The sequence below is a fragment of the Gilliamella sp. W8123 genome (genome assembly GCF_016101085.1).
GTDB lineage: Bacteria > Pseudomonadota > Gammaproteobacteria > Enterobacterales > Orbaceae > Gilliamella > Gilliamella apis.
Map to the genome: position 1 here is coordinate 115,343 of NZ_JACFRE010000003.1, position 57,671 is coordinate 173,013.

At 34.0% G+C, this 57,671-nt stretch carries 42 protein-coding genes, 1 tRNA gene, 1 other RNA gene and 2 pseudogenes (1 of these 46 cut by a window edge); 26 read left to right on the forward strand and 20 right to left on the reverse strand.

Annotation, left to right across the window (positions count from 1 at the left end):
* From glnA to fruA, 11 genes are all read left to right on the forward strand, one after another.
* Positions 1 to 1,177, forward strand: the 3' portion of a protein-coding gene (glnA, locus tag H3T56_RS04945) for a glutamate--ammonia ligase (RefSeq protein ID WP_198192168.1). Its footprint begins 233 nt before the window's first position; the window shows 1,177 of its 1,410 coding nt (coding positions 234-1,410); its start codon lies off the left edge, out of view; it ends in the stop codon at positions 1,175 to 1,177.
* Positions 1,178 to 1,251: 74 nt separating this feature from the next.
* Positions 1,252 to 2,301: a nitrogen regulation protein NR(II) gene (glnL, locus tag H3T56_RS04950; protein WP_198192169.1), complete on the forward strand. Its 1,050-nt coding sequence runs from the start codon at positions 1,252 to 1,254 to the stop codon at positions 2,299 to 2,301.
* Between the two features lie 5 nt (positions 2,302 to 2,306).
* The gene (glnG, locus tag H3T56_RS04955; protein WP_198192170.1) at positions 2,307 to 3,752 is read left to right on the forward strand and encodes a nitrogen regulation protein NR(I); all 1,446 of its coding nucleotides are present in this window, start codon (positions 2,307 to 2,309) and stop codon (positions 3,750 to 3,752) included.
* A gap of 207 nt (positions 3,753 to 3,959) precedes the next feature.
* Complete coding sequence (locus tag H3T56_RS04960) at positions 3,960 to 4,916, forward strand: siderophore ABC transporter substrate-binding protein (protein WP_198192171.1); 957 nt, start codon at positions 3,960 to 3,962, stop codon at positions 4,914 to 4,916.
* 9 nt (positions 4,917 to 4,925) lie between these two features.
* Positions 4,926 to 5,885 (forward strand): ABC transporter permease, encoded by a 960-nt coding sequence (locus H3T56_RS04965; RefSeq protein ID WP_034900753.1) that lies wholly within the window; start codon positions 4,926 to 4,928, stop codon positions 5,883 to 5,885.
* Positions 5,875 to 6,846: an iron chelate uptake ABC transporter family permease subunit gene (locus H3T56_RS04970; protein WP_034900751.1), complete on the forward strand. Its 972-nt coding sequence runs from the start codon at positions 5,875 to 5,877 to the stop codon at positions 6,844 to 6,846. The genes H3T56_RS04965 and H3T56_RS04970 overlap by 11 nt, the downstream gene beginning before the upstream one ends.
* Positions 6,843 to 7,598, forward strand: a complete 756-nt coding sequence (locus tag H3T56_RS04975; RefSeq protein ID WP_086353797.1) for an ABC transporter ATP-binding protein — start codon at positions 6,843 to 6,845, stop codon at positions 7,596 to 7,598. The genes H3T56_RS04970 and H3T56_RS04975 overlap by 4 nt, the downstream gene beginning before the upstream one ends.
* 158 nt (positions 7,599 to 7,756) lie before the next feature.
* A complete protein-coding gene (gene cra, locus H3T56_RS04980) occupies positions 7,757 to 8,785 on the forward strand; it encodes a catabolite repressor/activator (RefSeq protein ID WP_034900747.1) in 1,029 nt (342 codons plus the stop codon).
* A 200-nt stretch (positions 8,786 to 8,985) separates the two neighbouring features.
* A complete protein-coding gene (fruB, locus tag H3T56_RS04985; protein WP_198192172.1) occupies positions 8,986 to 10,188 on the forward strand; it encodes a fused PTS fructose transporter subunit IIA/HPr protein in 1,203 nt (400 codons plus the stop codon).
* A gap of 2 nt (positions 10,189 to 10,190) precedes the next feature.
* Positions 10,191 to 11,126 (forward strand): 1-phosphofructokinase, encoded by a 936-nt coding sequence (gene fruK, locus H3T56_RS04990; RefSeq protein ID WP_065613857.1) that lies wholly within the window; start codon positions 10,191 to 10,193, stop codon positions 11,124 to 11,126.
* 8 nt (positions 11,127 to 11,134) lie between these two features.
* A complete protein-coding gene (gene fruA / locus H3T56_RS04995; protein ID WP_198192173.1) occupies positions 11,135 to 12,850 on the forward strand; it encodes a PTS fructose transporter subunit IIBC in 1,716 nt (571 codons plus the stop codon).
* Positions 12,851 to 12,909: 59 nt separating this feature from the next.
* On the opposite strand, the gene H3T56_RS05000 is transcribed toward fruA, so the two are convergent.
* Positions 12,910 to 13,482: a TIGR00730 family Rossman fold protein gene (locus H3T56_RS05000; protein WP_198192174.1), complete on the reverse strand. Its 573-nt coding sequence runs from the start codon at positions 13,480 to 13,482 to the stop codon at positions 12,910 to 12,912.
* A gap of 148 nt (positions 13,483 to 13,630) precedes the next feature.
* Here H3T56_RS05000 and H3T56_RS05005 point away from each other — a divergent pair.
* A tRNA-Asn gene (locus H3T56_RS05005) sits at positions 13,631 to 13,706 on the forward strand.
* A 228-nt stretch (positions 13,707 to 13,934) separates the two neighbouring features.
* Positions 13,935 to 14,672: a carbonic anhydrase gene (locus H3T56_RS05010; protein WP_086360536.1), complete on the forward strand. Its 738-nt coding sequence runs from the start codon at positions 13,935 to 13,937 to the stop codon at positions 14,670 to 14,672.
* Between the two features lie 141 nt (positions 14,673 to 14,813).
* Here H3T56_RS05010 and H3T56_RS11745 read toward each other — a convergent pair.
* Positions 14,814 to 15,745, reverse strand: a pseudogene (locus tag H3T56_RS11745) (COG2958 family protein).
* Between the two features lie 267 nt (positions 15,746 to 16,012).
* On the opposite strand from H3T56_RS11745, the gene H3T56_RS05020 reads away from it, so the two are divergent.
* Positions 16,013 to 16,969 carry a hypothetical protein gene (locus H3T56_RS05020; protein WP_198192176.1) on the forward strand — a complete coding sequence of 319 codons (957 nt, stop codon included), beginning with the start codon at positions 16,013 to 16,015 and terminating at the stop codon, positions 16,967 to 16,969.
* 315 nt (positions 16,970 to 17,284) lie between these two features.
* Here H3T56_RS05020 and H3T56_RS05025 read toward each other — a convergent pair whose 3' ends face one another.
* Positions 17,285 to 17,755 (reverse strand): pyridoxamine 5'-phosphate oxidase family protein, encoded by a 471-nt coding sequence (locus H3T56_RS05025; RefSeq protein WP_198192177.1) that lies wholly within the window; start codon positions 17,753 to 17,755, stop codon positions 17,285 to 17,287.
* A 418-nt stretch (positions 17,756 to 18,173) separates the two neighbouring features.
* Between H3T56_RS05025 and H3T56_RS05030 the strand changes: the two genes are divergently transcribed.
* Together H3T56_RS05030 and H3T56_RS05035 are read left to right on the forward strand one after the other, a co-directional pair.
* The gene (locus tag H3T56_RS05030) at positions 18,174 to 18,623 is read left to right on the forward strand and encodes an outer membrane protein (RefSeq protein ID WP_108720916.1); all 450 of its coding nucleotides are present in this window, start codon (positions 18,174 to 18,176) and stop codon (positions 18,621 to 18,623) included.
* Positions 18,624 to 18,661: 38 nt separating this feature from the next.
* Positions 18,662 to 18,781, forward strand: coding sequence for a hypothetical protein (locus tag H3T56_RS05035; protein WP_110424221.1), 120 nt, complete (start codon positions 18,662 to 18,664; stop codon positions 18,779 to 18,781).
* Positions 18,782 to 18,843: 62 nt separating this feature from the next.
* Here the strand turns inward: H3T56_RS05035 and H3T56_RS05040 are convergent, their stop codons facing one another.
* The 3 genes and pseudogenes from H3T56_RS05040 to H3T56_RS05050 form a co-directional block, all read right to left on the reverse strand.
* A complete protein-coding gene (locus tag H3T56_RS05040) occupies positions 18,844 to 19,704 on the reverse strand; it encodes a DUF6216 family protein (RefSeq protein ID WP_198192178.1) in 861 nt (286 codons plus the stop codon).
* A gap of 60 nt (positions 19,705 to 19,764) precedes the next feature.
* Positions 19,765 to 21,001: pseudogene (locus tag H3T56_RS05045) on the reverse strand (integrase domain-containing protein).
* A 1,036-nt stretch (positions 21,002 to 22,037) separates the two neighbouring features.
* Positions 22,038 to 23,519 carry an ATP-dependent endonuclease gene (locus H3T56_RS05050; protein ID WP_198192179.1) on the reverse strand — a complete coding sequence of 494 codons (1,482 nt, stop codon included), beginning with the start codon at positions 23,517 to 23,519 and terminating at the stop codon, positions 22,038 to 22,040.
* Positions 23,520 to 23,753: 234 nt separating this feature from the next.
* Here H3T56_RS05050 and H3T56_RS05055 point away from each other — a divergent pair, with 234 nt between their 5' ends.
* Complete coding sequence (locus H3T56_RS05055; RefSeq protein WP_086361254.1) at positions 23,754 to 23,981, forward strand: EexN family lipoprotein; 228 nt, start codon at positions 23,754 to 23,756, stop codon at positions 23,979 to 23,981.
* 41 nt (positions 23,982 to 24,022) lie between these two features.
* On the opposite strand, the gene H3T56_RS05060 is transcribed toward H3T56_RS05055, so the two are convergent.
* From H3T56_RS05060 to H3T56_RS05075, 4 genes are all read right to left on the reverse strand, one after another.
* The gene (locus H3T56_RS05060; RefSeq protein ID WP_198192180.1) at positions 24,023 to 25,261 is read right to left on the reverse strand and encodes a hypothetical protein; all 1,239 of its coding nucleotides are present in this window, start codon (positions 25,259 to 25,261) and stop codon (positions 24,023 to 24,025) included.
* Between the two features lie 79 nt (positions 25,262 to 25,340).
* Positions 25,341 to 25,658, reverse strand: a complete 318-nt coding sequence (locus H3T56_RS11750) for a hypothetical protein (protein WP_198192181.1) — start codon at positions 25,656 to 25,658, stop codon at positions 25,341 to 25,343.
* 212 nt (positions 25,659 to 25,870) lie between these two features.
* Positions 25,871 to 26,235, reverse strand: a transfer-messenger RNA (tmRNA) gene (gene ssrA / locus H3T56_RS05070).
* Positions 26,236 to 26,299: 64 nt separating this feature from the next.
* Positions 26,300 to 27,280: a D-glycerate dehydrogenase gene (locus H3T56_RS05075; protein ID WP_198192182.1), complete on the reverse strand. Its 981-nt coding sequence runs from the start codon at positions 27,278 to 27,280 to the stop codon at positions 26,300 to 26,302.
* Positions 27,281 to 27,849: 569 nt separating this feature from the next.
* Here H3T56_RS05075 and H3T56_RS05080 point away from each other — a divergent pair.
* Positions 27,850 to 28,746 (forward strand): DMT family transporter, encoded by an 897-nt coding sequence (locus H3T56_RS05080; protein WP_198192183.1) that lies wholly within the window; start codon positions 27,850 to 27,852, stop codon positions 28,744 to 28,746.
* Positions 28,747 to 28,802: 56 nt separating this feature from the next.
* Here H3T56_RS05080 and H3T56_RS05085 read toward each other — a convergent pair whose 3' ends face one another.
* Positions 28,803 to 30,083, reverse strand: coding sequence for a virulence factor family protein (locus tag H3T56_RS05085; protein ID WP_198192184.1), 1,281 nt, complete (start codon positions 30,081 to 30,083; stop codon positions 28,803 to 28,805).
* 4 nt (positions 30,084 to 30,087) lie between these two features.
* The gene (mprF, locus tag H3T56_RS05090) at positions 30,088 to 32,691 is read right to left on the reverse strand and encodes a bifunctional lysylphosphatidylglycerol flippase/synthetase MprF (RefSeq protein WP_198192185.1); all 2,604 of its coding nucleotides are present in this window, start codon (positions 32,689 to 32,691) and stop codon (positions 30,088 to 30,090) included.
* Positions 32,692 to 33,034: 343 nt separating this feature from the next.
* Here mprF and H3T56_RS05095 point away from each other — a divergent pair, with 343 nt between their 5' ends.
* Complete coding sequence (locus H3T56_RS05095) at positions 33,035 to 33,703, forward strand: HD domain-containing protein (RefSeq protein ID WP_198192186.1); 669 nt, start codon at positions 33,035 to 33,037, stop codon at positions 33,701 to 33,703.
* A gap of 79 nt (positions 33,704 to 33,782) precedes the next feature.
* Here H3T56_RS05095 and H3T56_RS05100 read toward each other — a convergent pair whose 3' ends face one another.
* The 7 genes from H3T56_RS05100 to H3T56_RS05130 form a co-directional block, all read right to left on the reverse strand.
* On the reverse strand, positions 33,783 to 34,706 hold the full coding sequence (locus H3T56_RS05100; RefSeq protein ID WP_065577615.1) for an AEC family transporter: 924 nt from the start codon (positions 34,704 to 34,706) through the stop codon (positions 33,783 to 33,785).
* A 26-nt stretch (positions 34,707 to 34,732) separates the two neighbouring features.
* The gene (glnD, locus tag H3T56_RS05105) at positions 34,733 to 37,396 is read right to left on the reverse strand and encodes a bifunctional uridylyltransferase/uridylyl-removing protein GlnD (protein WP_198192187.1); all 2,664 of its coding nucleotides are present in this window, start codon (positions 37,394 to 37,396) and stop codon (positions 34,733 to 34,735) included.
* Positions 37,397 to 37,985: 589 nt separating this feature from the next.
* The gene (gene nrdB, locus H3T56_RS05110; RefSeq protein ID WP_065577674.1) at positions 37,986 to 39,116 is read right to left on the reverse strand and encodes a class Ia ribonucleoside-diphosphate reductase subunit beta; all 1,131 of its coding nucleotides are present in this window, start codon (positions 39,114 to 39,116) and stop codon (positions 37,986 to 37,988) included.
* Between the two features lie 126 nt (positions 39,117 to 39,242).
* A complete protein-coding gene (gene nrdA / locus H3T56_RS05115; RefSeq protein WP_198192188.1) occupies positions 39,243 to 41,528 on the reverse strand; it encodes a class 1a ribonucleoside-diphosphate reductase subunit alpha in 2,286 nt (761 codons plus the stop codon).
* Between the two features lie 288 nt (positions 41,529 to 41,816).
* Positions 41,817 to 43,196: a hypothetical protein gene (locus H3T56_RS05120; protein ID WP_086356745.1), complete on the reverse strand. Its 1,380-nt coding sequence runs from the start codon at positions 43,194 to 43,196 to the stop codon at positions 41,817 to 41,819.
* Between the two features lie 445 nt (positions 43,197 to 43,641).
* Entirely contained in the window at positions 43,642 to 44,991 is a 1,350-nt protein-coding gene (locus H3T56_RS05125; RefSeq protein WP_198192189.1) for a hypothetical protein, read from the reverse strand.
* A gap of 332 nt (positions 44,992 to 45,323) precedes the next feature.
* Positions 45,324 to 46,658, reverse strand: a complete 1,335-nt coding sequence (locus H3T56_RS05130; RefSeq protein WP_065577599.1) for a replication-associated recombination protein A — start codon at positions 46,656 to 46,658, stop codon at positions 45,324 to 45,326.
* A 185-nt stretch (positions 46,659 to 46,843) separates the two neighbouring features.
* On the opposite strand from H3T56_RS05130, the gene lolA reads away from it, so the two are divergent.
* Positions 46,844 to 47,437, forward strand: a complete 594-nt coding sequence (gene lolA / locus H3T56_RS05135; RefSeq protein ID WP_065577598.1) for an outer membrane lipoprotein chaperone LolA — start codon at positions 46,844 to 46,846, stop codon at positions 47,435 to 47,437.
* Positions 47,438 to 47,567: 130 nt separating this feature from the next.
* On the opposite strand, the gene exuR is transcribed toward lolA, so the two are convergent.
* A complete protein-coding gene (exuR, locus tag H3T56_RS05140; RefSeq protein ID WP_065577597.1) occupies positions 47,568 to 48,344 on the reverse strand; it encodes a transcriptional regulator ExuR in 777 nt (258 codons plus the stop codon).
* Positions 48,345 to 48,607: 263 nt separating this feature from the next.
* Between exuR and uxaC the strand changes: the two genes are divergently transcribed.
* The 6 genes from uxaC (at position 48,608) to H3T56_RS05170 (ending at position 57,651) form a co-directional block, all read left to right on the forward strand.
* The gene (gene uxaC, locus H3T56_RS05145) at positions 48,608 to 50,020 is read left to right on the forward strand and encodes a glucuronate isomerase (protein WP_198192190.1); all 1,413 of its coding nucleotides are present in this window, start codon (positions 48,608 to 48,610) and stop codon (positions 50,018 to 50,020) included.
* Between the two features lie 47 nt (positions 50,021 to 50,067).
* A complete protein-coding gene (locus tag H3T56_RS05150) occupies positions 50,068 to 51,531 on the forward strand; it encodes a tagaturonate reductase (RefSeq protein WP_198192191.1) in 1,464 nt (487 codons plus the stop codon).
* A 13-nt stretch (positions 51,532 to 51,544) separates the two neighbouring features.
* Positions 51,545 to 53,044, forward strand: a complete 1,500-nt coding sequence (locus H3T56_RS05155) for a UxaA family hydrolase (RefSeq protein ID WP_065577673.1) — start codon at positions 51,545 to 51,547, stop codon at positions 53,042 to 53,044.
* Positions 53,045 to 53,131: 87 nt separating this feature from the next.
* A complete protein-coding gene (locus tag H3T56_RS05160; RefSeq protein WP_086360246.1) occupies positions 53,132 to 54,646 on the forward strand; it encodes an MFS transporter in 1,515 nt (504 codons plus the stop codon).
* 111 nt (positions 54,647 to 54,757) lie between these two features.
* On the forward strand, positions 54,758 to 56,080 hold the full coding sequence (locus H3T56_RS05165) for a glycoside hydrolase family 28 protein (RefSeq protein WP_198192192.1): 1,323 nt from the start codon (positions 54,758 to 54,760) through the stop codon (positions 56,078 to 56,080).
* 317 nt (positions 56,081 to 56,397) lie between these two features.
* The gene (locus tag H3T56_RS05170) at positions 56,398 to 57,651 is read left to right on the forward strand and encodes an oligosaccharide MFS transporter (RefSeq protein ID WP_065577592.1); all 1,254 of its coding nucleotides are present in this window, start codon (positions 56,398 to 56,400) and stop codon (positions 57,649 to 57,651) included.
* The last annotated feature ends 20 nt before the right edge of the window (positions 57,652 to 57,671 follow it).

Consider the following 57,671-nt stretch of genomic DNA (forward strand, 5'->3'; position numbering starts at 1 on the left):
TCCATTTTTTGAAGATGTAACATTAAATATTCGTTGTGACGTTTTAGAGCCAGCGACATTACAAGGTTATGACCGTGATCCTCGCTCAATTGCTAAACGCGCTGAAGAGTTTTTAAAATCATCAGGTATTGCTGATACGGTTATTTTTGGACCAGAACCGGAATTCTTCTTATTTGATGATGTGCGTTTTGGCGCACCAATGTCTGGTAGTTTTGTACATATTGATGATATCGAAGCTGCTTGGAACTCAGGTACTAAATACGAAGAAGGTAATAAAGGTCACCGTCCTGGTGTTAAAGGTGGTTATTTCCCACTTCCTCCGGTTGACTCGTCACAAGATATTCGTTCTGAAATGTGTTTAATCATGGAACAACTTGGTTTAGTGGTTGAAGCTCATCACCATGAAGTTGCAACTGCAGGCCAAAATGAGATTGCTTGTCGTTTCAATACATTAACTAAAAAAGCTGACGAAGTTCAAATCTATAAATATGTTGTCCAAAATGTTGCTCATGCTTATGGTAAAACTGCGACATTTATGCCTAAACCAATGTTTGGTGATAACGGCTCTGGTATGCACTGTCACCAATCGCTTGCTAAAGATGGCGTAAACCTTTTTGCTGGTGATAAATATGCTGGCCTTTCTGAAATGGCGTTACTCTATATCGGTGGTATTATCAAACATGCTAAAGCGATTAATGCTTTTGCGAACCCAGCGACTAACTCTTATAAACGTTTAGTACCAGGTTATGAAGCACCAGTTATGCTTGCCTATTCTGCGCGTAACCGTTCTGCATCAATTCGTATTCCAGTGGTTACTAGCCCTAAAGCGCGTCGTATTGAAGTTCGCTTCCCAGATCCAGCCGGTAACCCATACTTATCATTTGCAGCACAATTAATGGCAGGTTTAGATGGTATTATCAATAAGATTCATCCGGGTGATGCGATGGATAAAAACTTATATGACTTACCACCAGAAGAGTCTAAATTAATCCCACAAGTTGCAGGTTCACTTGAAGAAGCGCTAAATGCTTTAGATGCGGATCGTGAATTCTTAACTCGTGGTAATGTATTTACTAATGACACCATTGATGCTTATATTGACTTAAAACGTCAAGATGTTGATCGTGTTCGTATGACACCACATCCGGTTGAATTTGAACTCTACTACAGTCTATAAGTCATTATTGTATTACTTAAAGCTTTAACCACCGCTGAAGGGCGGTGGTATCTAATGAGAACGGAGAGCCAACGATGACATTTGATAATGAATCTGATGCAAATCTTGTTCTCGACTCAATGATTACCAATATTTTATTACTTGATAAAAAACTCAATATTCTTTATGCCAATACCGCTGCACAACAGTTACTTGCTCAAAGTTCGAAAAAAATATTAGATAGTTATTTTCCCGACCTATTAGGTTATTTTTCCCTCGATATTGAATTGATGCAAAATGCATTAGAGCAGAATCAAGGTTTTACCGATAGCGAAGTTAATTTAGTCATAAACAATGAATTACATATTTTATCGTTAACTGCACAATTGCTGGCTAACGGCCATGTGCTAATCGAAATGGCACCATTAAATAGTCATAAAAAGTTGAGTCAAGAACAATTACAGCAAGCTCAACAAAATGCTGCCCGTGAATTAGTGCGTGGACTTGCTCATGAAATTAAAAATCCACTTGGTGGGCTAAGAGGAGCGGCGCAATTATTGTCACGAGAACTACCTAACAATGAGTTGCAAGATTATACAAAAATTATCATTGAACAGGCAGATAGGTTAAGAAATTTAGTTGATAGGTTATTAGGCCCTCAACAGCGGTTACAACAGAAACAACAGAATATACATCAAGCGATCGAACGGATCTATGCGCTTTTATGTTTAGAAAAACCGCTAAATGTTGAAATTATCCGCGATTATGATCCTAGTTTGCCTGAATTCACTCATGATTCGGAACAGATTGAACAAGTAGTTTTAAATATTGTGCGTAATGCCTTACAAGCAATTGATTCAAAATCTGGTTGTATTAAGATTAGAACTAGAACTGCATTTCAAGTCACCTTGCGTGGTCAACGTTACCGACTTTGTGCGCGTATCGATATTGAAGATAATGGCCCTGGAGTTCCAGTGCATATTCAAGATACATTATTTTATCCAATGGTTAGTGGTTATGAAGGCGGTACCGGCATTGGTTTGTCTATTGCCCATAATATTATTGACCAGCATAATGGTAAGATTGAATTTAATAGTTGGCCAGGTCATACTGAGTTTTCTATCTATTTACCAATCAAACAATGAGGTTAATGACAATGAATGTTTGGATTGTTGATGATGATAGTTCAATTAGATGGGTTTTAGAAAAAGCGCTTACTAACGCTCATTTTAACTGCATCAGTTTTTCAAGTGGTCAAGAAGTGATTGATGCTTTAGTTAATCATCCACAGAAGCCAGCAGTATTATTATCCGATATTAAAATGCCGGGTATTGATGGGTTATCTTTGCTTAATTATATCAAAGAGCAAATACCTAATTTACCGGTGATTATTATGACTGCTCATTCAGATCTTGATGCTGCAGTGAATGCTTATCAAAAGGGAGCTTATGATTATATTCCTAAACCTTTTGATGTCGATGAAGTAATTCAGTTGGTTGAGCGGGCTATTTTACAAAGTCAAAGTAATAAACCTAATAGTTCCTCTACCAGCAAAGCTTCTACGGGTATTATTGGTGAAGCACCCGCCATGCAGGAGGTGTTTCGTATTATTGGACGACTCTCTAAATCATCTATCAGCGTACTAATTAATGGTGAATCAGGAACGGGTAAAGAATTAGTAGCTAAAGCTTTGCATACTCATAGCCCACGCTCACAGTCACCATTTATTGCATTAAATATGGCTGCTATTCCTAACGATCTGATTGAATCGGAACTATTTGGGCATGAAAAAGGTGCATTTACTGGTGCCGCTCAAATAAGGCATGGTCGATTTGAACAAGCTAACGGTGGAACGCTTTTTCTAGATGAAATTGGTGATATGCCATTGGATGTGCAAACTCGGTTATTAAGAGTTCTTGCTGATGGTCAATTTTATCGGATAGGTGGTTATTCACCTGTAAAAGTTGATGTACGTATAATTGCAGCTACGCATCAAGATTTACAAGCTAGAGTAAGGGAAGGTAAATTTAGAGAAGATTTGTTCCATCGGCTAAATGTGATTCGTATTTTATTGCCACCATTACGTGATAGAGCACAAGATATACCTAAATTAGCTGAACATTTTTTACGTACCACCGCCAAAGAATTAGGTGTTGAAAGTAAAGTGCTAAGCCCTGATGCTCTTAATCTTTTATGTCTGTTCAATTGGCCGGGTAATGTAAGGCAATTAGAAAATGTTTGTCGTTGGGTAACAGTAATGTCATCCAATAATGAAGTTTATGTGCAAGATTTACCTCCAGAACTATTACAATTATCGGCTTCTGATGCCCCAACTAATTATGAGGTTATTAAAAATGTAACCAATCAGATATTACCAGAAACCGATTGGAAAACACTGTTAGAACTGTGGGCTAAACAAGCGTTATTAGCTGGTAAAACCGGAATTTTGACGCAAACAGTGAGTGATGTTGAAAAAATTTTATTAAAGTGTGCACTTAATTTTACGCGTGGACATAAGCAAGATGCAGCGAATCTGCTTGGCTGGGGAAGAAATACTTTAACAAGAAAACTCAAAGAATTATCAGATGATAATTGATTATGATAGCATGCCGATTTTTTCGGCAATAAGTCATAATGTTAATATTATTATCTAATGTTTTTACCAATTTATTTATTATTATTTTACTGTTTGCTTAAAGTTCATTGAACACTTATTTATTTTTAGTTACAATCGAATGCAAATGATAATTATTCTATTTATCATCCATTCGCTTTTGGACTAAGCTAATAACTAGGAGTTACAATGTATTCATCTATCAAAGTTAAATTTTTAGTATTACTAGCCGCTTTATTTGTATTAGCTGGCTGTGACGATAAAAAACAAGAAGCACCAGTAGCTAATAAAACTATAGCTGTTGAACATGCTCAAGGTAAAACAGATGTTCCTGAAAACCCGAAAAAAGTGGTAGTTTATAACACAGCGACACTGGATATTATTGATGCATTAAAAATTCCTGTAACCGGTGTCCCACAATCGGATGTTCATTTCCCAGAATTCTTATCAAAGTATGCTGATAAAGCTTATACCAATGTTGGTACTTTATTTGAACCAAATTATGAAGTGTTAAGTTCATTACAACCTGATGTGATTATCGCAGGCGGCCGTGCCAATGATGTTTATAAAAAATTAAGCGATATTGCACCAACTATTTCGCTTGATATTGATCCTAATAATTTTGTAGCTAGCTTAACCGAGCGTACTGAACAGTTAGGCGATATTTTTGGTAAACAAGCAGAAGCTAAAAAATTAATTGCTGATTTTAAACAAAAAATTGAAACACTAAAACCTAAAACAGATACAGCGGGAACTGCCTTAGTGATTATGGTTAATGGTGGTAAAATGTCAGCTTATGGCCCTAAATCACGTTTTGGCTTTATCTTTGATGTATTAGGTTTCAAACCTGCAACAACCTTCCAAGAAGCCGGTCGTCATGGTAATGCTGTAACTTCTGAATTTGTGTTAAGTGTTAATCCACAATGGTTATTTGTGTTAGATAGAGACAATGCGATTGGTAATAAAGAAGCTCAATCAGCACAACAAGTTCTAAATAACGAATTAATCCAAAAAACTGATGCATGGCAACAAAATCATATTGTTTATTTAGATTCAACTTCAATGTATATCTCTGGCGGTATTCAAACTTATAGTCAATTAATCGACCAAATAAGTGATGTTTTACAAAAAACATCAGCCAACTAATCATAAGTTATGACAAAAACGGTTTATTTTATTGCAGGCATTGCTCTTTTAATAGCAATGGCTGCATTAAGTCTGTTTATTGGTGCTGGGCATGTGACGTTGGCCGATCTTTGGTCTGACAGTAATATGCGACAAATCTTTTTTGTTAGTCGTGTTCCTAGAACGGTAGCATTACTATTAGCTGGTAGCGCTATGAGTGTTGCTGGTTTAATTATGCAATTACTTACGCAAAATCGGTTTGTTGAACCTTCATTAGTGGGGACAACCCAGTCTGCAAGTCTTGGGCTATTAGTCATGATGGTATTTGCTCCTGGTGCAACTGTAATGACGAAAATGGTGGTGGCAAGTTTATTTGCAATGGCTGGCACGATGTTGTTTATGTTTATCTCACGTAAAATCATCTTTAAATCTGCCTTAATGGTTCCACTTATTGGCATTATGCTTGGTGCAGTAATCAGTGCAATTTGTACTTTTTTTGCCATGTATTTTGATTTATTACAATCACTAGGTGGTTGGGAATCAGGTGATTTTTCTGGCATTTTGCAAGGTCGCTATGAACTATTGTGGTTAGTTGGTGCTATTACCTTACTTGCCTGTTGGAGCGCCGATCGTTTTACTGTTGCTGGATTAGGACGGGATTTTTCCGTCAATGTCGGACTTAATTATAATAGAGTAATGTTAACTGGTCTAATTGTCATTGCACTTATTGGTGGAATTGTAGTTGTGGTGGTAGGGGTACTACCATTTTTAGGCTTAATTGTTCCTAATATTGTGAGTTTATTGTTTGGCGATAATGTTCGTAAAACTATTCCGTGGATTTGTCTGCTAGGTAGTGGTCTGGTTTTACTCTGTGATATTATTGGACGAGTTATTCGCTATCCCTTCGAAATTCCAGTTAGTGTAATCCTTGGTGTAGTTGGTGCTGTTATATTTTTAGTATTGTTGAGTAAAAAACGTCATGCTGGTTAATCAAAAACGCTTTATTTCAAGTCGAAATACTGTACTGATATTACTGGGTATTGCGCTATTTTGTGTCATTTTTTTCATGACATTCAATTTAAAAGGCAATATTAGTTATATATTGACTCATCGTACTTGGATTGTTTTAACGATGATTTTAGTGGCTTTTTCTGCTGCAACGTCGACTTTGCTTTTTCAGACTGTTACTAATAATCGAATTTTAACACCTTCAATAATGGGATTTGAATCTTTGTTTGTATTGATTCAAACATTGGTAATATTTTTTATTGATGCACAAGGTATTCCTTATATTGGTATTGTGGGTAAATTTATTTTCGAATCATTATTATTAATTTTATTTTCTCTATTTTTGTATCGAGGATTATTTACCAAACTTAAACAAAATCTTCATTTGGTTTTATTAATTGGTATTATTTTAGGAACACTATTTCGTAGTTTCTCCAATTTATTACAACGATTAATGACGCCAACGGAATTCGCTGTTTTGCAAAGCCGTATTTTTGCCACATTTACCCGAGCCGAGCCTGTCTTAATCGTGTTTTCATTAATCATTGCCTCAATTATTGGTCTGTTTTTATGGCGAATGCGCTTTCGATTTGATGTATTAGCATTAGGACGTGATAATGCTATTAATCTTGGGGTCGATTATCAGAAAAGTGTCACTATCATTCTATTACTCGTTTCGGTATTAGTCTCAATATCAACCGCGTTAGTTGGGCCATTCACATTCCTAGGTCTACTTATTGCTAATTTAGCTTATAGTATTAGTGGCTCTAGCCAGCATCGTTTTTTATTACCAACTGCGTTTTTATTAGGCGTGATTTTTCTTGTTGGTGGACAGATGTTTTTAGAGCGGGTCCTAAATATGGTGGGCGCATTATCGATAGTAATTGAGTTTATTGGTGGTTCATTGTTTATCTTCTTATTATTGAAAAAGGTTCCGATGTGATAGAAATTGATAATATTAGTAAAAAGTATCAAACCATACCTGTATTAAAAAATGTGAAAGCAATCATACCTCAAGGTGGTATTACGGCGATCATTGGTCCAAATGGTGCAGGCAAATCAACCTTATTATCAATTATTAGCCGTCTATTACTTGCCGATGAGGGACAAGTAAAAGTTCATAATATGGATGTGGTTAATACGCCTAGTGATAAACTTGCAACCTATTTATCTGTGTTAAGACAAGAGAACCGTTTTACCAGTCGATTGACCGTTTTTGAGTTGGTTGGATTTGGCCGTTATCCTTATTCTAAAGGGCGATTAAATAAAGATGATTTAGTCTATATTAATCGTGCGCTAGAATTTTTAAATCTAACTGAATATAAAGATAGATTTTTAGATGAACTGTCAGGTGGGCAACGGCAGCGAGCTTATGTGGCAATGGTACTTTGTCAGGATACTGAATATGTATTGCTAGATGAACCATTAAACAATCTTGATATGAAACATGCGGTTGCTATGATGAAACAGCTAAGACGAGCTGCCAATGAACTGGGGAAAACCATTGTGATTGTTATTCATGATATTAACTTTGCTTCAGTCTATTCCGATTATATTTTAGCGATGAAAGATGGCCAACTGGTTTATCAAGGCAGTCCTAAACAAATTATGGATTCAAAGATATTAGAGGAAATTTTTGATACACCAGTCAAAATAGAAAATATTCATAATCAAAATATTGCTATTTATTATTAGTATCTAAATTTTTTAACAACAAGGATTTAGAAAATAACTAAATCCTTTTTTATTTCTAACGTTTAATTATTTAATTTATTTATAAATAATATAACTTTTGTTTACATTTAATTTATGTTCAGGTTAAATAACAAGTAGTTTTTTTTTGAGATTAAGTCATGAAATTAGAGCAGATTGCATTGTTAGCTGGTGTATCAAGAACCACAGCGAGTTATGTGGTTAACGGTAAAGCCAAACAATATCGGGTTAGTGATAAAACCATTGCAAAAGTGATGGCGGTGGTAAATGAGTACAATTATCAACCCAACGCGGTAGCTGCAGGTTTAAGAGCAGGTAAAACTCGCACAATTGGTATCATTATTCCTGATTTCGAAAATATCAGTTATAATCGAATTGCTAGCTATTTAGAGCAATTAGTAAAAAAAGAAGGTTATCAATTATTACTCTCTTGTTCTGAAGATGATCCGAAAATTGAAAAAGAGTGTGTTCTGCATTTAAAACAGCGGCGAGTTGATGCGTTGGTGATATCTTCGTCATTTGTTGCCGAACCAGATTATGCCTTTTATGATGGTTGGCAAAATAGTGATATCCCTCTGTTCGCATTAGATAGAATATTATCTGTATCAGAGTTTAGGAATGTTGTTGGTGCTGATAAAGAAGATTCAGAAATGCTAGCCAAAGCATTTGATCAGTTAGTTAATGGCACAGTAGTTTATATTGGTGCCTTACCCAATCTATCCGTTAGCCAGCAGCGTATGGAAGGCTTTAAGGAAATTGCATCAAATAGTAACAATAAAGTTGATTTTTTATGTGCAAATAATTATAGTCGTCGTGATGCTGAGGCTACCTTTAGTCAATGGTTAGAATATAATGATTTACCAGATGGTATCTTTTCTACTTCTTTTTCTTTATTACAAGGCACAATTGATGCAATTTTGAAAAAGTTTGATCATCTGCCAGAAAATCTAACTATTGCAACTTTTGGTGATAATGAGTTACTTAATTTCTTACCTTGTAAAATAATTGCGTTATCACAAGATCATAAAGCGATATCAGAAATAACCATTAAACTATTATTTGATAGTTTACATAATAAAAGCTATCAGCCAGGAACCACAGTTATTCCTCGACGCTTAATTTATCGAGGTAGCCTGAGTCGAAAAAGTATTGCTAAAAAATCAATTTAAGCCGTCATAACGACAGCTATTTTCTTAAAAAAACGATCTAGATCACACTTTAGGAATTAATAGATATAATTTACTTGATTATTAACAAGTTTATATTCATTATTGCTGAAACGATTCAATATTATTCAATAACGAACGATTGTGGGATTGCTGAGTTGTTTTTAGTTGACCCAACATTATAACCCAGAGGTATTTATTTTATGTTTCATTTAGTTAAAGAAGATATTCATTTAAATGAACAAGCAACCAATAAAACTGAAGCAATTAAGAAAATTGCAGCTGCATTAACTAGTGCTGGTTTTGTCGGAGAAGGATATGTTGATGGTATGCTTGAACGTGAAGGTCAAGCAGCAACTTATTTAGGTATTGGTATTGCTATACCTCATGGTACGCCTAAAACTCGTCATCTAGTTAAAAAAACGGGTGTGCAAGTTTTCTGTTTCCCAGAAGGTGTAGAATGGGGTGATGATGGTGAAAAAGCCTATCTTGCCATCGGTATTGCGGCAAGTTCAGATGAACACTTAGAATTACTTCGTCAATTAACTCACGTACTTGGTGCTGATGGTGTTGAAGAAAGAATTAAGAATATTCAATCAGCCGATGAAGCTCTCGCTATTTTAACTGGCAAAGAGAGTTTAGAAGATAGTCAATTTGTTATTAATGAATCTTCATTATTATTAAATATTCAAGCTGACAGTTTAGCTACTTTACAAGCTTTAAATGCCTCACGATTAAAACAACAAAATGCTGTTAATGCTAGCTTTATTACTAACGTCCTTGATAATACACCGAATTATTTGGGTGACGGCGTATGGTTAAATGACAGCCGTGAAGGTAATTTAAAAAATGCAATTGCGATTAGTCGTACAGTAAGTGAGCTAAACCAAGACGGTAAGCCAGTTAAACTTCTGATTACCATTGCAGCGGTTGATGATAATGTTACAGCTATTGTAAATAACATTGCTACCTTAGCTTACAATCAAAAATTAAACTTACTAATCACTGCAAATAGCGATGATTTTAGCAATATTTTATTATCAGGTTCGCAGTCAGTTTCATCACAACAAGCAGAAACTCAATCTACAACGTCAAGTGCTTCATCAGAAAGTGGAGAATCTAATGGTGAGCTAAGCAGAGAATTTGTCATTCCTAATGAAAATGGATTGCATACTCGCCCTGCATCGGTGCTAGTTAAATTAGTAAAAGAGTTCAATAGTAAAGTGACTGTTGCTAATCTCGATGGTAAAAATGAACCAGTTAGTGCAACCAGTTTAATGAAGATTGTTGCATTAGGTGCAAAAAAAGGCAGTCGTTTACAATTCACAGCAGTTGGTGATGATGCTGAACAAGTATTAGATGCAATCGGTAAAGCTATTGAAAGCGGCTTAGGTGAGGGTGCTTAATCATGACTTATCGTGTTGCAACTATCACTTTAAATCCCGCTTATGATCTATTAGGTTTTTGCCCTAAAGTTGAGTTAGGTGATGTTAATTTAGTGCAAACTAATGCTTTACTGCCAGCTGGTAAAGGTATCAATGTTGCTAAAGTTTTATCTGACTTAGGTATTAAATTAACCGTTGGTGGTTTTTTAGGGAAAGAGAATCGTGATGGTTTTAATTTACTGTTTGAATCATTAAATGTTACTGATAAATTCCAAACAGTCGAAGGTCGTACTCGTATTAATGTTAAATTAACCGAAGAAAACAGTGAAGTTACAGATCTTAATTTTTCTGGTTTTACTATTAGCGAGCAAGATTGGCAAACATTTGTGACTAATTCATTGGAATGGTTGAAAGAGATTGATATGGTTGCCATTAGTGGCAGTTTACCTGCAGGTGTATCTCTTGAAAAGTTCACTGAGTGGATGAAACAAGTAAAAGCAATTTGTCCTAAAGTTGTGTTTGACAGTAGCCGTGATGCTTTAGTTGCTGGGTTGAAAGCTAATCCATGGTTAATTAAACCAAATGATAAAGAACTCGAAATGTGGGTTGGTAGAAAACTAACTACATTATCAGAAATCAAAACTGCTGCTATGGAGCTTATCGATGGTGGCGTAGAAAACGTAGTAATTTCACTAGGAAGTAAAGGTGCTTTATGGGTTACTAAACATGAAGCATGGTTAGCCAAACCGCCTAAATGTAAGGTGGTTAGCACGGTTGGTGCTGGTGATTCAATGGTCGGTGGTTTAATGTATGGTTTACTAACTAACCAATCAATTAAAGACACCTTAGTATTTGCATCAAGTGTTGCCGCTTTATCAGTTGAACAAGCCGGAGTTGGGGTGTCAGACCGTCAAGCGGTTACCAACATGTCGGAAAAAATTGAAATAATTGCGGGATAGGAGTATTCATGAATATATATATTGTAGAAGGTAGCAATTCAGGCCCAGTTAATGGCCGTTTAGCTAAAGCGGAATTAGTGTTAGCCGCTAATTCATTAAATTTCAAAGTTGTTGATAATGCGGCATCAGCTGATACGATTATTTCGGTTGGTGATGGTAATATCAGCGATAAATCAGTGATTGGTAAAAAAGTTTATGTGGTAAATGATCTCAATGAAATTTTTGCTGATCCTAAAAAAATCTTGAATGAAGCACAAAGTAAAACAACTGTTTATCAACAATCTGCTAATTCTGCAGCTGTTGCGACTTCAAACAACGGACAAAAACGTATTGTTGCGGTAACAGCTTGTCCAACTGGTGTTGCTCATACATTTATGGCTGCTGAGGCGATTGAAGAAGAAGCGAAAAAACGTGGCTGGTGGTGTAAAGTTGAAACTCGCGGTTCGGTTGGTGTTGGTAATGAATTAACTCCAGAAGAGGTGGCTTCAGCTGATCTAGTGATAGTAGCATGTGATATAGATGTTGATTTAAGTAAGTTTGCAGGTAAAAAGATGTACCGAACTAAAACCGGTCCAGCTCTTAAAAAAACTGCACAAGAATTAGATAGAGCTTTTGAAGAAGCTACAATTTATCAACCAACTAGTTCTGCTTCAACAACAAAATCAAGTAACGAGAAGAAAGGTGTCTATCAGCATCTATTAACTGGTGTGTCTTATATGTTACCAATGGTGGTTGCTGGTGGTTTGATCATCGCCCTATCATTTGCTTTTGGTGAGTTTAAAGATGTTTTAAACGATCAGGGAGTGTTGGTTAAAACGTTGGTCGGTGAACCTCATTTAGCGCAAATTGGTGGTTTAGCATTCTCTCTAATGGTGCCATTACTTGCTGGTTATATCGCTTACTCAATTGCCGATAGACCTGGGCTTGCTCCTGGCCTTGTTGGTGGTTTACTAGCTGTTTCAACCGGTGCGGGCTTTTTAGGTGGTATAATCATTGGTTATTTTGCCGGTTACTTAGCAATGTTAATCATTAAGTATTTACCATTACCAAAAACACTTGAAGCATTAAAACCAATTCTTATTGTACCATTACTTGCTACATTAGCTACAGGCTTAGTTATGCAGTTTATTGTTGGTACACCTATCGCATGGTTAATGACTGCATTAACTGGATGGTTGAAATCTATGGGTACTGGGAATGCGATTATTTTAGGTACTTTATTAGGTGGTATGATGTGTACGGATATGGGGGGACCAATTAATAAAGTTGCTTATGCATTTGGTACTACTTTAATTTCTGAACATATTTATGCACCAATGGCTGCTGTTATGGCTGGTGGCATGGTTCCACCGTTAGCAATGGGGTTAGCAACCTTAATTGCGCGCAAAAAATTTGCTAAAGCAGAACAAGAGAGCGGTAAAGCTTCATTAGCATTAGGTTTATGCTTTATCTCTGAAGGGGCAATCCCTTTCGCTGCACGTGATCCATTACGAGTTATCCCTTGTTGTATTATTGGTGGGGCAATCACTGGTGGTATGGCAATGGCATTTGGTTCTATATTACAGACTCCACATGGTGGTTTATTTGTACTAGCAATCCCTGGTGTGGTTGAACCAGTTGGTGGTTATTTACTATCCATTGCTGTTGGTTCGGTGATTGCGGGTGTCGCTTACGCATTGATTAAAAAACCTGAAGCACAAACTTCTGAATTAGTTAGCGCATAATACATTATGCAACTAAAAACGCCATCATTTGATGGCGTCTTTTTTATTTTTGTCTTAATCTATTTTTTTACCCAACGCTGTAAATCTTTTGGGATAAAATTATCCATTCTCTCTAACATTTCATCAGCAACATCTGCTACGATCAATGTTCGATAAAAACTGTCTCGGATAAAGCCTTCTTGTACTGCGTGTTCTAAAAAATTGAGCATAGGTTGCCAAAATTGACTATTTAATAAGGCAACTGGTTTTTCATGATAACCAATTTGCATACCTGTCCATACCTCAAACAGCTCTTCTAATGTACCTGTGCCTCCAGGCATAGCAATAAAACCATCAGCTAGCTCAGTTAATCTTGCTTTGCGTTGATGCATATTTTCAACAAATTCCAAACGTGTAATACCATGGTGTGCAGTTTCAGCTTTAACTAACCGCTCAGGGATAATGCCAATAACTTCACCGCCATGAGCGAGAACCGCATTAGCAATAACACCCATTAGTCCTTTATTGCCTCCACCATAGATTAATCGTCTATTTTGTTTAGCAATGGTCATACCTAATTGCTCTGCTGCCATACGATATTCTGGACGATTACCTTCACTCGCGCCACAAAACACACAAATATTTTTTTTCATCAATTTTACTCTACTGGTTATGCTATTTTCTCGCTATTTTAGCATAGTTTTCCCTCGATTTGCTTACAAGCTGAGCAGTTAAACCTAATTAGTGTTTTAGAGATTGACAGAATCGTCATAGATGGTTAATATCTTGTCCGTTAAGTGTTCCTCCATAGTTCAGTCGGTAGAACGGCGGACTGTTAATCCGTATGTCACAGGTTCAAGTCCTGTTGGAGGAGCCAATTTCAGTTTTTAAGAACCTGCTTATATAGCAGGTTTTTTTATATCTACTTTTCAATAGATACTTCAAGATCACTTTTATCTGCATAAACATTATTAATTCGCCGTTTAGCCATGTTTGAACAGCGATATATAATTATTTTTTATAAGGCGTGTTTTAGCTGGAAAGCCTTATTCTTGCAGAGTATAATTCAGCCTCCCTCCAATTAATACCAAAGTGTGAAATCAACATGAAACATAACGTAGTAATTGCAGTATTAATGGCAACTAGCTTATCTTGTGCCGCTATAGGACATTCATCTCATTGGGGATATGAAGGTCAAGAAAAACCAGAAAACTGGGGTAAATTATCAGCAGAGTATTCTACCTGTGAGAATGGTAAAAATCAGTCACCGATCAATATCGATCATGCATTAAAGACAGAGCATGAAAACTTAAAGTTCTCATTCAAACCAAGTAAACAAGAAATTATTAATAACGGACATACTATTCAGGTTAACGTTACTGGTGATAATCAGTTAATATTAGATGAGCAAACCTTTACGTTACAACAATTCCATTTTCATAGTCCAAGTGAAAATACCATTAAAGGTAAAAGTTATCCAATGGAAGCCCACTTTGTTTACAAAAATAAAACTGGTGAGCTTACCGTTGTCGCCTTAATGTTTAATAGTGGCGAAGCGAATTCTGAAATTGCGAAGGCTTGGCAGCAAATGCCTACGGAAGTGGATAACAAAGTAACTTTACACAAAACTGTTGATATCAGTACATTATTTCCTAAAACACTCGATTATTATCGCTTTAGTGGATCATTAACAACACCACCGTGTACTGAAGGTGTAAGATGGATTGTGTTAGAACAACCTGTAACAGTCTCAGAACAACAAATTGAAAAATTCCACTCAATCATGCATCACAACAACAACCGCCCAGTTCAACCTTTAAATGGAAGAGTTATTGTTGATTAATAAATGAATTTTGATTGGCTTTATTAAGATTTATTATAAAGCCAATTTTGATTGTTATATTGATTAAAAAAGTATCAATTAACGATAGCTTATCACAATGAGGATGACTTTTTAGTGTCTATTTTTTAGTGATTTTTTTATTTAAGTATTAGTATAATCCCAATCAAAAACTTTTATTTCACCAGCTTGATAAAACTGCTTAACTAACTTAATATAGTTATTAAAATCTTTATTTTCTCTAGCAAGACGACTGCAATAGTCCCAATCAATAATAGTTTTTTCTTGAGCAGGAATTAGAATTTAACTTTCTGATGGATTATCTACATCTAATTTAATAACGCCAATACCGTGTACTGCGCACAGTACTCTGAGTTCTTTTAATGTATCACTACCCGTAATTTGTGAAGCCACCAAATAACCAAAATTAGCCCATGAAGAATTAGATACAGCTTGAAAAAATGATTCTCTAACATTTGACATATTAAGTAATATTTTAACTTCAAATGACCATAGTTTACTTTGCTGATCGGCATAAAGTTTAACGCAATCTTTGACTAAGCTATCCCAATCGGAGCTGAGATCTTCTAAGCCAACAATATCAGGATGTAGCCATATATTGCCATTTTTACCCATTCTATTTGATGAGGTTTTTTCATCAATACGTTTAGAGTACACATTAAGTTCATCATAAAGATATTTACTTAATAATGGATAGAGAGAGTGTTCACCATGACCATTATTTTCTGTTTGGGCTTGAGTGGGCTATTTCTTTGTAGATAAATACTCAGCGTCTAGTACTTCTACTTCATCCGATTTTTGCGAAAAGTAATACTTTTTAGAACGACCCTCTGTGGTTTTTATTTCTGGATGTTTTTTTTTGTAAAAGTGGTCGCTGGGCACTAATTTCAGCTGCAATTTGGGCAATAACATCATCATCAGTCATTAAACGCTCACTAGCCTGTTTTTTTCAGCACAGGCATAAATATCAACTGAGCCAATTGTCTAGCGGTAAACTGTTTTTGCGGTTGCTGTTTAAGTAGATTAAATATTGTCTTCCTGAGATTTAATGACATAATGTTTAATAACTCTTTGTAATAATGATTAATATACACCTAATATATAATTTAATTAGCTAGTGCTATCAATTCAATGTTAACTTTAATAGTTATAAGAAATCATATAATCATTATTGATAGTTATAAATTCAAAAATAATTTATTGCTTATAAGATTATTAGCTACATAGTTATATTTAAAACGGCACTAGTTTTGACATACATGAAATGCCAAACATAATGGAAAAATTGGATTTTATTTAGTAAATCATGGAGAACAGCGAATATGGCCTCTATTAATGAGATTAATAAGTATTATAATAAATACATTATACTGAAAAAAGATCTTAGTATTGCTGAAAAAAATACAATAGATAGTATTGAAACTAAATTAGAGGATATTTATTTAAGAAATAAAGATGATATTTTAGCTGATATATCAATTGAATTTCTTCAAACGATGTATTATTACACTATATTTTATTTTAATAACAAAAAAGAAAAGATCCCTTATTTATATGGTTATATTGTTACATCTGCATTAAGTTTGTTACTTGATTACTATAATATCTATGCAATTCAAAATCGTTTTCTCAAAAATCTATCAAGTCAGGGACAAATCTTACTAATGATGTTTGCTTGTAATCGATTTGAGTTAATTGAGCCTTGCTACCCTAAGATTGTTGAAAGTATTCTTAATGGTAATATGAGCCGAAGTTTATCTTGGGGTGGGGATGGTAGAGGTAATGTTGTACCACCGAGACCACAGCGCTTAGGGGTATTAGCGATTGAAATGATGGCAAGTGAGCGTAAACAAAGCATTGATTGGGATGGGGCAAATATCCCAATTGACCTATTTTATCATCGTTTTTGTCAGGAAGTGCTGTACAGCACCGATGAAAATGAGTTGACTGATTGGTTAATCAAGCTTTGTGATAATCATTTAGAATGGATATCACTGTTTCTTGATAATGACGAAAAGCAGCCAGCAACTGGTTATGAAATTGATGATATCATGTTATTTCTTTGGCCATTTGAATATCAGGCAGTCAAAAATTTTCGAATTCGTCATGGTTTATCTACCCCAGAAATCGATCACCCTTTGTTAAAGACACCAATGGCAATTGACCATTTGCCGAACTTTGCAACATGGCAAAAACCAATGTGGTATAACAAAATGGTTGATAAAGTGATAGAGGTAAATCCAGAGTTAAGCTTTATCCGAGAATTATTTAATTCGTGAGAGTGGCTAGATCTGTATTCAGCCAGCGAAATCTTAACAAAAGTATTAAAAAACTTGTAAATACTGGATTTCTATTTTATTAAAATTGTTTATATATCTAAATGAAAAGTGACCTATAGAATTGAGTATTTATAACTAGCTATCTACTATTGTATATTCAACATATACCCTAAATAAACCACGAGCTTTTAACCTATTTTGTGTTATTTTCTTATTACTGATAGTTAATAACTAAATGTTTAAAAACTCGTGTATCAATATCATTATTTTAAGTTTTCTTTATTATTTCTACCATAATAATATAGTCATCATAATTTAATGTTTTTTTGCTGTATAAGCGTGTACAGTAATTTTTATGACGACAACCGGTTTAACATCACCTTCGGTAATAGTAAAAGTTTTGTTTGGTGCAAATTTATTCATTATTATTTGTAACGCCGCTATTTTTGCGGTGGGTTCTTCAATAAAGGTTGCATGCCCATTGCCAATAACACTGGCATAATCGAAGGAATATTTGCAGGCTTTTTCATTAGTGATTAATTGATGCCCTGTATCTAGCTCAAAGCTAACTAAAGGATTTTGTCTGAGTAGTTCAACTTTAGTTCCCACTTTAGCCCCATGAATATAAAAAATAAACTGATTATCTGTTGTTAGTTCATAACAAAAATTGACAGGAACAATATAGGGATAATCACCATTATTCATGGCTAAACGAATAACATCAGTATGCTCTAAAATATCGATCACTTCATCAAGATTAGTTATTTCTCTATCTTTGCGTCTCATAAATATCCTTTTTTATATTATAGATAACTTAGATTTAAGTAATAATAGATTGATATGTTTTTATTATTAATATCAAACTGATATTAAACCTAAATGGGAATTTCTGCAAAATTTGCAACAGCCTTAAAACTTAGATTAGATGGTAAGTAATATTACTATAGGCGCAATTTATTTAGCACTTTGGGATATATATTTCCAAATACAGGTTAATGTTATCTTTTGGTTTGATATGTTTTAAAGGATTTAAAAGGAAGTTATTAAATAGTAAATTATTGGCATGAAACTTTGCATTTAGTTCGAATGAAAATAACGGATGTATAATTTATGTGCATTTCTGGGGGTTAATATAGTTCGTGTGTAGTCGATTTATATATAGAAACAGCGCTTTAATTTTTAATTATTTGATTTTGCTGGGAGCATTAATCATAAGTTTTTTGATGGTGATGTTGATCCAAATCGATTTAATTTTGATTCACAAACTAAGTCTGTATTCGCTGGTGGGCTTAGCATTGGTTATAATTTTAAGTCACAATTTGATGTGCCGATACGAACAGAGCTCACCTATACAGCTAGAGGCAATCTTGATAAGAATACTAATCCAAAATCGGCCACTTATGAAGATGAAAACAATCCTGGCACTTATCTAAATGATGATGATTATTTACATATCAAAACACGAATGAATACCTTAATGGTTAATACCTATTACGATTTTGATACTGGCATTAATTTTACGCCTTATGTATCGTTAGGATTAGGAGCTGTGTTTCTTAAATATGAACGTACAGGGCTTGTTGTAGGCAGTGATAATGAAGATGCAGACAAAGATTCTAAAAGCAAAACTCGTTTGCTTATGCAGCAGGTTTAGGTGCTAGCTATAAAATTACTGACAATTGGTCGGCAGATGTGATTGCCCGTTATACTTATGGTGGCAAAATTAGCGTTTCAACATTTGATAATAGTTCAAAATCAGAATTAAAACTCAGCACAACTGATTTAATGGTTGGTATGCGTTATAGTTTTTAATACTAAAATAGTAAGGTGATTTAAAAAATCACCTCGATAGCATAGCATTCAGATGAATTTAATTACTTACTCCATTTTTTTGTTCTATGTCTCTTTATCTTTAACCTTAAACCTCTAGCATAAAAAACCTGAAATAAAAAATTGAAAATATATGAAAAATACACAAAAATTAATACACCGTTAAAACCGAAAAACACCCTTTGTTCCTTAACTATATTCGTTATTTTGTCTTTTGATTCTTTATTAGAAAAATGCTTACAAATATCTCTTGCCAAAGTTAGGGGTAAATTCATTTCCGTTGACCATTTTTCTGCATTAAATTCTTTTGTATTACACATAGAAGGAGTTAATATCCAGTCAGTATTAGTAAAAGGAAGTAAAGAAAATTGAGAACTCTTTGCGTAACTGTCTGATATCCAAAACCAAGGGCTATTTTCTCCTACTTTTATCAATGCAGCAGAAGTAACAACAAAATTTAAACAAACAAGAACTATAATAAATAAAATAAAATCACCAAAAATAAAAGATAATAATTCCACAAACCTAATCTTTTTAAATGATAGTTTTTCTATATCAAAACGACTTTTAATTTTCATCATTTGAATAGCTGATATTCTATTTCTTTTCAGCCATTTTAGATATTTATTAATCTGTCGTTCAGTATTGGCAGAAATATGATATAAAGCATTAAAGTGGGCAATATCTATATTACTATTATGAAATTCTTTCCATTCCTTATTAAAAAATTCAGAATTTTTTTTACCCAATAAAATACCCCATAACCGATCCTTTAAGAAAATAATTATTTTCCATTTTAAAGCCAAATAAATAACCAGTGATATAATAATCCCAATCTCTATATATTTAACTATTGGGGTCTCTATGAAAATATTGATAGAATTAAAAAATTGATTATAATCCATTGGCTTTTCCTATTTTAGGTAATAAAGTTAGGACTTTATTTCATTAACAGATGTAACGTATTATAAATTGGCAACCATGCTTGGCGATTTATTGTCCAATTGAGCCTTCACAATAAAATCCGCCCACCACTGCATCATCTTAACTCGTTGTTCTAGATAAATAGCTCTATTATAGGCGCGTCGTACTTCATTACTATCAATATGAGCTAGAGCGGCTTCAATAGCATCAGAATCAAATCCTTCTTCATTTAGTGCTGTTGATGCAATAGTTCTAAATCCGTGGGCAACCAAACGCCCAGAAAAACCTACCCGCTTAATCACAGCATTAACCGTCTGACTATTCATTGGTTTATTATAAGGAGATTTCATACTTGGAAAAACATGTTCACGATGCCCACTAGTTGGTTTTATTGTATCTAGTATCTCAATTGCTTGTTGGCATAATGGAATCATATGGACACGATTCATTTTCATTCGATCAGCAGGAATAGTCCAAAGTTTATTATCAAAATCAATTTCAGACCATTTAACCTCTGCCGCTTCTGTTGGTCTAGTAATAGTTAATAGTTGCCAGAACAATAAACAACGGGTTTGACGTTCGATATTCGCCGTTTCCAATGCCTTTAAGAGTTCAGGCAATTCTTCAGGTTTTAGTGCTGGCATATTTTTAACTGTTGGATTAGCAAAGTCGTTACTTATCTTAGCAGCAGGATTTTCCTCAATTAAACCAATATTCATCGCATAATACATCACTTCATTAATACGCTGACAAAGACGTTTAACTGATTCTAACTTACCCTGAGCTTTCACTGGTTCTAGTGCAGAAATAAAATCCCGAGCTTTCACTTCTGTAATCATCTTGTTACCTACGGAGGGAAATATATGTAATTCTAGCGAGCGCCAAATATCTTTAAGTGTCGCTTCTTTTAATTTTGATTTAGATTTAAGCGTAAACCATTCACGAGCTACCTTCTCAAAAGTATTCTCTTGTTCTTCTTGTAAGCGACGTTGTTCAGATTGTTTATAGTCTTGAGGATCGATACCTTTAGCTAATAACGCTCTTGCGTTATCGCGTTTTATACGAGCATCAGCTAAACTTATTTCGGGGTAAGAACCAAAACTAATTAATGCTCGTTTTTTAGAAACGGGTCGATAATAGTTAAAGCGCCAGATCTTTGTACCAATAGGTTTAATGAGCAGATATAACCCTCTGCCATACCTGTAAGGTATATTCTTTCTCTTGTGGCTTGGATGTTTTGATTTTAGTATCCAAGAGGGGGGTAGTTATACGTGCGATTGTTATATCCTTTTAGTTATACGCTATTTAGTTATACATTTTCATATAACCAATTATATAACTAAAATACTTGATTGTCACTGAATCACAATGAATATTGCAGATATAAAAAAGCTTGAAAACATTGTATTTTCAAGCTTTAATGTAATTTATTGAACATCAATAAACGATAATTTGGTGGAGCTGGCGGGAGTTGAATTAATGCAAATAAACCCTTGCCATTATTGAATTTGTTATAATTCAGAATTAAAAATTTCCTTTATTTATTCCCTTATTAATATTATATAAAAAAAGTGAGTTTTTTGAAAAAGTAATCTTACTAATCTTAGTTTTGTCTAAAAAAATAAAATAAAAAATTTATTACAACTTGAGCGCGGAGCGCAAATTAAAAATAAACACAAATGTTGGTTTTTCGATTGTGTAGTAACGGTGAATTAATGTTGTAAAGTTGTTGATGACTTGCCCATCAATAGCTTTTCAACATGGTTGCATTAGCAAAATTCACGGTTAATGCACATGAGAAAACATCTCAGCATAATTCAGTCGAAATGATCACTTATTCCATTTTAAGCTGATCAGTAATGAGCATCACTAAAAATGATCTAACTATTTAAATAATGCAGCTAATATAATAAAATAGACGGTAAAATAATTTAGATAAATTTCATTTTGTATTGAAATATTCAAAAAATAATAAGGGAATAAAATGTTTAAGTAACTAATAGATATTGAAAATAAATATGGCATTAAAATTAATGAAGGTGGGTCATTCAAACAAGCCTATTATAGTGGGAAAATTACTGATTCAGTATCTTGTATTCTAGATAAAATAGAACTTACTATTAAGCATTATTCATCTAAAGATGTTATATTGACAACATATGAATCAGATGAAACTTCTCCTTATATCTTTTGTTTTGTTGTTGTAAGCCCAATTCTTATTTAATAAATCTTTGAGCATGTATTTCCGTTTATGAATAATGATCACTGACATAGTGTTTAGCGATCATTTTTTGTTGTAATATGCAGCCACCAGTTATTTTGATAAAAAACTCACTAAGCTGTTTAAAAAAGAATCAGTGACAAATTTTGTATCAAAAATATCTTTGGTTAATTCTCTAACAAATACGTCTTCCATCATTTGAATTTTTTCTATAAAGAAATGATAAAATTTCTTTTCAATATCTTCTGTACTTCTATTTATTTTATTAAACTCAGCCATAATTTGATTTAATGATAATACCCTACAATATTTATCATTAATAACTTTTCTTAAAGATATATGTTGTTGATTAAAAACAATACTGTATAAGAACTTCTCAACACTATTAATTGGTAAATATAATTTAGGTAGATCTTTTGTTCCCTTCGGAACTTTTTCTCCTTTAACATCACCATCTAATATACTAATTACTTTGCATTTTTCAGAGAATACCCTTTTTTCTAAAATATCTTTATGTAAAGTTAAAACATTACGCCAACCGCCGACAGGAATAATATTTATTAAACGGCTTTTGATTAGATTTTTTTCTAATAATATTTTGTCAATTACCAACCGAGCAAGTTCATCCTCAACAAGAATAATCACATCATATCCATCGTTCTTATATAATTCTCTAATTGCATAACTAGGATAACATGGATTAACATATGAAATATTTCCTTGATTATTTTCTAGCATATACAAGTTGCTTGGATGAATATTATTAATTACCTTTGGAGAGTGTGATGTTATATAGATAATGAAATTAGGGTGTTCTCTAACTAAATTATGTAAATATTCCATAAACCTTTCAATTGCAATAGGATGGAATGCTAATTCTACCTCATCTATTATAATAATTTTCTTTCGTTCAGTTTTTTCTTTTTGTCTTAATGTAAAATATATATAGTTCAGTAAAGATATCAATAAACATTCACCAGAACTCATTCTATACTGACTTAATAAGTTGCCATTATGGGCTTCGACAAAATAAGGCACATTATCTAGATCATATTTTCTAGCTACTTTTAGTGATGCTATTTTACTAAGTGATTGATAATTATCTTTATCACCTCGCAATATATAGCTTAATGTCTTACTTATTTCTTCTGGCGCATTTGTTATATCTTCGTCAAGAATAGATTTTTTCTTTAACAATTCGTCAACAATAGTTGAATTTTCAAATCTTGCGCCATAAAATAAACTACCCTCATACATACCCGTATAAATAATTGGTTTAGCTGCTCCAACTAATGCGAGTTTTCCATTATCTACAACCCATTTACATTTTCGATATGGTGTTTTTAATGAATTGTCAGTTATCGTTATTTCAATAAAAGAATCATTTGAAATGTCCTCACATTGAAACATTGAATATCTTTTTTTGCTCAGTAAAACAGATAAAATGAGCATAATTGTGCTTTTTCCACACCCATTAGCCCCTGCTATAGCATAAACTCCGCCCCTAAACGGTAACTCAAGTTTTGCACTACTGATGTTTTTGATGTTTTTAATATTTAATTGTACTGTATCCATAACTATTTTTCCTGTTCCTATATCAATTGCATTAAATCTAAAACATATTATTTATATCAATTTAATCTCTAACAAAGACCTACATAGTAATTATTAGAATTGTATCATTAAAATATTAATTGATCGACTTGGGCGATCAATAGACGTCAATTGATCCGTATTAACAATTGGATTTAACAATTAAAAAACAAAATAATATAGTTTTAATTGATCAATATTTATAAGGAATAAACAATGAAAAAACTATTATTTTTAATCCCATTAACTGCTTTTTTATTTGCCTGTAGTGAGGATATTAAAACGGTGGAATACTGGAAACAGCATCAAGATGAACTTAAAGTATTTTTGAAAAAATGCCGTAATGGTGAAATAGATAAAAATTCACAAGCATGTGAAAATGCAAGATCTGCGGCAAGTCATAATCTCAATAGTATTTTCCCTAATTATGGTGAGAAAAAATAACCAAAATTTTAAATATGTGATCTGTAAAGATCACATAATAGTTAATAGTCTCGATCCATCTTTTTATTACTTTTCTGTTTTTCTTTATCTTTTTTACTTTGAATTATTCTATCTAATGCACTTCTTAGACTTGATTGTTTTTGTTCATGTTCATTAAACAATGGATCAGGCTGAACCTCTATTTGTTGTTTTAGCAATGTATTTGCTTTCTGTTGGGTTTCAATCTGTTGCCTTACGGTCTGCTTTAAATTCGGTTCTTTTGGTCTAAACTGCTCATTAATTGGCTCTATTGGATTAAGTTTTCTCTGAGCTTCGTAAGCTTCAACTTTCTGTCTTACCGTCTGCTTTAATTTCGATTCTTGTGGTTTAGGTTGTTCATTAATTGGTTCTATTGGATTAAGTTGTTTGTGAGATTGATAAGCTTCAACTTGTTCCCTTATTGTTTGTTTTAATTTTGGTTCTTCTAGTTTAGGTTGCTCATTACTTAGCTCTATTGGATTAGGTTTTTTCTGAGATTGGTAAGTTTCAACTTGTTGCCTTATCGTCAGTTTTAATTTTGATGTTTTAATTATTTTAGGCTTTGAAACTTGAGGATTGTTATTCGTCTTTTGTTGTAATCTAATTCGTTCACGCATTGTCATTGATTTATTAAAATCCTTTTCTAAATGTTTTTGAATAACGTTTATTCGCCATTGATTAATTTTTCCTGTGTTGGTCTGTTTGGTTTGTTTAATTATGCTAACTCTATCACCTTTTTCAATATTATTTTTAGTAACCGCATCTTTAAGCCCTTTCCCCCAAATAGTAATTTCATTCCCTTTTTGAGTTTCATAAGTGACAAAAAAAGAGGCTTTGCCATTTGACCTATTCTGATAGGGAGCATTACCATAATCCTTAATGACAAATTGATTATAGTTATTGAGCTGTTTGATATGTTTGATATGTTGCTTATCTTTAACTGAGTAATAATTTGTAGACTTACTTTGATACCCAAATTTATTTAACTCTTTAGAAAAATTATCTCGAAATTCCTGCAAGTCTTTTTTGTTAGGATTAATTCGTTTTCCTTTAGAGTTTTCTAATTTTAAAATCACATGACAATGAGGATTTTTGGTATCCTCATGTACTGCCATAGCGTAGTAATTATCGGGATATTTGTTATCAATAGTATTTTTTATTGCCTCTAACAAATGCTCTCGTTTTGCTTCATGGTAAGAAAAAACGATATTCAATGTTTCTCTTTTATCACTTTCAAAAGCATCAATAAACTGATCAGCCAAATGTTTTCTATCACTATTTAATTGTATTTCTAATCCATCCTTATCGATTATTTTTTCACTGCCATTTCTTGATATATAATCAATTATAGTTTTTTATACTTTTAACGATTTGGCCTGAACTTGTTATTTTAATCACAACTTTTTTTGATTTATCAAAATTTGGAGTTTGTTTCATAACTAGAGAATAATCATGAGGATTGATTGCTGTAGTCCAATGATTGGGACTATGTGACATTAAATTACTAGTAATACGATCAATTAATCCATTATTGAATGCAATAAAATGATTAGATGGTATCCCAATCTTAGGTAACTTAATTTTTAATGTCTGAATAAATGAATCAATTGTTTTTGCGCTGTAAGGTGAACTATATTTATCAAAAAATTCGATAATCAAATCATATAATTCATAATCGCCGATTAAAATACATATATTAATTTGATAAACATAAATATTTGAAAAATATCTACTTTTTCATTTTGAGCTAATGTTTGCTTATAAATGCATATTACTGGTGCTTAATGAATAACAAAATAGGCTTTAAGCCTTGTATTTACTGATTTTGATGTGTTTTAAAGGATTTAAAAGAATGTTACTGTTTATTGAATTGGTGGAGCTGGCGGGAGTTGAACCCGCGTCCGAAATCTCTACATCCTTGGTACTACATGCGTAGTTTGTCTTTAAATTTCGCTTACCCGCTGCGGACAAACACGCCACTGATAAACTAGCTTGATTAAATTTAATGCTTCCGCCCCAAGCAAGGCTTCCACACGATCTCGTTTAGGTTTGACTCCTCTTGATCCCCGTCCTACGAGCGGAGGCTAGGGAGAGAAGGCTCTATACAGGTTATTAAGCTGCTAGTGCGTAGTTTTCGTCGTTTGCGACTATTTTTTTGCGGTTTATTTACGAGGCCTACCGCACCTCGGCATGCACCTTGGGTTTCGCAAATCCCGTCGAATCCAGAATCAGCCCCAATTGTGGTTGGTATTTAAAGAAAATATTGGGGCATTATAGGTGAATTCAAGTGGTAATACAAGTTACCCGACTTCTGGATTAACCCAATTTTCAGTTGGTTTTTCCGGTTTTAATGCGGCAATAATATTATCAACAGCGCATTTGGCCATGGCATATCGAGTTTCAGTGGTGGCTGAACCTACATGTGGTGATAATAAAACATTATCAAGTTTTAATAATGGCGAATCTTTGGCTAATGGTTCAACTTCAAAAACGTCTAAACCAGCTGCTTTAATGGTTTTATTTTTTAATGCTTCATAGAGTGCTTGTTCATCAATTATCGCACCTCGAGCGCCATTGATAAGGATAGCTGATGATTTCATTAACGCTAATTTTTGTTTAGTAATAAGTCGTTTTGTTTGATCGGTTAGCGGTAAAATGATAACAACAAAGTCAGCTTGTTTAAGGACATCATCTAGTTCAAGACGTTTAGCATGATAGGCTTGTTCAACATGGGCATTGGCTGAACGATTATAATATATGATGTTCATATCAAAACCACAATGTGCTCGTTTAGCTATGGCTTGACCAATACGCCCCATTCCTAAAATACCAATGGTTTTACCATAAATATCTGTACCAAAATACTCAGGTGTGATGCTTTTATTCCAACCACCATTATGAATAAGATTAGATAATTCAACGGTTCGACGAGCGGTAGCCATGAGTAAGGTAAAAATGAGATCAGCGGTACTTTCAGTAAGAACTTTCGGAGTATTCATTAATCGGACGCCATGTTTTTTTAAAGCAAGCAAATCATAATTATCAAAACCGACTGAAATTGTCGCCGCAGCTTTTAATTTAGGGGTTTGTTGCAGAAAATTATCATCAATTCGAGTTGGGATATTAGATCCAATCATACCGTCAGCATTGGCTAATGTTTGGATAAATCCACTAATATCGGTTTTAGGATCACCTTCAAATAGTGTTAGATTGAAAGCTTTCGCTAGTCTTTCTTGCTGATCAGCTGGAATTTTACTAAATAAAACAACATTCTTTTTCATAAATACTCCTATATAGCTATATAGACTATTTTTACCGCAGTATAGCGTTAGCTTATTTAAATTTGCAATGAAATTAAGTTTAAAGCAAATTAGTTTTTATGTACTGAAGAATGAGAAATATTTATATTTTTTTAAATATTTTTAAAAATAATTATTAATATAAATCAATTCAATAGAATATTTTTTAGGAAAATATTAAATTTTTTTGAAATTAGTTGGAACTTTTTGTGATTTAGTCTGTCTATATATTCAGATTACGTTAATTCATTTTTTTGCCCTCCACTCATTTTTGAGTGGATTTTTTTTGCCTACAATTTTTATTAGTGCTAACTAGTCCTGCTATAGAATCATATAATTTACATAAATAATCGATATATGAAAATATATTGAACAATTATTAACAGCAAGTTAATATCTAGCGATTTTCATTATTCTAATAAATAGTATTATTTTTATTATTATCAAGCCTTTTATCTATTCTCAATTTATTTGGCATATTTAGTCTGGTAACTAAATAATAATGTAATGGATGGTGCTTAAATACTAATAAGTGAGCAGAGAGAATTTTTATGTTATTTTCATCAAGGACAAAAGGCCACCTAATCGCACTGATGACAGTGTTTATTTGGGGAATCACTTATATTGCCACCAAAGTTTTACTGACAGATTTTAAACCGATTGAAATTCTCTTTTTCCGATTTACCTTAGGCTATGCCACGCTTTGGTTGTTAGCGCCTCGCTTTTTTGCTTGGCAAGGGATTAAACAAGAGTTGATGTTTCTTGGCGCTGGATTTTGTGGTGTCACTTGTTATTTTCTCTGTGAAAATATAGCTTTAACCTATACTACAGCATCAAATGTTGGTGTGATCACCACACTAGCTCCAGTCTTTACTGCTATATTGGCTATCTTCTTTCTTAAGGCCGAAAAACCAGCGAAAGTGTTTTATATTGGCTGTCTATTCGGCATGATAGGTATAGCCTTAATTAGCTTCAATGGGCAGTTTGTATTATCGGTTAATCCGCTTGGTGATTTATTGGCGGTGTTTGCTTGCCTATTTTGGGCGTGTTATTCAATTTTAACTAAAAAAAGTAGTAACTATGGTTACAATATTATTTTGTTGACGCGAAGATTCTTTTTTTACGGTCTAATGTTTATGTTACCTGCACTGTATTTGTTTGATTTTGAATGGAATTTTTCGAGATTTGAACAACCAATAAACTTAATAAATATCTTATTTTTAGGCGTCGGTGCTTCAGCTATCTGCTTTGCCTCTTGGAACTATGCGGTAAAATTAGTGGGTGCGGTCAAAATTAGCATCTATATCTATTTAGTGCCAATTTTGACAATTATTAATGCAGTATTAATTTTAGATGAACCTTTTACTTGGATTGCAGCAATAGGTACCTTATTTACACTTGGCGGCGTATTCTTATCAGAAGGGAAAATCAAATTTAAAAAGCATTAATATTTTATAATTTTTATTAATGCTTTGATTAAAAAATATTACCTAAACTGCCACATTTATTGCATACGTTTGTCGATAGCTTGCATAATAATTTGCCCTAAGTGCTGATAATTTTCATCAAAATGATGGCCACCCGGTAGTTGAAATGCTTCGCCTTTCATCTCCGGTTGTAGGCAACCGCTATCGTCTTTCTCTTCTGCACCATAGATACAAAATAATTTCTTTTCTGGAATCTGCGCAACCTCTGCTGCTGTTTTCATTTCATCGCCAGATTGTCCCAGCCAACCACTGACTTCTATTTCAAAATTAGCATCTTTAGAAAAAGCAACCATGATCAATGCTTGCACACTTTGTTGATCTACTTTGGATAAGCGATTATATAGTGCTGGTAAAATGTCACCACCAAAAGAATAACCCGCTAGTACAAATTTATTCACACCCCATTTATCACGGTATTCTTGCATTAAATAAGTCAGATCTTTAGCACTACGTTCAACCGAGCGATGTTGCCAAAAAAGTTTTAACGCATCGACACCAACCACCGAATAACCATGTGAAGCCATATATTCTGCTGAAACTTTATCTAAATCTCGCCAGCCACCATCACCAGAATAATAAAAGGTAACACTATTCGGATGTTGAGGATTACCTTTAGCTGGCAATTCAATCACCGGTAATGGTTCATGCTCACCAAATAAAATCGAAGATAAATGTAAACTTAACAGTTCAGTTGGTGACGCTTGATACTCACCAATTGACGTGGTTACTTTAATCTGTTTTTGTTGGCGAGGAAAAATAGCCACTTGTTCATCAGGTGGATTGTTCCAAATAACCTGCCATGTTCCATGGCTGGCCTGTGCAGGTAAAGGTGCGTCGCAATCTTTATGATCTAAAGTAAACTCAATGGATAAAGCTTTAGCATCATCATCTTGTTGTTTGCTTAACCAACGATAAGCAAAAGCCGCACCTTCTTGCATGCCGGCAACAACAAACTTATCTTCATTTAAGATTTTCTGTGCCTGTTCGAAACGTGTTTGCTGTTCGGCACAACTTCCTTGTGGCTGTAATTCAAATTGCACCAATTTAGCACCCATTGATTCAGATAAGGTTAATAATTGATTAGCAGTAAAGTGATTATCTTGTGTCGCAACAATTATTGCTGAAGCTTCTGCTGACTGTCTAGGGCTAGCAGATAAGATAGTAAAGTTTTTATTAATTGTAACAGTATTAACCGAAGCAGTTCGTTGGTTTTTATAATTGTACCAACCTATAACAATACAAAATGTAATGAATACTAAAATAATGAATAATAAAACATAAAGTATGATTTTTTTCATTTGATTAGTTCTTCTGGTTAGTTAATGTTGTTTTGCCACCTGAAATTAACATCGTGGTGTCAATTAAGGCGACCAAAGGATCAAGTCCTGCCGGAACCGCCATATAACGTGGTTGCCAATGGGTGGCAAATTTTTCTTTAAAACGGCGTAGGCCTTGGAAGTTATAAAATCGGCCACCTCGGCGAAAGACTAATGCACCTAAGCGTTGGATCATTGGTGCACCACGTCTTCTTTGCATGCCGGCAAGTGGTACCATTCCCAAACTAAAATACTGATAACCTTTTTCTTGATAATGTAAAATTAATCCAACCATTAAAAACTCCATGGTCGATTTTGGAATATCTTGTAAAACTCGCATTAGATCAATACTAGCACTATAGTTTTGCTTGGTTTCTAATAAATTCACAAAAGCAATAATGCGACCTTGGTACTCAACCGCGGCAATCGTGAAATTATCTAAATAGGACTGCGAAAAAGCCCCTAATGAGAATTTTTTCTCTTTGGTATGTTTGTTTTTTAACCATGCATCAGAAACTGCTTTCAATTCATCAATTGGTGCAGTACCCGGTGGATAAAATCTTAAACTAAGCCCATCTCGTTGCCCTCGGTTCCAAGTATATCGAAGATCTTTATATCCCTTAGAAGTTAAATCAAACTCTTTTAAATTAACTAAGGCTTCTTCGCCAAGTTTGACAATACGAAGACCGATATCCATATAGAATGGTAAATTGTCTGCTTTAACTTGGTAGAAAACTGGACGTAAATGGTGTTGATCACAAAGATCTCTAAATGCCCAGATTAAATCAGCCCGCGCAGCGCTATCATTACCAATAGGATCATATAGTGCAACCATGCTTCTTCCTCGCCTTGCATACATAATAAAAGCAGTATGTGATTGATTGAAGAGCAGTGACTTATCACCACTCATCGCTAATCCGCCTTCAGGTTGTTTTGAGTTAAGCATGATTTGATAGGCTTCACTTAATTCCTCTTCAGTCGGAATCGTTAAGATAGGTAATGCCGGTTTAAATGACCAAAATAACATTACGCCACTCAATAAGATAAAACTACCTAATGCTGCTCGTAATGCTCGGGGAACTCGGCTATCTAATTCAAATTGCCACCATAAATCATGGCTATAAGGAATATCTTGATAAATAAATAAGATTAGCCAAACAAATAAGGCAATTAAACCAAAACTGATAACAAAGGATTTTAGTGAAAAAGGCAAAATACTTAATCGGCTTTTACGATAAAAAGCATGCCTAAAATTGATTAATAGTATGGCTATTACTAATAATGTAGTTGCTTCGATCCAGTGTAAACCTCTTAACAACGAGCAGATACTACTTACTATCAATAATATAACCGATATTCCCCATGCAGAGTAAAGTCTGCGGCGTAATCCTACTGCCATTAGTAGGCATAAAACCCCGATTAAACTTGCGGTTAAATGAGCAAAATTGACAATTTTTTTCGGAAAAAAAGTGCTGACAAAATCATGATTAAAACCAGGAGTAACACTCGAAAACATCATGACTACTCCGGCAAAAAATACCGCGGCGGCCATAATCGTTGCTGCAATACCAGTATCGGTTTCTTTAACTTGTGGTGCGGTTAAAAAGTTTTTTCCTTCGTTAATTAGCAGTAAAATTCCGGCAGGAATCAATGGTAATATGATATAAATTAAACGGTAAATGACTAATGCAACCGTTAATGATGCGGTATTAATTTGTGATGAAAATGCCGCTAATATAACCGCTTCAAATATGCCAACTCCACCTGGGACATGACTAAGTACCCCAGCAACTAATGCCAAGATATAAATCATGATAAAGGTAATAAAGTTTGGTTGATTCGGGAGTAAAAAATAGAGAATAGCACCGACTAAAATGGCATCGATTAAGGTAATTAAAAATTGTCCACCGGCTAATTGCCAGTTAGGTAAACGGATCTGCCAATGGAAAATTTGATATAGCCAAGTATCTTTATTGGGTTTTTCTGCTAATCGGTGCGCATGTAAAAATAACAATACACCAGCATAAATGATCAATACTACACTAGCGATTAATTCGATAGTGATTGCCGAGATATGTAGCGCTAGCATGGTATTTTGTATATGTATTAATGCAGCAATTGTGGCGATTAAGGGTAATGTAAGGCCTAACGAAAGACTAACAAAAATCGACATGCGAGCAACATCTATGGTGGTTAACCCATATTTAAAATAGAGCCGACAACGAATTGCACCGCCGGATAGGGCGGATAACCCGACTGCATTACCAATGGCGGAGGCACAAATTGCACCAGTAGCTATTGTCGATGGTTTTAAATCAACGCCTGCATAACGTGCAGCCGACCACTCATAACCCATCAACATAATATAACTTGCTATCGCCGATAAACATGCTAGTAAAATTGCATGGTAAGGCAGTTTATGCAGAGCCGATTGTAAATCGCTAAGATTAATTGATTGTAATAAATGCCAACACACAACCAGTGCGATACAAAAAATAGTGAGGCCAAATAGTAGAGCGATAAATTGACGATATCGAGTGAAACATTCTATAAGTTGCCAAGGCAAAACTTTGCGTGCTGATATTTTCACTTAATCAACTCCAGTTATTTGCATTGATAATAAATTGTGATTAGAGCATTCTACCTTTCGCAATTAGTGAAAACAATCGAAAGAAATTAAAAAAAATATAAAAAAAACATTAAATGCAAGGAATTTTTTGATAAATAAGTCTAAACAATCATCAATAATGATATTAAATATGATTTTTAACTCATTTTAAATTGATTTTGGTGGTTTTATGCAAGAATAAATGTCTGACTTATAAAGTGTTAATTAAAACCATCAATAGCGGTTAGATTTTAACTGCGGTAATATACATAATATCTCGATAAAATATAATCTATCATTACCATTTTTAATTAAGCCTAATAAAATGACCAACCGAATAACTGCTCAACAACAACTAATTCTTAATTCGATTAAACTATTTGTTCAACAAAAGCTTTCGCATGATTTTTCCGGTCATGATATGGCGCATATTGAACGAGTTGTAAAATTAGCCGAAAAAATCCTTAATGATCAGCCACAAGCAGATGCATTTATTGTATTGATGAGCGCTTACTTACATGATGTCATTGATGAGAAAGTGGTTGAGAATGTTGATAACGCAATAATTGAATTGCGTGATTATCTGCAATTATTAAAGGTAACCACTAACGAGATTAATGCTATTTTTGCTATTATCGAAAATATGTCTTATCGGAAAAATCTTTCACAAAAAAACGAGTTATCGTTGGAAGGACAAATAGTTCAAGATGCTGACCGTCTTGATGCTATTGGCGCAATAGGTATTGGCCGTACTTTTTATTATGGTGGTAATAAGCATAATATTATGCACGATCCAAACATTCCACCGCGAACGAAACTTAATGAAGACAATTATAAACAGCCAAATACAGTAATAAATCACTTCTATGAAAAGTTATTTTTACTCAAAGAGATGATGAATACTGACACAGCTAAACAGATCGCCGAACAACGGCATAAAATTTTAGTTGAATTTGTTAATCAATTTGAGCAAGAGTGGCTGAGTAACGATTAAATTTTATCAAAACTAAATCCTGACGATTAATCAGGATTTAGCTAGCTGATTTTCAAACTCTTTGATGCATCGCTTCTATTTAAAAAGGAATTGGAGCACCAACTAAAGAGAGTACGATTGGTAATGTAATTAAACTCAATAAAGTACTGACTAAAGTAGCACTTGATACCAGTGCTGGGTTAGTATCAAATTGAACTGACATTAGTGTGGTATTGGCAGCACTTGGCATTGCCGCTAGAACAATAAGGATTTGTTTTGCCATTGGAGTAATAGGCATAAAATAGACCATTGCAAAAGCGACCAGCGGTGATATAACCATCCTCGTTACTAAAGCAAAAGAAAGTTTTGGATAATCAAGTTGTTTAATTTTGATTTTGGCCAATTGCATGCCCAAAATAATCATAATTATCACAATGGAAGAATCACCGATCATACTAATCGAAGTCATAATCGATTTTGATAATGGTATTTGACACAGTTGGAAAAGAATACCCGCAAAGGCTCCATAGGCAACCGGCATTCTAATTACTTTGTTAATAACATCTTTTTGACTGACAATATCACTATGTGTACTGCCTTTGGCTGCATAATAGATGCCAACAGTGCTCATAACAAATTGTTGTAACACCATCATTATGACACCTAGATCAAAACCGATCGTGCCAAAAAAAACCAGTAATACAGGTGTACCATAATTACCATTGTTCATAAAACACGAACTTAAAATCATTGCACAGCGTTGTTTGACCGAATACTTCATTATCATTGACCAGATGCTGACAATAACTACCAAGGAAAAACAGAGTCCAATAAGATAAGCAATATAGATTAAATAATCGCTGGTTAAGGTATGCGTATAAAATGTTTTAAATGCCAAAAAGGGCGATAACACATATAGCGACATTTTTGAAAGATTAGCAACATCAAAATTAAGAATCTTTTGACCAATAAATCCAACAATAAAAATACAAAAAATAGGAAACAAAATAAGGAAAAATTGCATAATTTTAACTTTAACTTTTTGGTTGATTAATTTATTGAATCAATAGTTTCAACTATCGATTCGGTTAGTTTTTGACAGGTGTTATCATCAAGGGCTTTATTGTGTTTATCGGTTAGAATAAACAGATCTTCAATATGTTCGCCAATTGTGGCTATTTTAGCACTGCTTAGCGATAAGTCTAATTTTGCAAACACTTCACCAACGCAAGCAAGTAAACCTGGTTTATCAAGCGCAATGAGTTCCATATAAGTTTGATTTTCGTTAAATGACGAAATAAAGTTGACTTGTGTTGGTACAGAAAATGAACGTAGTCGCTGTTTAGCGGGTTTTATTGTCACACCTTTGTAGACCGATTGATGTAGTACTTTATGCAGCGCTTGGATAATATCTTGGTGTCGATTTTCTGGCACAATTTGTCCATTAGGTTCAAGCACAATAAAGGTATCTAATGCAAATCCATTTTTATTGGTAATAATCAATGCATCATGAATACTCAAATTTAACATACTTAACGCATTACATGCTGCGGCAAATAAAAAAGGTCTATCAGATGAGTAAATGATGATTTCGCTGCCACCATGATATGGATTGGGATTAATCGAAACTAATGTTTGACTCAAATCATGATTTAATAATAGTTGAGCGTGCCAAACGATCTGTTCAGCACTATAGCGCAAAAAGTAATCGACGCGATAATCTTGCCAAAGGTTTTTTATCGTTTGCTCATCGTAATTCTGTGCCAGCAGCTCAGTTAGTGCTTGCTGTTTATGTTGACGAGCAATACTTCGTTGTTCTGGTATTTGATGAATGCCAGAATCAAATGATCGTTTAGCGGTTAAGTAGAGCTCACGCATTAAGCTCTGCTTCCAACTATTCCATAAGGTTTCATTGGTGGCACAAACATCGGCAACCGTTAAACAGAGTAAATATTGTAAACGTCGTTTGCTTTTTACTAATTGAATAAATTCGCGAATAACATCGGGATCTTGGAGATCTCGACTTTGCGCAGTTACCGACATCAATAAATGATAACGAACTAACCAAACAATCAAATCGGTATCTTTCGCATCGAGTTCATGTAATTGACAGAAAGATTCGACTAATTTAGCGCCTATTTCCGAATGATCACCATGTCGACCTTTGCCGATATCATGAAATAATCCGGTTATCACTAGTAGTTCAGGTTTAGATAGTTTGGCAAATACTGTTGAACTATTAGGATGTTTTTCTTTACCCACTTCGGTTTTTAAACGATCAAGTTCTAGCAATAAGCGGATAGTATGTTCGTCTACCGTATAAGCATGAAAAAGATCAAATTGCATCATGCCTGAGATTTGTTGCCAACCAGGGATATACACTGCCAAAATACCATATTGATGCATTGGTAAAATAGCTTTTTTAATTGCATCCGGATGTTTGATGATTTTCATAAACAATGTTCTTGCTTCTGGCGTTTCACTAAGTAAATAAGTGAGCTTTCGCCGCGCAGAACGAAGTTGCCTAATTGTATTTGAATATAATCCTGTAACTTGCGGGTTAAGCAAAATTGTATAAAACAGATTGAGGATCATAAGCGGGTTATCAGTAAACACGCTGCTATGTTTAACATCAATTAGGTTGCCTCTGATTTGAAAATGTTGATCAATATCATAGGTCTTTTGTGATGAATAACGTTTTAATAATGACTCATCAAATAGTTGTAAAAGCATTTGGTTGAGTTCGGTAATATTATGTGCAACACGATAATAATCATGCATCATATTTTCAACCGGTGTATTGCCTTCACCACTATAGCCCAACATTTTAGCGATACTTAGTTGACGATCGAATAATAAACGATTGTCATAGCGGTTGATCACGCAGTGAAGCGCAAAGCGCATGCGCCATAAAAATTTGCGGCAAGTCTTAAATTCGGCCACTTCTTCTGGCGTTAAATAGTCAAACTGGGCAATTTTTTTTAAAAACTCTCCGCCAAAATGTCGAATTGCAACCCATTGAATGATTTGCATATCACGTAAACCACCCGGACTATTTTTTAGATCTGGCTCTAAATTATAGGTAGTGCTGTGATATTGTTGGTGTCTTTCTTGTTGCTCCTGCATTTTGGCCTGATAAAAAGCAGGAGAAGGCCAGATTTTATCACTAAAAATTTCACTGCGGAGCTTATTAAGTAATGACTCACTTCCGGCAATTAATCTTGATTCAATTAAGTTTGTCATGATAGTGATATCATTTTTAGCTTCTTGCAAGCAGGTTTTTAATGTTCTAACGCTGTGGCCAATATCCAAATGCAGATCCCAAAGTAGACGGACTAAATCACCAATTTGTTTTTCCAGTTCTTTGGTTAGTGAGTTATCACTTAGTATCAAAATATCAATATCGGATAATGGATGAAGTTCGGTTCGACCATAACCACCAACTGCAATTAGTGCAATGCGATTTTGTTTAAACAGCGATGAAACTTGTTCAGGAATTTGATAATAATGCCATAATCGTTGAAGTAGCTGATCAATAAACTGACTGCGCAGATGAACTAAGTCATCAATATCGGCGTTATTTTTAAACTGAGTCACTGACCATTGTTGAAACGCATTTAGTTGCTGTTTTAGATAGGGGACAGTTATTTGATCATCACTAAAATCAAGCGGAGATATAGAATAAAACAAATGCGCATCAGTCATAGTCATCATATCAAATTAGCAAAATCGAATTGTTATATCGTCCACCGATTTTAAAGCAGTGTCAAGCTGGAATGACAACAGTTTTTATACAATAACATTAAGCAATAACGTTTTATTCAATCCATTAGTAATTTTAAAATTGATGAGTGAATATTTTTTGTAAAAATAATTGAGGAGTCTATACCATCAAATATGATTTATTGAGGGTAAATAAGAGTATTAAATCGGGTAAGTTTGATTTTTTATTCAATTAACTCACTGAGTGGTTTAGTTAGTAGATAAAGGTCGATTATTTGGCGTTTAAATAACATGTTCAGTTCTAGCGATAATATCATCTTGAGTAACAAGTGTTGTAATAATTTGGCTACCAAATGATACATTGACGACATGTTTGAAGCGAGTGTTTGCTATCAAAGTGGCTTAAAAATTATGGCAGATGAATTGACGTCAATAAGGCTTTAAATCTAGTTAAATTATGCTTTGATAGTTTAATGTAGAAGCAATAATTGCTATGCATAATGGATTAATAAAATTAAAGGAACCGATAAGGTTCCTTTAATAAAAAAAATTTGAGGAAAGGGGTTTTTGCGATTAATAATTACAAGGTAAAATCGCTTAAATCATCTTCACTAATTTCTGAATCGATTTGCCCAACTAAATATGAGCTCATTTCTGCTTCTTGTGGCGCAACCTGTACGTTATCAGAAACAAGCCAGTTATTGATCCATGGAATTGGATTCGATTTTACTTCAAATGGTAATTTGAGGCCGACTGCTTGCATACGAATATTGGTAATATACTCAACGTATTGGCAAAGAATATCTTTGTTTAAACCAATCATTGAACCACCTTCAAATAGATATTCAGCCCATTCTTTTTCTTGATTAGCGGCTTGTAAGAAGAGGTCATAACAATCTTGTTCACACTCTTTGGCGATTTCGGCCATTTCTGGATCATCTTCACCGCTTCGTAGTGTGTTGATCATAAATTGGGTGCCGGTGAGATGAAGGGCTTCATCACGGGCAATCAGTTTGATTATTTTAGCATTACCTTCCATTAACTCACGTTCAGCAAAGGCAAATGAGCAAGCAAAACTCACATAAAAACGAATCGCTTCAAGTGCATTAACGCTCATTAGGCATAAGTAAAGTCGTCTTTTTAACTCTCGTAGATCAATAGTGATAGTTCGATTATTGACAGTGTGTTTACCTTCACCTAACAAATTATAATAACTAGCATAACTAATTAATTCATCGTAGTAGCCTGCAATATCACCAGCCCGTTTTTGAATTTCTTTATTAGTCACAATATCGTCAAATACAACCGATGGATCATTAACGATATTACGAATAATGTGGGTGTATGAACGTGAATGAATCGTTTCTGAAAATGACCAAGTTTCTACCCATGTTTCGAGTTCGGGAATAGAAATTAATGGTAATAACGCCACATTTGGACTTCGACCTTGAATAGAATCGAGCAGAGTTTGATATTTTAAATTACTAATAAATATATGTTTTTCATGTTCGGGGAGCGCTGCATAGTCAATACGATCTTGCGATACGTCGACCTCTTCAGGACGCCAAAAGAAAGAAAGTTGTTTTTCAATTAACTTTTCAAACATTTCATATTTTTGTTGATCGTAACGAGCAACATTTACCGGTTGACCAAGAAACATTGGCTCTTTAAGTTGATCATTATGGACGTGTGAGAAGGTGCTGTAATTCATGCTCATAATCGAACTCCTAACAGAAATTTGCTAAGCTTTTTACTGGGCAGATAAGTAAAAAGTCGGAATAGTAGGGATAACTCAGTTGTTATCCGCTACTTTTATTTTTAGGGCTAAGCAGAACAATTAAATTTTGCATGCTCCGCCTTCACAACCATCATCACTTGATGAGACTTCAATATCACCTTGAATATCTTCGGCACCATCTCGTGTATTATGATAATAAAGGGTTTTTACACCATATTTATAAGCTGTTAATAAATCAGCTAATAGCTGTTTCATCGGTACTTTATCATTAGGGAATTTAGTTGGGTCATAATTAGTATTGGCTGAAATTGATTGATCAATAAACTTCTGCATAATACCGACTAAATGTAAATAACCTGTATTATTTGGTATTTGCCAAAGTAACTCATATAAATCTTTTAATTTTTTATATTCAGGTACCACTTGTTTTAAAATACCATCTTTTGACGCCTTAACACTGACATATCCGCGTGGTGGCTCAATACCATTAGTGGCATTTGATATTTGTGAGGAAGTTTCAGATGGCATCAATGCTGATAAAGTAGAATTACGTAAACCATAAGTTTTGACTGATTGACGTAAAGATTCCCAATCATAATGTAATGGTTCTTTAGTAAGTGTATCGATATCTTGTTTATAAGTATCAATAGGTAAGATACCTTGAGCATAGGTTGTTTCACTAAATAGTGGGCAGGCACCTTTTTCTTTAGCTAAATTATTTGATGCTTTTAATAAATAATATTGCATTGCTTCAAATGTGCGATGGGTTAAGTTATTGGCACTACCATCAGAATATTTAACTCCATGTTTAGCTAAATAATAGGCATAGTTAATTACACCAATACCTAATGTGCGGCGGTTTATTGATGACGTTTTAGCTGCCGGAATCGGATAGTCTTGATAATCAAGCAATGCGTCTAGGGCACGAACGGTTAAATCAGCTAGCTCTTCAAAATCGTCAAGAGATTCAATTTTACCTAAATTAAAAGCAGATAACGTACAAAGTGCAATTTCACCTTTATCATCATTAACATTATTAAGTGGTTTAGTTGGTAGGGCAATTTCCATACATAAATTGGATTGATGTACTGGCGCTAGTTGAGCATTAAATGGACTATGAGTATTACAATGATCAACATTTTGAATATAAATTCGGCCAGTTGATGCTCGTTCTTGCATTAATAATGAAAACAATTCAACTGCTTTAACTACGCGTTTGCGAATATTAACATCTTGTTCATATTGATGATAAAGAGCTTCAAATTTGTCTTGGTCGGCAAAGAAAGCATCGTAAAGACCCGGTACATCAGATGGACTGAATAAAGAGATGTTTTCATTTTTAATTAGACGTTGGTACATTAATTTATTGATTTGTACACCATAATCTAAATGTCGTACTCGGTTTTCTTCAACACCACGGTTATTACGTAGTACTAATAAACTTTCAACTTCTAAATGCCAGAGTGGATAAAATACTGTAGCTGCGCCACCACGAACACCACCTTGTGAACATGATTTAACTGCAGTTTGGAAATATTTATAAAATGGGATACAACCGGTATGGAAGGCTTCACCACCACGAATTGAGCTACCTAATGCTCGTATACGACCCGCATTCACGCCAATTCCAGCTCGTTGTGAGACATATTTTACAATCGCACCAGCTGTGGCATTGATAGAATCTAAACTGTCATCACATTCAATTAATACACACGAACTAAATTGGCGAGTAGGAGTACGGACACCAGCCATAATTGGTGTCGGCAATGAAATTTTAAAGGTCGAAACAGCATCATAGAAACGTTTAATATAATTTAAACGGCTCTCTTTTGGATAGTTAGCAAATAAACACGCTGCAACTAAGATATATAAGAATTGAGCACTTTCATAAATTTCGCCAGTTACGCGATTTTGAACTAAATATTTGCCTTCAAGTTGTTTGACTGCTGCATAGGAAAAATTCATATCACGCCAGTGGTCGATTATTTTATCCATTTGCTCAAATTCTTCTTGAGTATAATCTTCAAGAAGGTGTTTGTCATAGCGTTTGCTAGCAACAAGTTTTTTTACATGTTCATAAAGTGATGGTGGTGTAAATTGATTGTAGGCTTTTTTGCGTAAATGAAAAATAGCTAAACGGGCAGCTAAATATTGATAATCAGGCGCATCTTGAGAGATAAGATCAGCTGCTGCACGGATAATAGTTTCATGAATGTCCGAAGTACGGATACCATCATAAAATTGAATATGTGAACGTAATTCAACCTGAGAGACAGATACATTATCTAATCCTTCTGCTGCCCAAGTGATTACTTTGTGGATTTTATCAAGATCGATAGGTTCTTTTTTCCCATCACGTTTAGTTACTAGCATTGATTTGTTCATTATTCATTTATCATCCATTTTTATGTTTTAATGAAACGTATGATAATTGATATTTGTCAAAATATACAATATATAGTGCCTATTAATCATTTTATTACTATATGTAGTATGTATAATAAACATTGATCGGGAATTTATTAACGAAAATCAATAACTACGGATAATATTTTTTGAATTTGTTTTTGATAGTAAAAACGATAATGATAGGTAGTATAAAAGAAAAACAAAAATTGCCAATGATAAGCTCTACCTATGAATCGATAGAGCTCTAAATATAAAATGACAAATTTAATTAGTATCGACCGCTATACATAAGCCATTTTTATCTTGGCTCTCGCTTTTGCAGTGATATTTTCCATCATATGGATGTAAGTCACAATATTTGTTCATTGTCGTATCATAGACCCAAATTCTTTTTTGTTTATTATTTTCTTTTAATGCCGGAGCCCATGAGTCTGGGTATGATTCTTGTGTTGGATTACCCCATTCACTCATTAATGAACCTATTTCACGAGTAAATATTGCATCTTTTCCTGCATTAAAATTTGCGTTACTCAGTTCATCTGCATAAGCAATACGATAATTACCTGGTAACTGCTCACATGCTTCGGCAATTTGTAATGCCTTTCCTATTGAGCTAATGCCTGTTCCTATAGTAGCTAGATTCCATCCAGAATACCATTTTGTTATAGTAAATCCATAACGAATTTTGTATCCATTAGTTATATTGGTGCCTTCTAAAATGACTTCATAACCGGTATTGTTACCCATGACATAATTCCAAGCTATCAAGGTATTTTTTGCATTATCAGTACCAAATCTTAGCGTTACAAAGTCGTTGTTTGCACTGATTATTGGTTTACTAACAAGTTCTTTACCTTTTATCAATTGCCAATTATATTGGTCGGCCATGCCTTTTTGAGCAAGAGTTAGGTCAAATTGTGCACCATAAAAAGCAGTAGTTGGAAAATTGCTTAATTCTGTATTTGATTGAATTAAGAAACCATAATTTTTATTCCATTGTTTTTTTTGACCGCTTTGGGCTTTACTTGGTTGTAGCGAAGGGCGTGCATAACAAAATCCATTATCTTCCAATAAGGTATACATTTTCGCTGGACTATCAATAATGTCTTCGTTAGGGTATTGATTTGAATTAGGTAATCCATATTGGGTATATAATAATATGCCATTTGCTTCTAATTTAATTTTATAAGGCGCATACCACCCTTTTTCTGATAATGAGCAAAATGTATCGCTATCTTCTGGTTCAAATTCAATAAGTTGATGTTTAGCATTGGTATAATACCATTTCATGGTAATAGCACTACTGGTATCGATTGCAGACAGTTGATCGCCATCATCATCAACAAATTGGCTATTATCAGGAAGTTTTATAGGCGCAACTTTTATGCGTTCTTTAAATGGATAACTTGTTGAATATGGCATATTTTTAACTTCATCACCATAATAGTTTTTACCATCGGTATTTAGACCAAAAAGATCAAAGTCTTTCATATTATTTTCTAATTGTGCTGATAATAATGGTTTATTACCATTAATTGCTTGAACAGTTTTTGAATCGAGTGAACAATAGCTAGAAGGTGATACAAGTAATAAAGGTAGTATTGAAGATATTTTCTTTACAGACTTATTGATGATTTGATTCACTGTTAAATTCCTTTTTATTCATGCTTTATCATTTTAATTTAGTAATTTATAACTATTTGATAAAATTATATTTTTATTTATTTTTGTTTTTTTGTGGCGCCGATTATAAAGCAAACAATCGCTTTAGTCGATCTTAAAGAAGATTAATCATTATTTTATTTGTAATAATGTATTAATATTTTTTTAAGTTATTTGATAAATATCATTATTTTATACCTTTATCATTCAATCAATGTAATATGATATACATAAACCATTTTTATATTGCGATTCACTTTGGAAATGCTATTGATATTTATGGTAGTCAAAGCGATCAGCGATTTATATTTGTTGATGTAAGGACAGGAAAGTTAAATTAGCTATCTGAATTAGATATCCTTTAATGTTTCACTGTCCGTAAAAATTACTAGTTATTTTCAGCTACTGCTGTGCATAAGCCATTTTTTTAACCATTTTCAGCGGCACAGTGATAAACGGCTTGATAAGTATGCAAATCACAATATTTTTGTTTATCTGGATCATATAGCCAAATCCTTTTATATCTAACATCTTGTTTATCATTAGCAGCCCAAGAATTTGGGTATGCTTTTTGACTAGGGTCTCCCCATTCACTGAAAAGCGTGCCTATCTTTCGAGTATATTTAGCTTTAGTTGCCTGTAAGCTGGAATTAACCACTTCGTTAGTATAACTTATGCGATATTTTCCACCGCCAGCTAGGGCGTTACAGCTTTCATCCACTTTGGGCCCCGTTGTAATAGAAGCTCCGGGTTCACCAATTTTATTTTCATCCCAACCGGTAAACCATTTAACGAGGGTAAATGAATATTGAATAGTGGTATTTCTTTGAGAGTTTTTTCCTTCAACAATAACCGTATATCCATCACCAGATCCCATTATATATTGCCAAGCTTTTGCTGGATCTTTAGCATCTGGCATATCAAATGATACCGTAACAGCTTGAGTTTTGTCGTCTTTGTTAACTTGTACTAATTCACTACCTTGTTTAATTGACCATTCATAATCTTTAGCCAATTGTGCATTAGTCAAAATTAATTGAAATTTCGCACCATAAAAACCAGTAGAAGGAAAGTTTTTGCTAGGATCATTTGTCGATTGTGGTAAAAAGCCATTATCACGATCCCATTGTGATTCTGTTTTAGCACGGGATTCTTTTGGTTTTAGTTCTGGTTTGGCATAACAAATTCCAACATCATCCATGATGGTATAAGTTTTTGAAGGTGATGTTATTATTTCCTCATTAGGATAGAGATAATAGTCAGGTTCACCATATTTTGATACTAGTAATAAAGCATCAGTAGTCAATTTTACTTTAAATGGTGCAGTTATATTTTTTTTAGCTAAAGAACAAAATGTGTCATCATCTTTTGGAACAAACGAAACTAATTTATTTTTTGAATTGGTATAAAACCACTCCATTTGAATGTTGCCATTGTGTTCAAACCCAACTAACTCATCACCATCAACATCAACGTATTCATCTTCGTTTGGATATTTCATTGGTGCAATTGCGACTTTATCTTTAAATGGATAGTTACTGGTGAGTGGTAAATGATCAATCTCCTCTCCATAATAATTTTGATTATAAACTTTTAAACCAAATAAGTTTAAATCATCCATATTCATTTCTAATGGTAGTGATAAATGAGGTGGTGATCCTGTTATTATTTTAACCGTTATTTGTGAGAGGCTGGCTTCAGTTGACTGGATTGATTGGAATAATAATACTAAATAAAACCATAGTGCTAAATATCTACTGCTCGTTAGGTAACTCACGGTATATTTCCTATATTTCATTTTTCTTTAATTATTTCTTAGAAAGGTTTTTTTTCGTATAAGATTTCGCGTGTGATTATATTTTATTTGATAGTTTATAACTAATAAATAATTGTAAATGATTGTTAATTTATTAAGTTGATATTTATTCCTATAATTAAATTTTTGTAAAATATAGGTTTTTTGTTTTTGATTTATATCAACTCTTTTTAAGAGAAGTGTGTTTTTTATGTGGATAAGAACGCTTGGATTATCGAAAACTTATAGTTTGCCGAGTAATAAATGAAATGTAATTTCAATTGATAAAAAATATTAAAATTACATTACTAATTTTATTTCGATTTATAGCGTTGAATACTACTCGCTTTATTTTGATCTTCTAGCCAAGCTAATTTTTCTGCGTAATTTTTTTCAGCCCCTCGTTGGTTTGGGTAGTAGTATTTAGTTGCCGCCATTTCTGGAGGAAAATAGTTCTCACCAGCAGCAAAGGCATTAGGTTCATCATGGGCATAACGATATTGAGCTCCATAACCTAAATTCTTCATTAATTGGGTAGGTGCATTGCGTAGATGTTCTGGTACATCATAATCTGGCTGAGATGTAGCATCTTTCATTGCTTGATTAAATGCAAGATAAACAGCATTACTTTTCGGTGCACAAGCAAGATAAACGATTGCTTGGGCGATAGCTCGTTCGCCTTCAGCTGGCCCCACTCGGGTAAAACAGTCCCAAGCAGCTAGTGCTACTTGCATTGCTCTTGGATCGGCATTTCCAACATCTTCTGAAGCTATTGCTAATAATCGACGGGCAACATAAAGTGGATCACCACCAGCCGAAATGATTCTGGCATACCAATAAAGTGCGGCATCAGGTGCAGAGCCTCTAATTGATTTATGCACAGCTGAGATCAGATCATAAAAACGATCGCCTTGATTATCAAATCTTGCACTACGCTCGCCAATGACTTCTTTTAGTAATTCTGGTGTAAGGGCTTGACCATCAGACATATCAACCAATAATTCAAGTGTATTTAATGCCCTCCTGGCATCACCACCAACAAACTCGGCAATCTGTTGTTTAGTTTGTTCAGGTAATGTGATATTTAAGTTACCATAACCCCGATCAGTATCATTCATAGCTTGTTGTAAAATTTGCTCAATATCATTATTGGTCAGTGATTTTAGTAAATATACTCTCGCGCGAGACAAAAGTGCTGAATTTAATTCGAATGATGGGTTTTCAGTTGTTGCGCCGATAAAGGTTACCGTACCATTTTCGACATAAGGTAAAAATGCATCTTGCTGACTTTTATTAAAACGATGGACTTCATCAACAAACAAGATGGTTCTAACACCAGATTGCTGGTTTATTTTTGCCCTTTCTATTGCCTCTCGAATATCTTTTATGCCAGAAGTAACCGCTGAAATACGTTCAACTTTAGCGTTGGCATGATGGGCAATAATTTCTGCTAAGGTGGTTTTTCCTGTACCAGGTGGTCCCCACAGGATCATTGAATGTAGATGACCCGCTTCAATAGCTTTAGGTAGAGGTTTATCTTTACCCAGTAGCTGGCTTTGACCAATATATTCCGATAAATTGCGTGGACGCATCCTTGCAGCTAAAGGTTTAAATTCATCTGAACCAAATTCAAAAGAGAGACTAGGCATGGTGCACTATATACCTGTAATTACAAAATATGGTTATTATATACCGCTTCACTAATAATAGTGAAAAAGAAAAGAAAATATCTTCCACAGCTAACAGAAAAACGGTAATATTTTGAACTAAATTAGTTATTAAAATAAATGATTATTGAATATATTTTATTACACAAAATACATAAGGATTGGTAATGAAGAAGTTTTTAATGTTAATTGGGTTACTTACAAGTCTTTCTGCATGGGCAGGCGATAAAGAGGTGTTACAAGAACGATTAGCTAAAATTGATGGATTTTATGCCCGTTTTTCACAAGATGTGAAAACTGCTGATAAGCAACCAGTTCAACAAGGTAAAGGTGATTTATGGGTGACAAGACCTTATTATTTTAATTGGACAATGACTGAACCTGATGAAACTTCGATTATTTCTGATGGAACTAATATGTGGGTCTACACTCCAGCCGTTGAGCAAGTGAGTGTAATGAGTTTGAAAAAAGCGGTAGATAATCGTTTAATGTTGCTAATTACTGATAGTCATAATCCAATTTGGAATGCCTATAATGTTACACGTAAACAAGATTCTTTTACCTTAAAACCGACTGATGGCTCTAATCAAGATTTTGTTATTTCGGTTTTACCAACCGGCATGATTTCTAATTTCACGATTATTGAAGAAGATGGTCAGCGTAGCTTTTATGATTTATCTCGCCAAACTTTAGGCAAAGTTACGATGGATAAGTTCAAGTTTACACCACCTGCTGGGGTAACAATTGACGATCAACGCTAATAATTTTAGTAATATCTAATTTTTCCTGATTCACGAAATTAAAACATTTTGCCTACTAATGCAAAGTGTTTTAATTTGCTTATTAGTTGTTTTTAAGCTGTGCTGCTAAATTGGCTATTTACTAACTCTCTCAATGCTCCGTTTCATTAATACTAATAACTGGATTATCAGAAAAGAGATAGTGGTCGCGTTTGGTTTCGAAATCTTCGCTAGCTGCATCAAATAACATTTTTTTGGTATTTTCTAAATGTTGCCACATGGCTAATTTAGCCGCTTTAGGATCTCGATTAATTAGTGCTTCTAAAATTTTATCATGTTCATCCCACCAACTTTCAATATCTTGTTGTTGTACATGTTCATGAAGTTTTTTCCATAAAGGATTTAATGTCCGTTGCTGCCATGCTTCTTGAACAATTGTGATCAAAGCTGTATTGCGGGTAATCATTGCAATTTGAGTATGAAATTTTAAATCCCAATCAGAATCTCGATAATGATCTTCTTTTTTGGCGTTATGCTGAATTTCTAAAAGTTTAACAATATCATCTTTAGTAATTTGAGTGGCGGCAAATTCGGCGATATTACTTTCAATAAGTTGCCGAGCTTGTAGTAACTCAAAGGGGCCTGTAGTCGAAAAATTTAAACCTTGTGAGGCGGTAATAATATTATTTTGCAAACTATTAGCAATTACATGGATGCCAGACCCTTTACGTGCATCAACATAACCTTCAACTTCAAGCATGATAATGGCTTCTCTGACTACTGCTCGGCTAACTTTTAACTCTTCACAAATTAATCTTTCGGAAGGTAATTTACTGCCAACGGGATAAATACCATTAATAATTCGATTCTTAAGTTCAGTTGCGATTACTTGATAAAGTCGTTGATATTCGTTCTGTTCTTGGGTCATGGTGAAGTTGGCATAATTCCTTTAAGTTTTCTCAGACTTTTAAAATAACATCTAATTGCGCTAAGTTAAATAATATTACTGCAATTTTTTCAAATAAACATACTTGTCAGCTAACTTTCAATAAAAAAATATCCATTTATATATTATGGGTATGGGTTAATTATGTGATGCATGTCAACTTTTTAAGTTGTCTTATATGTTAATATAAGACAAAATATTGACATCTAAACTTACTAGTTAATCACTGCTTTTTGGAGAATAAAATGAGTTTTTTAACTGAAAACTTTTTACTAGATACTGAATTTTCTCGTCAACTTTATCATGATTATGCTGCTGAGCAGCCAATTTTTGATTATCACTGCCATTTACCACCAGAACAAATTGCCAACGATTATCAATTTAAAAATTTGTATGACATATGGCTAAAAGGTGATCATTATAAATGGCGCGCAATGCGTACCAATGGTGTTGCTGAAAAATTTTGTACTGGTACTGATGTGAGTGATTTAGACAAATTCAAGGCTTGGGCGGAAACTGTTCCTCATACCATTGGTAATCCTTTATATCATTGGACTCATTTAGAACTGCGTCGTCCTTTTGGAATTGATAATGTTTTATTATCACTAACTACAGCAGAGCAAATTTGGAATAGTTGTAATGAAATGCTTGCCACTCCAGAGTTTTCAGCTCGTAGCATTATGAAAAAAATGAATGTTAAAATGGCTGGTACCACCGATGATCCTATTGATGATTTAGCTCATCATAAAACTATTGCCGAAGATAGCTCATTTGAGGTTAAAGTTTTACCAAGCTGGCGTCCAGATAAAGCATTTAATATTGATTCTGAATTTTTTGCCCAATATATGGAAAAACTTTCTGCGGTAGCTGACGTGGAAATTTCTAACTTCCAAGCGCTTTGCCAGGCATTATCCAAACGTATGGACCATTTTGCTGCTCATGGCTGTAAGATTTCCGACCATGCATTAGATACCGTTGTTTATGAAGAAGCCTCTGAAAAAGAGTTGGATACCATTTTAACTAAACGTTTATCTGGTGAGGTTTTAACTGCTAAAGAAGTTGCTCAATTTAAAACGGCAGTACTTATCTTTTTAGGTGTTGAATACCACAAACGTCAATGGGTTCAACAATATCATATTGGCGCATTGCGTAATAATAATTCCAGAATGTTTAATTTAATGGGGCCAGATGTTGGATTCGATTCTATTAATGATTCACCGATAGCCCAGCCTCTTTCTCGATTATTAGATGCCCAAGCTAAACAAGATGCGCTACCTAAAACAATTTTATACTGTTTAAATCCTTCTGATAATGAAATTCTAGGCACAATGATTGGTAACTTCCAAGGTGCAGGTATTCAAGGAAAAATGCAATTTGGTTCAGGTTGGTGGTTTAATGATCAAAAAGACGGCATGATTCGTCAAATGACACAGCTTGCCCAACTTGGCTTATTAAGTCGTTTTGTTGGTATGTTAACTGATAGCCGTAGCTTCTTATCTTATACTCGTCATGAATATTTTAGACGTATTTTATGTCGCATGATTGGACGTTGGGTTGAAGATGGTGAAGCTCCTCGTGATATCCAATTATTAGGACAAATGGTTAAAAATATTAGTTTTGATAATGCTAAAAACTATTTTGGTATTGAATTGAGTTAAGAGTATTAAGTCGTTGTAATTAGAGTAATTAAATAAGAGTTAGAGTAATGAAAACATTAAATAGAAATGATTTTCCGGGAGCAAAATATACGACACGTGTTGTTCAGTTTGGCGAAGGTAATTTTTTACGGGCATTTTTAGATTGGCAATTAGATATTCTTAACGAGAAAACCGAACTTGATGCGGGTGTTGTGGTGGTTCGACCGTTAAATACCGATTTTCCGCCATCATTAAGTATTCAAGATGGTTTGTATACCACACTGGTTCGTGGTTTAAATGAACAGAATCAAGCCGTGAAGGAGTTTAGGTTGATTCGTTCAGTGAATAATGAAATCAATGTGTATACTCAATATGATGAATATCTTGAGTTAGCTAAAGATCCGAATATTCAGTTTATATTTTCAAATACTACCGAAGCAGGCATTAGTTATGTTGAAAGTGACCAATTAACCGATAAACCTGCAACTAGCTATCCAGCTAAATTAACCGCATTTTTATATGAAAGATTTGTTCATTTTGCCGGTAGTAAAGAAAGTGGTTTGATTATTATCCCTTGTGAATTAATTGATTATAACGGCGATGTACTTAAAAAATTGGTACTGAAATATGCCAACCAATGGAACTTGTCAGACAAATTCATAAACTGGCTTGAAAATGATAATTTATTCTGTTCGACTTTAGTTGATAGAATCGTACCAGGTTATCCGAAAGCGCAAATTGCTGAACTTGAAGCTGAATTGGGCTATAAAGATAATTTTATTGATTCAGCGGAATATTTTTATCTATTTGTTATTCAAGGACCACAATGGTTAGCTGAAAAACTATGCCTTGATAAATGCGATATGAATATCAAAATTGTTGATGATATTAAACCATATAAAGAGCGTAAAGTGGCGATTTTAAATGGAGCACATACCGCGCTGGTGCCAGTTGCTTATTTAGCGGGTATTGATACTGTTGGCGAATCAATGAATGATGCACAGATCTTATCTTATATTAAAGAGACTATTTTTGAGGAAATTATTACTGTTTTAGATTTACCTCATCAAGAGTTGGTTGATTTTGCTGACTCAGTGATTAATCGTTTTAAAAATCCATTTATTGAACATCAACTGATGTCAATTGCCTTAAACAGTATGACGAAGTTTAAAACCCGTATTCTTCCTCAATTGATCAATTATCAGCAAGAGAAAGGGACATTACCTAAACACTTAGTCTTCTCTTTTGCGGCATTAATTGCATTTTATCGTGGTGTGCGTAATGGGCAAAACTATCCATTACAAGATGATGCAATTTGGTTACAACGCTTTAATAGTAGTTGGACAGCGATTGCTGAGGGTAAAAGCTCATTAGAAGATTTAGTTCAAGTTGTATTAGGTGATACAGCTCATTGGCAGCACGATCTACTAAGTATCCCGCAATTAGCGCAAACATTAACTCAATATTTAACGATCATAATTGAAGGTGGTATGCGTCAAGCAATCGAAAAATGTATTGCTGGCAGCAAATAGTATGAGTGATTCAATGATTAAATTTATAAAAATTAATAATAAAGATAATGTTGGGGTAGCATTATCTGATTTAGAAGCACATGAAGAAAATATTGTCGTAGATGGTTTGGTCATTGACCTAAAAGAACCAGTTAAACAAGGGCATAAATTTGCCCTTAACGATATTAAGCAAAATGAAAATATTATTAAATATGGCTTACCAATCGGTCACGCTACTCGCTTTATTAAGGCTGGTGAGCATATTCATTCACATAATTTGAAAACTAATTTAAGTGACATTAATGATTATCAATATCAACCTACTTTATCAAAAAATGAATTGTTGCATGAGATAGCTGATAAAGAAGTACAGATCTATCGACGTAACAATGGTGAAGTAGGTATCCGTAATGAACTTTGGATTATTCCAACTGTCACTTGTATTAATGGTATCGCCGAACAAATGGTTAAACAATTTTGTGATGAGTTAAATAATCAATTAGATATCGACGGTATTACGGTACTTGAACATCCTTATGGCTGCTCTCAATTAGGACAAGATCATCAAAATACTAAAACTATATTACAAAATTTAGTTAAACATCCTAATGCTGGCGCTGTATTGGTAATAGGACTTGGTTGTGAAAATAATCAGGTTTCAGAATTTAAGGCTGATTTAGGAGAGTACGACGAATCTCGAGTTAGATTTTTAATTGCTCAGCAAGAAACCGATGAAGTGGAAGCAGCATTGGTTCACTTAAGAGAGCTTTATGCGATTATGAAACAAGATAAACGCCAATTAGGGCGTTTAAGTGAATTGAAATTTGGTTTGGAGTGCGGTGGTTCAGATGGTTTTTCTGGCATTACAGCCAATCCAATGCTCGGCCTTTTTTCTGACTATGTTGTTGCTCATGGTGGTACAAGTGTACTTACTGAAGTGCCAGAAATGTTTGGTGCTGAAAATATTTTAATGTCACATTGTGTTGATGAGTCTACTTTCGATAAAACCGTCGATATGATAAATGACTTCAAACAGTATTTTATTTCAAATAATCAACCTATCTATGAAAATCCTTCTCCTGGTAACAAGGCTGGTGGGATTACAACCTTAGAAGAAAAGTCTCTGGGATGTACCCAAAAAGCGGGCGGCAGTGAAGTTATTGATGTCCTTAAATATGGTCAAATGTTAACTAAACATGGCTTGAATTTACTAAGTGCACCAGGTAATGACGCTGTAGCTACTGGGGCTTTATCGGCTGCTGGATGTCATATGGTACTCTTCACCACAGGCAGAGGAACGCCTTATGGCGGTATTGTGCCAACGGTCAAAATTGCAACCAATACTCAATTGGCAGATAAGAAAACCAATTGGATCGATTTTAATGCCGGTAAGCTTATACAAGGTGTGTCCATGCAATCTTTGTTGCTAGAGTTTATTGAGCATATTGCTCTGATCGCTAGTGGCGAAAAAACTCGAAATGAAATCAATAATTTCAGGAATTTAGCCATCTTAAAAAGCGGCGTAACTCTCTAGGCATAAATTCAATAGTTAATACCTATGACATTAAGTCCTGCGGGACTTAATGCGGGGACCTTTTTTTAAATAATATAGGTATCTTTTATGAACGAAAAAAAAGAGAATAAAATTACATGGTTAGTAAGATTCTCATATGGTAGTGGTAATTTAATAGGTAGTGGAGCATTAGCGATTAGCGGTGCTTGGTTGCTCTATTTTTATACCACTTTTTGTGGATTAAGTGTGGTACAAGCTGCACTAATTTTTTCAATTGCCACTTATCTTGATGTCATTCTCAATCCATTGATGGGCTTTATTACTGATAATTTTTATCAAACTAAAATAGGTCAACGATTTGGACGACGTCGATTCTTTATTTTGATTGGTATCCCTCTAATGGTTATTTACCCTATGCTATGGATCGATGGTATGGGATTTTGGTATTACCTCATAACGTATATTTTATTTGAGATTATTTATACCAGCATTATGATTCCATTTAATACATTACCGGTAGAAATGACCTCTAACTTTTCGGAGCGCACTTATTTAACTGGTTCAAAAGCGATGTTTGGTAAAGTAGCGAACTTCTTAGGAGCGGCAATTCCCGGTGTATTTTTTTATTTTTATAGTAAAGAATCAGCAACCCCATTTTTATTAACCGGAATTACCTATGCAACTATTATGATGTTAGCGTTAATTTTGCTGTATTGTAATAGCTGGGAAAAACCTAAAGATGAGGTAAAAGACGAGTCAGTTCATAGCTTTTTTGAGGCTATCAAAAAGCTGTTTATTGATATTCTATCCACCTTCCGTATTAAAACATTTAGAACACATTTAGGCATGTATTTATTTGGTTTTGGTGCTGAATGGTTATTTACAGCGGTATTTACCTATTTCATTGTTTTTAGTCTCGGTGAACCACGTTCATTTGTTGCTTCAATGAATTCATTAAGTAGTATTTGCCAGTTAGTTTCCACTGCTTTTTTTATGATGTATTGTGCCAAAAAAGGCTTTAAAAAACCTTTTATTATCGCTCTATTAATTGTTGTCTCATCAATGATAGGTTATGTCGGTATCTATTACTTTAATCTACCGCATATTACTTGGCTTGTAGTGGGTATTACCATTTGGTTTGGTTTAGGAACTGGTGGTGTTTACTATATTCCTTGGAGTGTATATGTATTTTTGGCGGATGTAGATGAGGTTGTAACCAATAGACGTCGAGAAGGGGTTTACGCTGGAGCGATGACCATGGCGGGTAAACTAGTTAGAGCTTCAATTGTCTTTGTTCTTGGCGTGATATTAAGTGCATATGGGTTTGAATCGAAATCCCATATTCAGCCACAAAGTGCGATTGATGCAATCAATGGCATTATTTTATATGGTGTTATTGGTATGGCTTTAATTGGTGCATTCTTTGCATGGCGAATGAAACTTGATCATGCTACTCATTCTATCATTATTAATGAAGTTGCCCGTATCCGCCAAGGTGGCAAAATGGAAGATGTTACACCTGAAACCCGAAAAGTGGTTGAAGAACTATCAGGGATCGCTTACGACAAATGTTTTGGTAATAATAACATTGGCTTTAAGCAAAAAGAGACCACAACCAAATAAAGAATATATTTATCAGGATCAGGCTGCTGATCCTGCGGTTATACAATGCAACAGCAAACATTAGAGCCAAATTACAAGGTTAATGTTTGTAAATATAGAAGGGACAAACTTATGACGACTATATCTGTAAAAGATTTTGGCGCTATTGGTGATGGCAAATCAATAAATACTCAAGCTTTTGCCAAAGCAATTGGGCATATTGAACAATTAGGTGGTGGAACGCTAATTGTTCCTGTTGGTACCTATTTTACTGGAGCAATTAAGCTGTGTAGTAACCTAACATTGGTTATTGAACAAGGAGCAACTTTACTCTTCTCTGATGATGCTAAGGATTATCCAGTGGTTAATTCTCGTTGGGAAGGGGTTAAGCAAGATGTGTATATGCCTTGTATTTACGGACATAATATCAAAAATGTGGTTATCACCGGAAATGGTAAGATCGATGGTAATGGACAAAAATGGTGGCATACATTCCGTCATGAACGAAGCAATCTTAAATACCCACGACCTTATTTAATTGGTTTTGATTTCTGTGAACGAGTGACTATTGAAAACGTCTTTCTAACTCAATCACCTAGTTGGACCGTTCATCCAATGGAATCGAATAATGTTGTTGTCGATAATATTTCGATTCTCAACCCAGCTGATTCACCCAATACCGATGGTATTAACCCTGAATCTTGTCGTAATGTAAGAATTTCCAATTGTTATATTGATGTTGGCGATGATTGTATTGCGATAAAGGCTGGCACTGAAGAAACAGCAGAAAAAAGTCCATGTGAAAACATTTTGATTACTAATTGTAATATGATTCATGGTCATGGTGCGGTGGTTCTTGGCAGTGAAATGAGTGGCTGTATTCGTAATGTTACGATTACCAATTGTGTATTCCAAAAAACCGATCGAGGGGTAAGATTTAAAACTCGACGAGGTCGAGGTGGAACAATTTCTGACATCACATTTAGTAATATTGTTATGGACGAAGTTCTCTCTGCGTTTGTGATGAACTATTACTACTATTGTGGTCCGAAAGGGAATGATCCTATTGTTTGGAATAAAGAGCCGATGCCAATAAATGAAGCAACTCCAGCTTGCCATAACATCAGTTTTTCAAACATTATTGCTAAAAATGTACGTGCTTATGCCGGTTTTTTATATGGCATCCCTGAATCGCCAATTTCGAATATCTCTTTTGATAATATTCGGGTTTCAATGCAATTAAATGCACAAGCTGGTGAGGTCGATATGTTTAAAGATGTAAAACCAGAAGCAGGTAAAGGATTCTTTATTGAGAATGCGCAAAGTGTTTTGTTTAATAACGTTATTATTGATAATGTAGTCAGTGAGCCACTATGTGTTAAAAATAGTCAAGATGTTTATGTTAATCAATCTTTTGTTAAGCAAGATGGTAAATTAATTAGCTTAAAGGCTTAACCATGATATTTGAAATAACCGCTAGTTTATTATTAGCGGTTATTTTTTTATTTATTGGCTAATTGCATTTTTAGCTATTTTTTTAAGTCTTAAATCGACACATTTGACTCTTTTAATTAAATTGTAATTTTTATTTACCTCTCAGTAATTTGAATAACATACTGTTTATTAATGTTATTTCTACTTATTACCAATTAACCCGTTTACTAAAAATAAAATTACTTTGAAGTTGATCACATTTATCTAATAAAGCCGTTAAAGCTAAATTTTTAGCTATTCATACTCAAATTAGTGCTTAACTCTTTATAGGATAAATTATGACAAGTGCATTTTATAAAAAACCAACTTATTGGTTTGCTTCATTTTATAGCATTATGTATTACGCAGCTGGTAGTTTTGTTTTTTCTTTTTATGCAATATGGCTTAGTAAAGAGATTGGTTTAACTGCAAAGCAAACCGGTATCATCTATTCATTTAACTATTTAATTTCATTGATCATCATGATCATTTATGGTGTTTATCAAGACAAACTTGTGCTTAAGAAACATCTTATTTGGTTTCAAAGTATCATTATAACTTGTGCTGCACCGGCGTTAATTTATGTTTATGAACCACTGTTGCGACATAATTTTTATGCTGGTGTTATTTTTGGTAGTTTCTTTCTTGGTTTTGGTTGGATTGCTGGTATGGGGTTAATCGACTCATACTGTGAAAAAATAAGTCGAGCGTTTAACTTTGAATTTGGACAATGTCGTACATGGGGGTGTATTGCCTATGCTGCTGGTACGTTTGTTGCCGGTAATTTAATAAGCATTAATCCTCATCTAAATTTTTGGGCAGCTTCAGTTGTAGGTATCTGTTTTATGATACTCAATCTTAATTTCAAGCCTGATTTAAGCAAATCATCTTCGGTAGTATTTCAAAAGAAAGAAAAGTTAAGTTTTAACGAAATTGTTTCAGTATTTGCATTGAAAAAGTTCTGGATATTTGTTGTTTATGTTCTCGGAACTTATAGCTTGTACAACATTTATGACCAACAATTATTCCCGGTTTATTTTACTCAGCAATTTGAAGATGTGAATGATGGTTATCGCTTATACGGTATTTTAAATTCATTTCAGGTCTTTTTAGAAGCTGCAGTTATGTTTTGTGTGCCATTTGTGGTTAACAAAGTAGGGGCAAAAAATGCGTTAATCTTTGCTGCTTTTATTTCCGCTACGCGAATCTTCTTAACTGGGCATGTCGAAAGTATTGCTATTATTTCAGTAATAAAATTGATGCACTGCTTAGAAATCTCAACCATTTTAGTGTCAGTGTTTAAATATATTGATAATAATTTTAACGCTCGTCTCTCTGCTACCGTATTTTTAATAGGTTATCAAGTTGCTGGTTCTGTCGGTGTGATCTTGTTCTCTACCTTCGTTGGTAATTTCTATGATACTCATGGTTCAGCAACCACCTTTAATAACTTAGGTTTAGTGGTTTTAGCCTTTATGATTTTTGCAGTGTTCTTCTTAAGCCGTGATAAAAAATCAGATAGTCCTAAGCTTGAAGACAACATTAAATCATAAAACAGATTTTAGTAATTTAA

What these genes read in the sequence shown, in the direction of transcription:
- glnL (WP_198192169.1), top strand. Translation starts at nt 1,252, where the DNA reads ATGACATTTGATAATGAATCTGATGCAAATCTTGTTCTCGACTCAATG.
- glnG (WP_198192170.1), top strand. Translation starts at nt 2,307, where the DNA reads ATGACAATGAATGTTTGGATTGTTGATGATGATAGTTCAATTAGATGG.
- H3T56_RS04960 (WP_198192171.1), top strand. Translation starts at nt 3,960, where the DNA reads ATGTATTCATCTATCAAAGTTAAATTTTTAGTATTACTAGCCGCTTTA.
- H3T56_RS04965 (WP_034900753.1), top strand. Translation starts at nt 4,926, where the DNA reads ATGACAAAAACGGTTTATTTTATTGCAGGCATTGCTCTTTTAATAGCA.
- H3T56_RS04970 (WP_034900751.1), top strand. Translation starts at nt 5,875, where the DNA reads ATGCTGGTTAATCAAAAACGCTTTATTTCAAGTCGAAATACTGTACTG.
- cra (WP_034900747.1), top strand. Translation starts at nt 7,757, where the DNA reads ATGAAATTAGAGCAGATTGCATTGTTAGCTGGTGTATCAAGAACCACA.
- fruB (WP_198192172.1), top strand. Translation starts at nt 8,986, where the DNA reads ATGTTTCATTTAGTTAAAGAAGATATTCATTTAAATGAACAAGCAACC.
- fruK (WP_065613857.1), top strand. Translation starts at nt 10,191, where the DNA reads ATGACTTATCGTGTTGCAACTATCACTTTAAATCCCGCTTATGATCTA.
- fruA (WP_198192173.1), top strand. Translation starts at nt 11,135, where the DNA reads ATGAATATATATATTGTAGAAGGTAGCAATTCAGGCCCAGTTAATGGC.
- H3T56_RS05000 (WP_198192174.1), bottom strand. Translation starts at nt 13,482, where the DNA reads ATGAAAAAAAATATTTGTGTGTTTTGTGGCGCGAGTGAAGGTAATCGT.
- H3T56_RS05010 (WP_086360536.1), top strand. Translation starts at nt 13,935, where the DNA reads ATGAAACATAACGTAGTAATTGCAGTATTAATGGCAACTAGCTTATCT.
- H3T56_RS05020 (WP_198192176.1), top strand. Translation starts at nt 16,013, where the DNA reads ATGGCCTCTATTAATGAGATTAATAAGTATTATAATAAATACATTATA.
- H3T56_RS05025 (WP_198192177.1), bottom strand. Translation starts at nt 17,755, where the DNA reads ATGAGACGCAAAGATAGAGAAATAACTAATCTTGATGAAGTGATCGAT.
- H3T56_RS05040 (WP_198192178.1), bottom strand. Translation starts at nt 19,704, where the DNA reads ATGGATTATAATCAATTTTTTAATTCTATCAATATTTTCATAGAGACC.
- H3T56_RS05050 (WP_198192179.1), bottom strand. Translation starts at nt 23,519, where the DNA reads ATGGATACAGTACAATTAAATATTAAAAACATCAAAAACATCAGTAGT.
- H3T56_RS05055 (WP_086361254.1), top strand. Translation starts at nt 23,754, where the DNA reads ATGAAAAAACTATTATTTTTAATCCCATTAACTGCTTTTTTATTTGCC.
- H3T56_RS05075 (WP_198192182.1), bottom strand. Translation starts at nt 27,280, where the DNA reads ATGAAAAAGAATGTTGTTTTATTTAGTAAAATTCCAGCTGATCAGCAA.
- H3T56_RS05080 (WP_198192183.1), top strand. Translation starts at nt 27,850, where the DNA reads ATGTTATTTTCATCAAGGACAAAAGGCCACCTAATCGCACTGATGACA.
- H3T56_RS05085 (WP_198192184.1), bottom strand. Translation starts at nt 30,083, where the DNA reads ATGAAAAAAATCATACTTTATGTTTTATTATTCATTATTTTAGTATTC.
- H3T56_RS05095 (WP_198192186.1), top strand. Translation starts at nt 33,035, where the DNA reads ATGACCAACCGAATAACTGCTCAACAACAACTAATTCTTAATTCGATT.
- H3T56_RS05100 (WP_065577615.1), bottom strand. Translation starts at nt 34,706, where the DNA reads ATGCAATTTTTCCTTATTTTGTTTCCTATTTTTTGTATTTTTATTGTT.
- glnD (WP_198192187.1), bottom strand. Translation starts at nt 37,396, where the DNA reads ATGATGACTATGACTGATGCGCATTTGTTTTATTCTATATCTCCGCTT.
- nrdB (WP_065577674.1), bottom strand. Translation starts at nt 39,116, where the DNA reads ATGAATTACAGCACCTTCTCACACGTCCATAATGATCAACTTAAAGAG.
- nrdA (WP_198192188.1), bottom strand. Translation starts at nt 41,528, where the DNA reads ATGAACAAATCAATGCTAGTAACTAAACGTGATGGGAAAAAAGAACCT.
- H3T56_RS05130 (WP_065577599.1), bottom strand. Translation starts at nt 46,658, where the DNA reads ATGCCTAGTCTCTCTTTTGAATTTGGTTCAGATGAATTTAAACCTTTA.
- lolA (WP_065577598.1), top strand. Translation starts at nt 46,844, where the DNA reads ATGAAGAAGTTTTTAATGTTAATTGGGTTACTTACAAGTCTTTCTGCA.
- exuR (WP_065577597.1), bottom strand. Translation starts at nt 48,344, where the DNA reads ATGACCCAAGAACAGAACGAATATCAACGACTTTATCAAGTAATCGCA.
- uxaC (WP_198192190.1), top strand. Translation starts at nt 48,608, where the DNA reads ATGAGTTTTTTAACTGAAAACTTTTTACTAGATACTGAATTTTCTCGT.
- H3T56_RS05150 (WP_198192191.1), top strand. Translation starts at nt 50,068, where the DNA reads ATGAAAACATTAAATAGAAATGATTTTCCGGGAGCAAAATATACGACA.
- H3T56_RS05155 (WP_065577673.1), top strand. Translation starts at nt 51,545, where the DNA reads ATGATTAAATTTATAAAAATTAATAATAAAGATAATGTTGGGGTAGCA.
- H3T56_RS05160 (WP_086360246.1), top strand. Translation starts at nt 53,132, where the DNA reads ATGAACGAAAAAAAAGAGAATAAAATTACATGGTTAGTAAGATTCTCA.
- H3T56_RS05165 (WP_198192192.1), top strand. Translation starts at nt 54,758, where the DNA reads ATGACGACTATATCTGTAAAAGATTTTGGCGCTATTGGTGATGGCAAA.
- H3T56_RS05170 (WP_065577592.1), top strand. Translation starts at nt 56,398, where the DNA reads ATGACAAGTGCATTTTATAAAAAACCAACTTATTGGTTTGCTTCATTT.